The sequence below is a fragment of the Thioclava sp. GXIMD4215 genome, from assembly GCF_045291555.1.
Classification (GTDB): domain Bacteria; phylum Pseudomonadota; class Alphaproteobacteria; order Rhodobacterales; family Rhodobacteraceae; genus Thioclava; species Thioclava litoralis.
The window spans coordinates 57,672-114,335 of the sequence record NZ_CP149516.1; the positions used below are offsets into that span (position 1 = coordinate 57,672).

Annotated in this window: 55 protein-coding genes (2 of these 55 running past the window's edge); 34 read left to right on the forward strand and 21 right to left on the reverse strand. The window is 61.6% G+C overall.

Annotated features, from left to right (window positions below; genetic code table 11):
• From WDB86_RS14780 to WDB86_RS14810, 7 genes are all read right to left on the reverse strand, one after another.
• Positions 1-351, reverse strand: the 5' portion of a protein-coding gene (locus WDB86_RS14780) for an SDR family NAD(P)-dependent oxidoreductase (protein WP_341485844.1). Its footprint begins 348 nt before the window's first position; 351 of the gene's 699 nt are visible here — the first part of the coding sequence; the start codon lies at positions 349-351; its stop codon lies off the left edge, out of view.
• The gene (locus WDB86_RS14785) at positions 344-850 is read right to left on the reverse strand and encodes a MarR family transcriptional regulator (protein WP_330646931.1); all 507 of its coding nucleotides are present in this window, start codon (positions 848-850) and stop codon (positions 344-346) included. The genes WDB86_RS14780 and WDB86_RS14785 overlap by 8 nt, the downstream gene beginning before the upstream one ends.
• Positions 851-1,069: 219 nt before the next feature.
• Entirely contained in the window at positions 1,070-2,692 is a 1,623-nt protein-coding gene (locus WDB86_RS14790; protein WP_341485845.1) for an ABC transporter ATP-binding protein, read from the reverse strand.
• Positions 2,693-2,905: 213 nt separating this feature from the next.
• Positions 2,906-3,631, reverse strand: coding sequence for an SDR family oxidoreductase (locus tag WDB86_RS14795; RefSeq protein ID WP_339109717.1), 726 nt, complete (start codon positions 3,629-3,631; stop codon positions 2,906-2,908).
• Between the two features lie 106 nt (positions 3,632-3,737).
• Entirely contained in the window at positions 3,738-4,157 is a 420-nt protein-coding gene (locus tag WDB86_RS14800; protein WP_341485846.1) for a heme-binding protein, read from the reverse strand.
• Positions 4,158-4,267: 110 nt separating this feature from the next.
• Positions 4,268-4,777 carry a MarR family transcriptional regulator gene (locus WDB86_RS14805; RefSeq protein ID WP_341485847.1) on the reverse strand — a complete coding sequence of 170 codons (510 nt, stop codon included), beginning with the start codon at positions 4,775-4,777 and terminating at the stop codon, positions 4,268-4,270.
• Positions 4,778-4,955: 178 nt separating this feature from the next.
• Positions 4,956-5,600: a TetR/AcrR family transcriptional regulator gene (locus WDB86_RS14810; protein WP_339109719.1), complete on the reverse strand. Its 645-nt coding sequence runs from the start codon at positions 5,598-5,600 to the stop codon at positions 4,956-4,958.
• A 157-nt stretch (positions 5,601-5,757) separates the two neighbouring features.
• Here WDB86_RS14810 and WDB86_RS14815 point away from each other — a divergent pair, with 157 nt between their 5' ends.
• The 4 genes from WDB86_RS14815 to WDB86_RS14830 all read left to right on the forward strand — a co-directional run bounded on the left by WDB86_RS14815 (position 5,758) and on the right by WDB86_RS14830 (position 11,762).
• Positions 5,758-7,290, forward strand: a complete 1,533-nt coding sequence (locus WDB86_RS14815) for an efflux transporter outer membrane subunit (protein WP_406737079.1) — start codon at positions 5,758-5,760, stop codon at positions 7,288-7,290.
• The gene (locus WDB86_RS14820; protein WP_341485849.1) at positions 7,287-8,915 is read left to right on the forward strand and encodes an MFS transporter; all 1,629 of its coding nucleotides are present in this window, start codon (positions 7,287-7,289) and stop codon (positions 8,913-8,915) included. Before WDB86_RS14815 ends, WDB86_RS14820 begins: the two co-directional genes overlap by 4 nt.
• A 40-nt stretch (positions 8,916-8,955) precedes the next feature.
• Entirely contained in the window at positions 8,956-9,990 is a 1,035-nt protein-coding gene (locus WDB86_RS14825; protein ID WP_330646919.1) for an HlyD family secretion protein, read from the forward strand.
• 242 nt (positions 9,991-10,232) lie between these two features.
• Complete coding sequence (locus WDB86_RS14830; RefSeq protein ID WP_341485850.1) at positions 10,233-11,762, forward strand: MDR family MFS transporter; 1,530 nt, start codon at positions 10,233-10,235, stop codon at positions 11,760-11,762.
• Between the two features lie 202 nt (positions 11,763-11,964).
• On the opposite strand, the gene WDB86_RS14835 is transcribed toward WDB86_RS14830, so the two are convergent.
• The 4 genes from WDB86_RS14835 to WDB86_RS14850 form a co-directional block, all read right to left on the reverse strand.
• On the reverse strand, positions 11,965-12,297 hold the full coding sequence (locus tag WDB86_RS14835; RefSeq protein WP_330646917.1) for a hypothetical protein: 333 nt from the start codon (positions 12,295-12,297) through the stop codon (positions 11,965-11,967).
• A 13-nt stretch (positions 12,298-12,310) separates the two neighbouring features.
• On the reverse strand, positions 12,311-13,153 hold the full coding sequence (locus WDB86_RS14840; RefSeq protein ID WP_341485852.1) for a dioxygenase: 843 nt from the start codon (positions 13,151-13,153) through the stop codon (positions 12,311-12,313).
• Between the two features lie 217 nt (positions 13,154-13,370).
• A complete protein-coding gene (locus WDB86_RS14845; RefSeq protein WP_330646915.1) occupies positions 13,371-14,426 on the reverse strand; it encodes a maleylacetate reductase in 1,056 nt (351 codons plus the stop codon).
• Positions 14,427-14,579: 153 nt separating this feature from the next.
• Complete coding sequence (locus WDB86_RS14850) at positions 14,580-16,226, reverse strand: bifunctional 3-(3-hydroxy-phenyl)propionate/3-hydroxycinnamic acid hydroxylase (RefSeq protein WP_330646914.1); 1,647 nt, start codon at positions 16,224-16,226, stop codon at positions 14,580-14,582.
• A 308-nt stretch (positions 16,227-16,534) separates the two neighbouring features.
• Between WDB86_RS14850 and WDB86_RS14855 the strand changes: the two genes are divergently transcribed.
• Positions 16,535-17,188 carry a helix-turn-helix domain-containing protein gene (locus WDB86_RS14855; RefSeq protein WP_330646913.1) on the forward strand — a complete coding sequence of 218 codons (654 nt, stop codon included), beginning with the start codon at positions 16,535-16,537 and terminating at the stop codon, positions 17,186-17,188.
• Positions 17,189-17,203: 15 nt separating this feature from the next.
• Here WDB86_RS14855 and WDB86_RS14860 read toward each other — a convergent pair whose 3' ends face one another.
• The 6 genes from WDB86_RS14860 to WDB86_RS14885 all read right to left on the reverse strand — a co-directional run bounded on the left by WDB86_RS14860 (position 17,204) and on the right by WDB86_RS14885 (position 22,929).
• Positions 17,204-18,145 carry a LysR family transcriptional regulator gene (locus tag WDB86_RS14860; RefSeq protein ID WP_330646912.1) on the reverse strand — a complete coding sequence of 314 codons (942 nt, stop codon included), beginning with the start codon at positions 18,143-18,145 and terminating at the stop codon, positions 17,204-17,206.
• A gap of 135 nt (positions 18,146-18,280) precedes the next feature.
• On the reverse strand, positions 18,281-19,291 hold the full coding sequence (locus tag WDB86_RS14865; RefSeq protein ID WP_330647275.1) for a branched-chain amino acid ABC transporter permease: 1,011 nt from the start codon (positions 19,289-19,291) through the stop codon (positions 18,281-18,283).
• Between the two features lie 7 nt (positions 19,292-19,298).
• Positions 19,299-20,165 (reverse strand): branched-chain amino acid ABC transporter permease, encoded by an 867-nt coding sequence (locus WDB86_RS14870; protein WP_330646910.1) that lies wholly within the window; start codon positions 20,163-20,165, stop codon positions 19,299-19,301.
• Positions 20,165-20,875 (reverse strand): ABC transporter ATP-binding protein, encoded by a 711-nt coding sequence (locus tag WDB86_RS14875; RefSeq protein WP_330646909.1) that lies wholly within the window; start codon positions 20,873-20,875, stop codon positions 20,165-20,167. Before WDB86_RS14875 ends, WDB86_RS14870 begins: the two co-directional genes overlap by 1 nt.
• Positions 20,859-21,617, reverse strand: a complete 759-nt coding sequence (locus WDB86_RS14880; protein ID WP_406721688.1) for an ABC transporter ATP-binding protein — start codon at positions 21,615-21,617, stop codon at positions 20,859-20,861. The genes WDB86_RS14875 and WDB86_RS14880 overlap by 17 nt, the downstream gene beginning before the upstream one ends.
• Positions 21,618-21,657: 40 nt before the next feature.
• A complete protein-coding gene (locus tag WDB86_RS14885) occupies positions 21,658-22,929 on the reverse strand; it encodes an ABC transporter substrate-binding protein (protein WP_330646907.1) in 1,272 nt (423 codons plus the stop codon).
• A gap of 530 nt (positions 22,930-23,459) precedes the next feature.
• Here WDB86_RS14885 and WDB86_RS14890 point away from each other — a divergent pair.
• The 3 genes from WDB86_RS14890 (at position 23,460) to WDB86_RS14900 (ending at position 25,528) form a co-directional block, all read left to right on the forward strand.
• Positions 23,460-23,906, forward strand: coding sequence for a hypothetical protein (locus WDB86_RS14890; RefSeq protein WP_330646906.1), 447 nt, complete (start codon positions 23,460-23,462; stop codon positions 23,904-23,906).
• 8 nt (positions 23,907-23,914) lie between these two features.
• The gene (locus tag WDB86_RS14895; RefSeq protein ID WP_330646905.1) at positions 23,915-24,697 is read left to right on the forward strand and encodes a fumarylacetoacetate hydrolase family protein; all 783 of its coding nucleotides are present in this window, start codon (positions 23,915-23,917) and stop codon (positions 24,695-24,697) included.
• Positions 24,698-24,778: 81 nt separating this feature from the next.
• Complete coding sequence (locus WDB86_RS14900; protein WP_341485854.1) at positions 24,779-25,528, forward strand: aldolase/citrate lyase family protein; 750 nt, start codon at positions 24,779-24,781, stop codon at positions 25,526-25,528.
• 1 nt (position 25,529) lies between these two features.
• On the opposite strand, the gene WDB86_RS14905 is transcribed toward WDB86_RS14900, so the two are convergent.
• Positions 25,530-26,840, reverse strand: a complete 1,311-nt coding sequence (locus tag WDB86_RS14905) for an ABC transporter substrate-binding protein (RefSeq protein ID WP_341485855.1) — start codon at positions 26,838-26,840, stop codon at positions 25,530-25,532.
• Between the two features lie 170 nt (positions 26,841-27,010).
• Here WDB86_RS14905 and WDB86_RS14910 point away from each other — a divergent pair, with 170 nt between their 5' ends.
• The 17 genes from WDB86_RS14910 to WDB86_RS14990 all read left to right on the forward strand — a co-directional run bounded on the left by WDB86_RS14910 (position 27,011) and on the right by WDB86_RS14990 (position 44,971).
• A complete protein-coding gene (locus WDB86_RS14910; protein WP_341485856.1) occupies positions 27,011-28,354 on the forward strand; it encodes an NAD(P)/FAD-dependent oxidoreductase in 1,344 nt (447 codons plus the stop codon).
• Between the two features lie 33 nt (positions 28,355-28,387).
• Positions 28,388-30,757 carry a DUF1989 domain-containing protein gene (locus WDB86_RS14915; RefSeq protein ID WP_341485857.1) on the forward strand — a complete coding sequence of 790 codons (2,370 nt, stop codon included), beginning with the start codon at positions 28,388-28,390 and terminating at the stop codon, positions 30,755-30,757.
• A gap of 91 nt (positions 30,758-30,848) precedes the next feature.
• Entirely contained in the window at positions 30,849-31,565 is a 717-nt protein-coding gene (locus WDB86_RS14920) for an FCD domain-containing protein (protein WP_330646900.1), read from the forward strand.
• 323 nt (positions 31,566-31,888) lie between these two features.
• A complete protein-coding gene (locus WDB86_RS14925) occupies positions 31,889-33,268 on the forward strand; it encodes an ammonium transporter (RefSeq protein ID WP_330646899.1) in 1,380 nt (459 codons plus the stop codon).
• 24 nt (positions 33,269-33,292) lie between these two features.
• Positions 33,293-33,469: a hypothetical protein gene (locus WDB86_RS14930; RefSeq protein WP_330646897.1), complete on the forward strand. Its 177-nt coding sequence runs from the start codon at positions 33,293-33,295 to the stop codon at positions 33,467-33,469.
• A 66-nt stretch (positions 33,470-33,535) separates the two neighbouring features.
• Positions 33,536-34,669, forward strand: coding sequence for an aminomethyltransferase family protein (locus tag WDB86_RS14935; protein WP_341485858.1), 1,134 nt, complete (start codon positions 33,536-33,538; stop codon positions 34,667-34,669).
• A 75-nt stretch (positions 34,670-34,744) separates the two neighbouring features.
• Positions 34,745-35,344: a dimethylamine monooxygenase subunit DmmA family protein gene (locus tag WDB86_RS14940; protein WP_330646894.1), complete on the forward strand. Its 600-nt coding sequence runs from the start codon at positions 34,745-34,747 to the stop codon at positions 35,342-35,344.
• Positions 35,341-36,282 carry a PDR/VanB family oxidoreductase gene (locus WDB86_RS14945; protein WP_330646892.1) on the forward strand — a complete coding sequence of 314 codons (942 nt, stop codon included), beginning with the start codon at positions 35,341-35,343 and terminating at the stop codon, positions 36,280-36,282. The genes WDB86_RS14940 and WDB86_RS14945 overlap by 4 nt, the downstream gene beginning before the upstream one ends.
• A gap of 9 nt (positions 36,283-36,291) precedes the next feature.
• Positions 36,292-37,359, forward strand: a complete 1,068-nt coding sequence (locus WDB86_RS14950; protein ID WP_330646891.1) for a DUF3445 domain-containing protein — start codon at positions 36,292-36,294, stop codon at positions 37,357-37,359.
• Positions 37,360-37,368: 9 nt separating this feature from the next.
• Positions 37,369-37,689 carry a multidrug efflux SMR transporter gene (locus tag WDB86_RS14955; RefSeq protein WP_341485859.1) on the forward strand — a complete coding sequence of 107 codons (321 nt, stop codon included), beginning with the start codon at positions 37,369-37,371 and terminating at the stop codon, positions 37,687-37,689.
• Between the two features lie 136 nt (positions 37,690-37,825).
• Complete coding sequence (locus WDB86_RS14960) at positions 37,826-38,728, forward strand: LysR family transcriptional regulator (protein WP_330646889.1); 903 nt, start codon at positions 37,826-37,828, stop codon at positions 38,726-38,728.
• Positions 38,729-38,849: 121 nt separating this feature from the next.
• Complete coding sequence (locus tag WDB86_RS14965) at positions 38,850-40,013, forward strand: ABC transporter substrate-binding protein (RefSeq protein WP_341485925.1); 1,164 nt, start codon at positions 38,850-38,852, stop codon at positions 40,011-40,013.
• A gap of 66 nt (positions 40,014-40,079) precedes the next feature.
• Positions 40,080-41,063, forward strand: coding sequence for an ABC transporter ATP-binding protein (locus WDB86_RS14970; RefSeq protein ID WP_341485860.1), 984 nt, complete (start codon positions 40,080-40,082; stop codon positions 41,061-41,063).
• Complete coding sequence (locus WDB86_RS14975; protein WP_341485861.1) at positions 41,060-42,013, forward strand: ABC transporter permease; 954 nt, start codon at positions 41,060-41,062, stop codon at positions 42,011-42,013. The genes WDB86_RS14970 and WDB86_RS14975 overlap by 4 nt, the downstream gene beginning before the upstream one ends.
• Complete coding sequence (locus WDB86_RS14980) at positions 42,003-42,812, forward strand: ABC transporter permease (protein ID WP_330646886.1); 810 nt, start codon at positions 42,003-42,005, stop codon at positions 42,810-42,812. The genes WDB86_RS14975 and WDB86_RS14980 overlap by 11 nt, the downstream gene beginning before the upstream one ends.
• A gap of 13 nt (positions 42,813-42,825) precedes the next feature.
• On the forward strand, positions 42,826-44,250 hold the full coding sequence (locus WDB86_RS14985; protein WP_330646885.1) for a gamma-aminobutyraldehyde dehydrogenase: 1,425 nt from the start codon (positions 42,826-42,828) through the stop codon (positions 44,248-44,250).
• A 214-nt stretch (positions 44,251-44,464) separates the two neighbouring features.
• The gene (locus WDB86_RS14990; RefSeq protein ID WP_330646884.1) at positions 44,465-44,971 is read left to right on the forward strand and encodes a PRC-barrel domain-containing protein; all 507 of its coding nucleotides are present in this window, start codon (positions 44,465-44,467) and stop codon (positions 44,969-44,971) included.
• Between the two features lie 49 nt (positions 44,972-45,020).
• Here WDB86_RS14990 and WDB86_RS14995 read toward each other — a convergent pair whose 3' ends face one another.
• Entirely contained in the window at positions 45,021-45,716 is a 696-nt protein-coding gene (locus WDB86_RS14995; RefSeq protein ID WP_341485862.1) for a YoaK family protein, read from the reverse strand.
• Between the two features lie 194 nt (positions 45,717-45,910).
• On the opposite strand from WDB86_RS14995, the gene WDB86_RS15000 reads away from it, so the two are divergent.
• The 9 genes from WDB86_RS15000 to WDB86_RS15040 all read left to right on the forward strand — a co-directional run bounded on the left by WDB86_RS15000 (position 45,911) and on the right by WDB86_RS15040 (position 55,212).
• Complete coding sequence (locus tag WDB86_RS15000; protein WP_341485863.1) at positions 45,911-46,702, forward strand: sulfotransferase; 792 nt, start codon at positions 45,911-45,913, stop codon at positions 46,700-46,702.
• 873 nt (positions 46,703-47,575) lie between these two features.
• Entirely contained in the window at positions 47,576-49,069 is a 1,494-nt protein-coding gene (locus WDB86_RS15005; protein WP_341485864.1) for a sugar ABC transporter ATP-binding protein, read from the forward strand.
• Between the two features lie 29 nt (positions 49,070-49,098).
• Positions 49,099-50,067, forward strand: coding sequence for an ABC transporter permease subunit (locus WDB86_RS15010; RefSeq protein WP_341485865.1), 969 nt, complete (start codon positions 49,099-49,101; stop codon positions 50,065-50,067).
• A 66-nt stretch (positions 50,068-50,133) separates the two neighbouring features.
• Positions 50,134-51,144 (forward strand): substrate-binding domain-containing protein, encoded by a 1,011-nt coding sequence (locus WDB86_RS15015; protein ID WP_330646879.1) that lies wholly within the window; start codon positions 50,134-50,136, stop codon positions 51,142-51,144.
• Between the two features lie 467 nt (positions 51,145-51,611).
• Positions 51,612-52,313 (forward strand): GntR family transcriptional regulator, encoded by a 702-nt coding sequence (locus WDB86_RS15020; protein WP_341485866.1) that lies wholly within the window; start codon positions 51,612-51,614, stop codon positions 52,311-52,313.
• Positions 52,314-52,326: 13 nt separating this feature from the next.
• Positions 52,327-53,112 (forward strand): transporter substrate-binding domain-containing protein, encoded by a 786-nt coding sequence (locus WDB86_RS15025; protein WP_330646877.1) that lies wholly within the window; start codon positions 52,327-52,329, stop codon positions 53,110-53,112.
• Positions 53,113-53,175: 63 nt separating this feature from the next.
• Entirely contained in the window at positions 53,176-53,853 is a 678-nt protein-coding gene (locus WDB86_RS15030; RefSeq protein ID WP_330646876.1) for an amino acid ABC transporter permease, read from the forward strand.
• On the forward strand, positions 53,850-54,506 hold the full coding sequence (locus WDB86_RS15035) for an amino acid ABC transporter permease (protein WP_330646875.1): 657 nt from the start codon (positions 53,850-53,852) through the stop codon (positions 54,504-54,506). The genes WDB86_RS15030 and WDB86_RS15035 overlap by 4 nt, the downstream gene beginning before the upstream one ends.
• Positions 54,487-55,212, forward strand: coding sequence for an amino acid ABC transporter ATP-binding protein (locus tag WDB86_RS15040; RefSeq protein ID WP_341485867.1), 726 nt, complete (start codon positions 54,487-54,489; stop codon positions 55,210-55,212). The genes WDB86_RS15035 and WDB86_RS15040 overlap by 20 nt, the downstream gene beginning before the upstream one ends.
• A 133-nt stretch (positions 55,213-55,345) precedes the next feature.
• Here WDB86_RS15040 and WDB86_RS15045 read toward each other — a convergent pair whose 3' ends face one another.
• Together WDB86_RS15045 and WDB86_RS15050 are read right to left on the reverse strand one after the other, a co-directional pair.
• On the reverse strand, positions 55,346-56,005 hold the full coding sequence (locus tag WDB86_RS15045) for a response regulator (RefSeq protein ID WP_330646872.1): 660 nt from the start codon (positions 56,003-56,005) through the stop codon (positions 55,346-55,348).
• Positions 55,978-56,664, reverse strand: partial view of a PhnD/SsuA/transferrin family substrate-binding protein gene (locus tag WDB86_RS15050; protein WP_341485868.1) — the end only. The gene runs 1,131 nt beyond the window's last position; only the last 687 of its 1,818 coding nucleotides appear in the window; the start codon falls outside the window, past its right edge; its stop codon occupies positions 55,978-55,980. Before WDB86_RS15050 ends, WDB86_RS15045 begins: the two co-directional genes overlap by 28 nt.

The window sequence follows — 56,664 nt, forward strand, 5'->3', positions numbered from 1 at the left end:
AGCGGCTTTGGCCAGACGCTGCGGGCCCATCACATTCACCTGCAACAGGGCGTTCATCTCGTCATCGGAAATGCTCACCACATCCTGCGGATTGGCGATGCCCGCATTGGCCACCAGCGCATCAATCCGCCCAAAGCGTGCCAAAGCCGCCTTGGCCCAAGCGATGGCAGAGGCCGGATCGGTGGCATCATAGGCGCAGACCTGCACCCGCGCGGCATCGGCCCAAGCGGGCAAAGCGGGGCGACGCATGCCAAGGCTCAGGGCCCAGCCCGCCTCATGAAGACGCTTGGCCACCGCCGCCCCGATGCCGCGATTGGCCCCTGAAATCATCACACAACGCGGCTCAGTCATGCCAGCTCTTCCTCATATTGATATAGGCGCTTTTCAGCATCCGTTTGAATGCCTGACGCTCGGGTGCGGGGATCATATGGAAGAACTCGGCCTCCTGCGTGCGGATGATCTCGCGGACTTCTAACGACAGCGCATGGCCCTTTTCGGTGATAAACAGCGACTGGGCGCGCTGGTCATCGGGCGAGGGCTCGCGCCGGATCAGTCCCTGCTCCACCATGCGGTCAAGAATGCGACCCGTGGCCGGACGGTCGCGCATCAGCACCTCGGCAATCTCGGACGGGCGGATCGCGGGGTAGTCGTCAACCAGCAAAAGCGCGGTGATCTTGCCTTTGCCCTTGGCGATCTCCAGATGCGCCATCCGCTTGTCGAGATCGCGCGAGACGATGGAATCGAGCGAACGGATATACCAGCTGAGCGCCCCTTCCAGAATGTCGATCCGGTGCCCGCCGATGATCATGGGCGGGTCGTCATTCTCGGGGGGAAGGTCAAAATCCGCCATGTCGCTCCTTTCCGGTTCCTGCCCTCAGGGTTCCGCCATTTGCGGCCTCGGGCAAGAGGAAAGTTGTGAAACACAACGATATTGGTTGCGCTTCACAACTACTGCACGGAATTGATGCGTTTGCACCGGTTTCCACAGGGAAAGATGCGCGTCACGGATGCATTTTGTGAAACAGGCCGGATCGGGCGACGGCAGGCGCCGCCCGTAAGACGCCGCCCCTCAGGCCGCCATCCCCGGAATCGCCGAGACCAGATTGCGGGTATAGTCATGGCTCGGGTTGCGGAAGATCTGCGAGGGCGGGCCGTATTCCACCATTTTCCCGCGGTGCATCACCAGAATATCGTCGCAGATCTGGCTGGCCACGCGCAGGTCATGGGTGATGAAGACCATCGCCAGCTTGCTCTCCTGTTGCAGCCGGTTCAACAGGTCCAGCACCTGCGCCTGAATAGACACATCCAGCGCCGAGACCGCCTCATCCGCCACAATCACATCGGGATCGAACATCAGCGCGCGCGCAATCCCCACCCGTTGGCGCTGACCGCCCGAGAACTCATGCGGGTAGCGGTCAAAGGCCTGCGCCTCCAGCCCGACGGTCTGCAAGAGACGCTCGGCCTTCTTGCGCGCATCCGCATGGGTCAGCAACCGGTGCGCCACCGGCCCCACACACATCGCCTGCCCCACGGTGAAGCGCGGATTGAGCGAGGCATAGGGGTCTTGGAAGATCATCTGGATACGGGCGCGCAGGGGGCGGAATTCGGCCTCGCTCAGCGCAAGCGTGTTCTCGCCACGGAAATTGATCTGCCCGCCATCGGCGCCGATCAGCTTCATCAGAACCTTGCCCATCGAGGATTTCCCCGAGCCGCTTTCGCCCACAATCCCCAGCGTCTCGCCTTTGCGCAGGGTGAAGCTGATGTCATTCACGGCATGGACCTCGCGCATCTTGCCCAGAAACCCCGAGCGCGTGCGATAGGTCTTGTGCAGGTTCTTCACCTCCATCACCACAGGCGGCGCCTGATCGCGCAGGCGGTCTTCTTCGCGCAGCGTCGGCACGGCGGCGATCAGCTTTTTGGTATAGGGGTGAGTCGGGCGTTCCAGCACCGAACCCGCATCGCCCTGCTCGACCAGATGGCCCTTTTCCATCACGATCACACGGTCGGCAATATCGGCCACCACACCGAAATCATGGGTGATAAACATCACCGACATATTCTTGCGCCGCTGCACCTTGCGGATCAGATCAAGGATCTGCGCCTGAGTGGTCACATCCAGCGCGGTGGTCGGCTCGTCGGCGATCAGGATATCGGGGTCCAGCGCCAGGGCCATCGCGATCATCACCCGCTGACGCTGCCCGCCCGACAGGCGGAACGGGTATTGATGCTGGATCAGCGCAGGGTCGGGCAGGCCTACCTCGGTCAGCATCTCGACCACCTTTTGGGCGCGGCTGGCCTTATCGCCCATCTGATGGGTGTCCAACACCTCGCGGATCTGGTCGCCGATGGTCATCAAAGGGTTCAGCGCCGAGAGCGGGTCCTGAAAGATCATCGAGACCGCCCGCCCGCGCATCTTGCGGAATTCGGATTCGGGCTGTTTCAGCAGGTCCTTGCCGCGAAAGGTGATCTCGCCCGCGCTGACCGTCATCACATCGGGCAGAAGCCCCATCACCGTGCTGGCAGTCACCGATTTCCCCGAGCCGGATTCCCCGATGATGCACAGGATCTCGCCCTGCAGGAGGTCAAAGCTGATATTTTCCACCGCAAAGCGCCGGTCCAGCGCTTTGGGCAAAGCCACCGAGAGGCCGCGCACCGAAAGCACAGCACCCGAGGGCGTTGGTTGAGACGTCATAGTTTGTCCAGTCGTTTGTAATTATTATAGGGGCCTAGCTTCGGGCCAGAACGACCGGAGCGGCAAGCCCTATACGGGATCTGCGCCAGAACCGGACCGGAAACGCTAATAATGAAGGCAGATCACAAGGCTCGCGCCCAAAAAACGACCACCCCAACCGGATCACATCAGGTCGCCGTCGGGCCGGACCAGCGGCTCGACGGCAGGGAGAGTTTAGCCGACCAGATCGACCCCGCCATCGACCGCAAGGGTCTGGCCGGTAATGAAACCATTCTGCATCAGGAACAGATAGGCCGAAGACACCTCTGCGATCTCGGCAGTGCGCCCCAACGGGATGAGATCCGAGAAATGTTGCTTGGTCTGCGCCACCTCCGCCTCCGACATACCACGCCACAGCGGCGTGACGGTCCATGTCGGCGACACCGCATTGACACGGGCCTTCGGAGCCAGTTCCACGGCCAGACCACGCACCATCGTCGAAATCGATTCATTGCCGACAATCGCGCCCGACGCCCCTTGCGGACGTCCGCCGGACCCCGCCGTGAACGTCATGCTGCCACCTTGCGCGATTTTTGGGGCTGCCGCGCGGGCAATGCGCAGATTGGCAAAGAGCTTCTCTTCAACCGCGCGATGGATCGTTTCATAATCGGCAGAGAGGAACCCGCCGCCCATAAAGCCGCCCGCCATCGAAACCAGATGGTCGAACTGCGCGATCTGGTCAAAGAAGCTGCTGATCGAAGCCGGATCGGCGGCATCCAGCACCGCCCCCGATACCGTATGCCCCGCCGCGCCCATCTCTGCGATGACCGCATCAAGCTTGGCACGATCCCGTCCGGTGATCGTCACCTTTGCCCCAAGCTCTGCCGCCGAAAGGGCGGTGGCTTTCCCAAATCCCGACGTACCGCCGATCACAACGACGGTTTTTTGCGCTAAAGTCACTGGATATTCCTTTTTTCAATGCCTCGTGCAGGTCGCCGTTGCGACCCGGACAAAGGCTGGACACGCCCCGCACGGGCCACTGTGTCCGTGCGGTAAAGAGGCCGAATTACGGCTGGAAGCTTCCGGCAAGGGCGGCAGCCGTGGCCTGATCATCGTCACCGGACGAGCCGCTCACACCAATCGCACCGACAATCTGCCCGTTATAAAGGATGGGCATCCCCCCTTGCAGCGGGAGAACATTCGGCACGGTGGCCATCGACGGGCTGCCGGAATTGATCATATCCTCGAAGCCTTTCGACGGCCCCTTGAGAAACGCCGCCGCATGGGCCTTGCCGATTGCGACATCGACGGTCACCAGCGCCGCCTTATCCATACGTGCGAACGCCACCAGATATCCGGCACGATCAACTACCGCAAAGCTGAGATTCTTCTGTGCCTTGAGTGCCTGATCCACGCCTTTCTGGACCAGTGCCTGTGCGGCGGATACCGAGATATCCGCGCTTGTTACGATTTGGGTTTGCGTCATTTGGTCACCATTCTGAACAGTCTGGCCTTGCGCGGCAGCATCTGTTGCCGCAGCCAGAGAAAAACACAAGGAAACGGCCCCGAGGGCCGGAGAAATCCGGAAAAGAGAGATCATGTCGTTCCGATATTATCCTTTTTTGCAGATGCGCCGGCACCGGTTTCGGGCCGCCCCACCAACGGGTCCGCATTCTCGATGAGACGCCGGAGCATCGCACCGAATTGCTGCACCTCCTCAGAACCGAAGCCCTGCAAATGCTGGTTGATCACATCGATGGCGACCGGCTTGAGCGCAGGATACAGCGCCGCCCCTTTTTCGGTGAGCGACAGGATGATCATCCGCCCGTCGTTCGGATCCGGGGCCTTTTGCACCAGACCGAGCTTGATCAGACGATCAAGCATCCGCGTCATGGCGCCGCTGTCATAATCCAGCCCGCGACACAGTTCGGCGGCGGTGCGATTGGCGCCCCCGCCAATGCGGATCAAGACAACAAGTTGCGGCCCGCTGATCCCGAGGCTTCTGGCCCGCTTGTCGACCGCCCGTGACAAAAGCGAGGCCGCATCAATCAGCAAGCGCCCGAAATTATCCAGCGGGTCGTAATCGTGATCGGTCAGATGCGGCACGGTGGCTCCTTTCAAACGGCTGGCAGACAGTTTCCCTGCCTAGGCAGTTATTTGGTCGGGAACGGGCGAGTGTCAAGAAACCGCGCCGCCCCGAATATAAGGAAATCTTGCACCGCCTCTGTGCAAATTTGCACCCACCCCCACCAAGGCGCCCCGCAGCGTGGGGCGCATCACAGCTCTAGGACACCTGCGGCGCAATTCCACGAAACAGCGTATCAAGAACGAAATCCACCCATGCCACCAGCGCCTCATGGCTGGGCGTTTCGGGGGGAGATTGCGTCAACAGCCGCACCTGCCAATCACCCCGCAACATACCGGCATAAAGCGGTGCCAGACGGGCCACCTTGTCAGCGCTCAGGGCAAGCTCTCCGCGTTCGGTCGCGCGGGTCAGGAGGGCTTCGATCAGGGTCTGGAAGGTCAGCGGGCCAGACTGGAAGAAGATCCGGCTAATCTCTGGAAATCGAACGGTTTCTGCCACTGCTGCACGATGCAGCGCCAAGGAGGACGGCGCAAGGATAAGGTCGAGATAGGCCACCGAGACCCGATGCAGGGACATGCGCAGATCGTCGCGTTCGCTCGGCAGCCCCTCGAGCCGAGACATATGCGCCGAACATTCGGTCTGCAACACCGCCTCGAACAGCGCCTCTTTCCCCGGAAAATAGGAATAGACCGTCGATTTCGAGACCCCTGCCCGTTGCTGGATCATATCGGTCGTCGCCGCCGCGAAACCATGCGTCAGAAAGACCTCGCGCGCGGCGGCCAGAACCACACGGGCCTTTTCCGGCATTTCGGGCTTTTGCTCTGCATGCGTCATTTCTGCCATTTGGCGGACCTCGTCGAAAAAATCCCGAACAAGCATACTCGACAATTTGGGAAACGAAAGATAGTACCGCTCGGTACGGTTCAAAATCGAACCGAGCGGTATGGTCAGGATTCGCCTTGCCATATCGGGATGTCCTTTGCCATTGAGAACGAGCGCCATGCCTGCTGATTTTGCCACTTCCGGGAGACCCTCCCTGTTTGCGGGGTTGAAAACTTACGGCCCCTACCGCCCTTCCTTGCTGCTTGCGCTCAGCCTCGGTCTGGCCGGATGTGCCGCACTGCCCTCGAAGACCGACCCGACACCCGATCTGGCCATCCGTGCCGCCTTTCTGGCCGAAGCGACCACAGGCAGCCCGTGGTGGCAGGGCTTCAAGGACCCGACACTGGACCAGCTTGAACAGCGCGCGCTCCAAAACAACCTGACCCTGCAGCAGGCGGTTGAACGCATCGTGCAGAGCCGCCAGTCGATCAAGATCGCCAATGCCAGCCTGCTGCCCAGCCTGTCGGCAGAGGGCTCCGTGCAGCGTGGTGCATTCAGTGCCTATGGGGCCGATGTCGCCGCAGGGGCCAGCCCGCAGACAGCCGATGTCTGGGATCTGGGCGTGCAGACCAGTTGGGAGGCGGACCTCTTCGGGCGGGCACGTAACACCAAGCAATCGGCACGGATGCAGGCCCTGTCCGCAGAAGACGAGATGCGTGGCGCGATGCTTGCGCTCACGGCAGAGGTGGCCTCGACCTATATCCAGCTGCGCGCCGCCCAGCAGGATGTCGTGACGATCCGTGAAACGCTGGATGTGGCCAACCACGCCGTCCGCATCGCCCGTGCGCGGGTCGATAACGGGATTTCCAGCGATAAGGATATCGCCTCGTCACGCGCCCAGCTTGCCGATGTGCAGGCCCTGCTTCCGCGCGCCGAAGCCAAATCCACCCAGCTTATGAACAGTCTCGCGGCGCTGTTGGGCCAGCCCCCCCACGCGCTGGATACGCTGCTTGGCAAGGGGGGCAGGATCCCGACGCTGACCCATACCCCGCCCAGCGGGCTGCCCTCCGATCTGGCGTTGAAACGCCCCGATGTGCATGCGGCAGACGCCAATCTGCATGCGGCCATCTCGCAACGGCAGGCTGCAAAAGCCGATTTCTATCCGAGCTTCTCGATCAGCGCGCGGGCCGGCAAACAGGCCTTCGACCTGTCCGATTTCGATGCGTGGAACGCGCGCTATTTCGGCATCGGCCCGACCGTCAGCCTGCCGATCTTCTCGGGCGGCAAGATCGTGGCCAATTACGAACTCTCGCGCTCGCGCGAAAGAGCGGCGGCCAGCGCCTATCAGGAAACGCTGATCCGCGCATGGGAAGAAATCGCCAATGCGATGACCAGCGAGCGGAAAGAACGCCAGCGCCTGTCCTATCTGCGCCAGTCCGTCACCTATTATCAGGCCGAATTGCATAGCGCCGAACGCAATTACGAGGAAGGTCTGACCGAATATCTGCCGCAGCTCGTGGCGCAACGCGATGTTCTGACCAGCCGCCGCGCCCTGACCGAAGGACAGGCATCGGCCAGTATCGCCGCCGTCAACCTGTTCCGTGCCATTGGCGGAGATTACCGCCAACACCCGCCGCTTGCCAGCGCGCAGGCCCAGACAAAGGGCCAGCAGCCCGCCCGAAGCGGGGCCAAAACGGGAGCGGATAAATGACCGGCGCACCGGCAATGGCCGGACCGGGGGGGCAGGCACCGGCAGGCGGCCCGCCGAAAGGTCCGGGCGGCCCGCCGCCCTTCACCCGCCGCACCGCCGCGGCGCTGGCGGGGATCTTGCTGGGAGCCCTGATGTCGGGCGTCAATAACCGTGTGGGGGCCTTGGCCCTGACCGATATCTCGGCGCAGGTCGGCGCGGCATCGGATGCGGCCTCATGGATCGAAACCAGCTACACCGCCGGAGAGCTGCTGGTCATGCCCTTTGCCGGATGGTTCGCCATCACATTGGGATTGCGGCGCTTTCACCAGATCGCGCTGGCGATCTGCTGTTTCATCGCCATCCTGCTGCCCTTCACCCTGAACCTGCAACTGTTCATCGGCCTGCGTTTCGTGCAAGGCATGGCCGCGGGCTGTCTGGTGCCGGTGCTGATGATGGCGGCTCTCAAATTCATGCCCGCCAATATCCGGTTGCACGGTCTGGCCCTGTATTCGATGACCGCAACCGTCGCCCCCAATATTGCGGTCAGCTTTACCGCCTTCTGGCAGGGCGAGGCGCCGCTCTGGCAATGGCTTTACTGGCAGATCATCCCTGCGGGGATCTGCGCTGCGGCACTGGTTCACTGGGGCCTGCCCAATGACCCGATCATCTGGCCCCGCTTCCGGCAGGGCAACTGGCTGGGCATGAGCCTGGGCATTCCGGGCCTCGGCCTGCTGGTTGTCGCCCTGACCCAAGGCAACCGTCTGGAATGGTTCGAAACCCCCTTCATCACCTGGAGCCTATGCGCCAGCGTGCTGTTGATCCTCGCCTATATTGTGACCGAGTGGCGCCATAGCGCGCCTTTTATCAAACCGCAGCTTCTGGCGCGGCGAAACCTGTGGCTGGGCTTCTCGCTTCTGCTCTGCGTGCTGGTACTGATGCTCTCGGCCAGCCTCATTCCGGCAACCGCTCTGGGCGCGCTGCACGGGTTCAAGGCCCTGCAGGTCGCACCGCTCTCGCTGATCGTGGCCGTGCCGCAGGTGCTGGTGGCCCCCGCCGTGGCGCTGCTGCTCTATCGGAAATGGATCGATGCGCGTCTGGTGCTCAGTACGGGGCTGATCTTTATCGGCATCGCCTGCTGGATCAACAGCCGCATCACCGCGACATGGATGGCCGACCAGTTTGTTCTGGCGCAGATCCTGCAATGTCTGGGGCAGCCGATGTTCATCGTCTCGCTGCTGTTTCTGGCAACCTCGGTGGTGCATCCGATGGAGGGGCCCTATATTGCGGGCACCGTGAACACCATCCGGGCTTTCGGCACCACGCTGGGCTCGGCGCTGATCGAGAAATTCCTCGAATATCGCGAGGCCTTCCACGCCGAACACATGCAGGATTCCATCGGTCGTCTGACCTTGCCGATGCAGGAAACGACGCGCGATCTTTTCGCCGTGGTGCCACAACAGGCGCTGATCCTGTCCAGCGCGGATGTGCTGATCGTTTTGGGCAGTTTCGCCTTCCTGCTGGCCCCTGTCGGATTGCTGCTCAAGCATATTCCGGCCCCAGATCTCAGCAAAGGCCCGCCCCCCGCTCCTGTCGCCCCGCGCCGCGATGCGCCCCCTCCGGCGGCCTCCGCCCCCGTCACGTCCTGAACCGGCATAGAAGCCGCCTCTTCCAACTAGGTCCGTTGCAATGTTCCGCTCTAAAAACATCCTGATTGTCGCCTGCATTCTATGCGCTCTCGGCGCAGGCTGGATTATTCTCAACCGTCCCGCCAGCCAGTCGCGTTGGCAGGTCACCGATGATGCCTATATCAATGCCGATATCGTCGCCCTCTCTCCCGAGGTGAGCGGCCGCGTCACCGAAATCGCCGTGCAAGAGCATGAAACCGTGCATAAAGATCAGGTGATCGCAAAGCTTGATGACCGCGATTACAAATTTGCCGTGGCCGCTGCACAGGCCCAGCTTGATACCTCCGATGCGGCTCTGGCCGCATTGACCGCGCAGATCGCCCAGCAAAAAGCCGCCATCGAGGAAGCCAGCGCCCAGACCACCGCCGCGCAGGCCAATCTGGAGCTGGCCCGTTCGGATGCCAGCCGCTATGCCAATCTGGCACAGGACGGCTCCGCCAGCCAGCAGGCGCGCGAGACGGCACGCACCCATGTGACGACAGCACAGGCCGAACTGGCACGCTCGCAGGCCGCGTTGACACAGGCGAAGATGCAAAGTCAGGTGCTGCAAGCCAAACAGAACGAGGCCAGCGCCGCGAAAGCCAGCGCGCAGGCCGCGCTTGACAAGGCCAAGCTGGATCTGGACCGCACCGTGATCCGCTCGCCGATCGAGGGGATGATCGGCGTGCAAAGCCTGCGGATGGGCGCGCTTGTGGGGCCGCAAACTGTGGCATGCCTCGTCGTGCCGCCGCCGCAGGATCTGTATATCGACGCCAATTACCGCGAGACCCAGCTTGACCATATGACGCTTGGACAGCCGGTCAATATCGAGATCGACGCCCTGCCCGATACGACCTTCACCGGCCATGTCGCCTCTATCGCCCCCGCCAGCGGCGCAAGCTATGCCAGCCTGCCCGCCCATAATGCCACCGGCAATTTCACCAAAATCGTGCAACGCCTGATCGTTCGGGTCAGCATCGATCCGGACAATAGCGCGATCAACCAGTTGCGCGCGGGGATGTCGGTCGTGACCAGGGTCGATACCGCCAAGCACTGAGACGACAGCAGGCAGGCATCACGGTGCCTGCCTTTTGCATGGGCTGTGCAGGCATGCACCCATCGGGCGAGGAGAAATCCCGCGCATGCACTTTACAGGCTGTTCGAACCGGCGTTAAAAGCCGGAGCCTACCCAGCCCAGCCACCCGACCGTTGCGGCCTCCGGCCCTGTTCCGGACCCCCGCCCTAACGGAATCCGGCCAGCCAGCTTCCTGTCACGCATTACAAGGCCTGCAAGAGTTCATGACGTCCCAAACCTCCAATGATATCTCCACCGGCTGGCTGCCCCCGCATCTGCGCCGCGTTTTCTCGGGGCTGATCGTGGCAATGGCGCTGGCCGCGCTAGACCAGAGCATTGTCAACACCGCCCTGCCGCGCATGGCCAGTGATCTGGGCGGTCTGGCCCATCTCAGCTGGGTCGTCACCGCCTTCATGCTGACCAACACGGTCTCGACGCCGATCTATGGCAAGCTTTCGGACATGTTCGGGCGGCGCGTCTTCCTGCTGGGGGCGGTGATTGTGTTTCTGGTCATGTCGATGCTCTGCGGTGTAGCGCAATCCATGGGCCAGTTGATCGCCTTCCGCTTCCTGCAGGGGATCGGCGCGGGTGGGGTGATGACGCTCAGCCAGACCGTGATCAGCGATCTGGTCAGCCCCCGCGAGCGGGTGCGCTATCAGGGGCTGTTCTCGGGGGCCTTCGCCTTTGCCAGCCTGACGGGGCCACTGCTGGGCGGGGTGCTGACCACGCTGCTTTCATGGCGTTGGGTCTTCTATATCAACCTGCCATTGGGCATTCTGGCGCTGGCGCTCCTATGGACGGCCCTGCCGCCCTCGCCGCCGCGCCGTAGCCACAAGATCGACTATCTCGGTGCGGGCCTGCTGATTATCGGCGCCTCGGCGCTGCTGCTGCTGTTCAGTCTCGGCGGCTCGCTCTTCGCATGGGGGTCGCTGACAAGCCTGATCCTCGGGGGGATCGCCCTGCTGGCTCTGACGCTGTTCTTCTGGACCGAATTGCGCGCGGCCGAACCCATCATCAACCTGCGCCTGTTCCGTATCAGCGCCTTTGCAACGGGCATTCTCACCATGTCCTGCATGGGGTTTGCGATGATGAGCGCAATGGTCTTCCTGCCGCTCTATTTCCAACTCGTGCTCGGGCTGAACCCCGCACAGGCAGGGGCCATGATGCTGCCGCAGGTGATCGCGATGCTGCTGACCTCGACCTTCGGCGGCAAACTGTCCTCCGATCTCGGACGTCCCAAAATCTTCATGGTTGCAGGCATCGCCTTCGAAGCCGCAGGGCTTGGCATGCTTGCCGTTCTGGCGATGACAGGGGCCGCCTATCCCGCATTCTGGCTGGCTCTGGCGCTTTTGGGAACGGGGATGGGCATCGCCATGCCCAATGCCACGGCCATCGTGCAGAACTCGGTTCCGAAAGACAGCATGGGCGTCGCGACATCGACAATGGCCTTCCTGCGCTCGATGGGCGGCACGTTGGGGGTCGCCGTGTCGGGGGGGGTGATGGCAATGGGGCTGTCCTCGAACCTGCGCGCCTTGGGGGGCGATATCGACGTGCAGGCCATCATCAATGGCGGCATGGAGGCGGTCAATACCCTGCCCGCCACATTGCGCCCCGAGATTGACGAGGCTTTCCGGCAGGCAATCACCGCAGCGTTCGAGATGGGCGGCATTGTCATGAGCGTGGCACTGGTCGTGGCCCTGACCCTGCGCGGCACGGCCTTCAAGCCCCGTCCCGCAGAGCCGCCGCGCGACTGACCCGGCACGCCGGGCATCTTCCGACCCAGAGCCCAAGGGGCGGCGCAGGCTGTTTTGGCGACTCCGTCGGGCGGGGCCGCAAGCGGCGCGATATCCCCCCAACCGACGCAATCCCCGCAGGCCTGCTGGCTCCGCGCACATGGAAACGCCGCGCAACCCGAAGGCTACGCGGCGCTGTCTTTGTCTTTGGGACAGGTCCGCTTTAGCGCAAAGCGAAATACCGCGCGGGGTCCATCATCGTCACCCGCACGGCCACCCGTACCTGCGCGGCGGCGCTGAGCATATCCTGCAGCTTCAGGGCGGCGGCCCGCACCTGCTCCAGACTGCGCTCGGGCTTTTCCAGCACCCGCAGATCCGCCGAGGCCTGCGCCTGATCGGGCAGCCCATAGACCGGAACAAGGGTCAGATGGCAAAACTCCATCGGCACCGAAAGCTCGCGGCAGAGCATCTGCCGGATTTCGGGCAGCGCCGCTTCGAGGGTCGAACCGCATTCGGTCCAGAGATCATGTGCGATCTGCATCGACATCAGGGGCATCGTTTTTCTCCGCTTACTCGGCCTGCGCGACCATGACAAAGTCGAAGGGGGAACGCCACATCGTCTCGCCATTGATATGTTCAAACGGGGCGACCAGCGTCTGTTTCACACCGAAAACGGCATCATCGCCCAGATAGACGTCATCGCCCACGAATGTATGCGTCACAATGGTCTTATGCCCCGGTGCGGTGACCATGAAATGCATATGCGCCGGACGGTTGGGGTGACGCCCCAGATGCCCGAGCATCTGTCCCACCGGACCATCATCGGGGATCGGATAGCTGACCGGCTTGATCCCGACGAAACGGTATACCCCGTCCGAGCCGGTGATGAACCGCCCGCGATTGTTCCATTTCGGCTGGAGATCGGGCTGCTGCACATCATAGAAGCCTTCGGCATTGTCCGACCACACATCGACACAGGCCCCCTCGATCGGCATGCCATGCAGGTCGATCACCCGACCTTCGTAAAGGCAGGTATCGCCCTTGCCATCGAGGCTGATACAGGTTCCCATCTCGCGGATCGGCGCATTGGCCACATGGAACGGGCCGAACACGGTGTTCTCCGTCGCCCCTGTGGGCCTGCGGTTATTGATGGCATCCACCAGCATCGACACCCCCAGCACATCCGACAGCAGGATGAATTCCTGACGTTCGCCGCTGCAGATCTGTCCGGTCTTGGTCAGGAAATCGATCCCGATATCCCATTCTTCCTGCGTCAGTTCGACCTCTTTGACGAACTCGTGCATATGCCGGACCAAAGCTTCCATGACCGTCTTCAGACGCGCGGGCACAGTGTCGCCCATCCGTGCATTGACCGTCTGATCGGACGCCTCCTCGGTGAAAAATTTTGTCATAGTCACGTTCCTTATGTCAGAATCCTGCCAAGCCGGAGCCGGTTTCCGCCCCGCGGCAGCGCGGGTACGGGCCGGGCGCGGGCTTGACAAATCCGTATGAAAACAATGCGCCAGCCCCGCCTGTGGACCCTGTCCCTCAGGCCTGTCCCGCCACAGGCGACACGACCCGAAAGGGGCCGGATCGCGCGCGGGCAACTGGCGGGCGCAGGCGGGCCGCTTAGGGCCTGTGGCCTTCCCATGCGGCTTGCAAAAGCGCACGGATCGCCTGCCGCTCGACGGGACGCGGGTTCCAATAGGGGTTTTTCACGGCCAGATCCGCCGCACGGTCCAGATCGGCCTCGGCCAGCCCCAGATCACGCAGCGCCATCGGCGCCCCCAACTCTTTGGCAAAATCCCAAAGACCCTTGCCCAGATCCCCCCCGAACATATCGGCAAGCGGCTTGAGATCCTCCGCCGCCGCCTGCGCATTATAGGCTGCGGTATGCGGGATCATCACCGAATGCGTCTCGGCATGGGGCAGGCCGAAAGAGCCGCCCAGAGTGTGACAAAGCTTGTGATGCAGCGCCATACCGACAGATCCCAGCACCGTGCCGCACAGCCACGCGCCATAAAGCGCCTCGCCGCGCGCAGTCGCATCCTCCGGACGACGGACAATGGCAGGCAGAGCCTGTTTGAGCGCCCGCACCCCGTCCACTGCCATCATCGACGCCACGGGGTTCTTGTTTTGCGCATAGAGCCCTTCGATGGCATGGGCCATAGCGTTCAGTCCCGAAGTCACGCTCATCGCGACGGGCAGTCCCAGTGTCAGATTGGGATCATAGATCACCGTCTCGGGCAGGACACGGGCATCGCGCAGGGTGGTTTTGACACCCTCCTCGGTCTGGCCCAGGACGGGGGTCACTTCCGACCCCGCATAGGTCGTCGCGATCACCAGTTGCGGGCAATCATTGCGCCACGCGATGGCCTTGCCCAGACCGATGGTCGACCCGCCCCCGAGTGCGATCACGCAATCCGCGCCGGTTTCGGCATAGACCTGCATGGCCTGATCGGTCACCTCTACGGGCGTATGCATGGCCGCCCCCGCAAAGACACCAACGGCCTGTGCGCCCAGCGATTGCGCCAAGGCCTGTGCATCCTGCTCTTGGAACGGCGTCGAAAGCACCAGGGCCCGCGCACATCCCAAAGCACGCAGCTCCTCGGCCACCCGATCCAGCGCGCCACAGGCAAACACCACCCGCGCGGGATTGAGACTACAGATAAAATTCAGTGACATTTTCCCCCCTGTCCCGATCCGGCGGACCGGGCTTCCCAGAGTAGGAGACTACAAACAGACCAGCCGCGTAGCATCCTAATATTGAATGATTTCATATCTGAAAGATATGACCCCGTGCGATGCCCCCCGATATCGCCATCGGGGGGCGCCGGTTCAGGCCGAAAGCGCGGCTTCGACCGCAGGCACATTGAGCGACTGCATCACCTTGTCGAACCGCTCGCGCAGGGCTTCGGGGCTATTGGCCGTCAGAGCCACATAGAAATCCGGACGGATCAGCACATAGCGCGCATCGATCTCTTCCATCCACGCCTTATAGGTGCCTTCGCGGTCCAGCACATTGGCCTGACCGGCCTGTGCCGACATCTGCACCCCGAAGCCTTCCAGCGAGGCCAGCTGCGCTTTCTGTGCCGCGCTCAGCACCGCCATCGGATCGGTATCATAGCCGATCAGCACCCAGCCCTGCCCCACGGCCTGATCGAACAGATCGACCTTGCCATTGGCCTCGACCACGCCCTGCACCGACAGCTCGCCCGAATGCGCGCTGTCCTGACACCATGCCCCGTGACCCAGATGGCAGATATCGGTGGGCACGGGCGTATGGTTGCGCGCGGCCAGATCCGCGATCATCTCCTTGTCGCGCTTGGCGGCTTCGGCCTCGTCCGCGATACAGATGATCTGCCCCAGTTCCTGACTGAAATTGATGTAATGCTTGGCATGTTCGACGCGCTCGGTGGTATAGCTGTCCAGTGCCTCAAGGCCATATTTGCCTTCAAGGATACCGTTCAGACGCCAAGCCATCGCCAAGGCATCACGGACCCCCGCACACATGCCCTCGCCCGCGAAGGGCGGCATCAGGTGGGCGGCATCGCCCCCGATCAGGCAGCGCCCCTTGTTCCACAGCTTCGCCCACCGCGCCTGAAAACGGTAAACCGCCGCACGCTCAAGCTGGGAATTCTCGGGGGTGATGCCCCACGGCTCCAGCAGCTTCCACGCATTCTCGGGCTTTTGCAGCTCGGTCGCATCCTCGCCCGGCAGGACCATATACTCCCAGCGGCGGCGGTCAGGGCCGCCCGCCACGGGGCCCGGCCCCCCCGGCACGATCGTGGTGGGACGCACCGGATCGCAGAGCTGCCACTGGGCGGGCTCGTGCGGGCGGCTGGCCACGTAATCGAAATCGGGGATCATATCGAGGATCAGCCAGTCGAAGAAATAGCCCCGATCCTCGTTTTCGATCCCCAGCGTCTCGCGGACAAAGCTGTTGGCCCCGTCGGTGCCTGCCACGAATTTCGCGCGCAGCTGGCGGGTCTCGTCGGGACGGCCGCCTTCTTCGGGGTTGCGGCGCAGCGTCAGCGTGACGCTTTCGGCATCTTGCACCATCTCGGCGGCTTCCCAGCCGCGAATGATCTCGACCGTTTCGAGCTGGTTGGCGATCTCCATCAGCCGCTCTTCGAGATAGGGCTGGTTGAACCAGTAGCGCACGCGCCAGCCCGACGCCGATTTGCTCTGCCAGTCAACGATCTGCAGATCCTCGCCATCGCGATTGCGCCAGTAATACAGCTCGTCATGGAAATTGATTGCCGGATCGGTTTCGGCATTGATGCCGAGTGTCGCCAGAATGCGGGCGATCTCGTGATCGAAGGTCACCGCCCGCGGCAGCGGGTAATAGGTGGTCCAGCGTTCGATCAGCGTCACGCGCTTGCCGCGCTGACCCAGTAAAATCGCCAGAAGATGGCCGACAGGCCCGCCGCCAACAATGGCCACATCGGTATCAAAGCCCTGAGGCTTGGCTGAGTTGTTCATGATGTCCTCCCTCGGACCTTCCCTGCTCTCCTCGTGCCGGCAAAGTCCGCAATATAACCCTGCGCTTGATTAGGATCGAAAAATGAATGATCGTCAAGTTTGAATTTTCGTCATTTTATCTGGATGAAAAGCCGCCCCTAGCCTGCTGTTCAAAAAGGATATTCTGGGACATAGGTTCGGGCGCACTGTAAGGAGCGCCGAAACCACCTGCCGCAGGCGGGCGTGGCTTGGCGGCAGATTGCTTCCGGTTTCGGGGGCGGGACGCTAAGAAAGCGAATGTGATTCGTAGATGACTGGAATGGTGCCACATGCCCTCGACCCCGACAGAACCGCCCGCCGAAGGACGTGTCGCCCGCCGTCAGCGCCGCACCCGCAAAGCGCTGATTGACGCGGCCTGTCGGGTGATGTCCGAAAAGGGTGTGGACGCCGCCACCATGCTGGAAATCGCCGAGGCCGCCGATATGGGGGCGGGCACTGTCTATAACTATTTCAAATCGAAAGACGATCTGGCCGTCGCGGTGCTGGAATTCCTGATGCAGGATCTTGCGATGCGCATCGAATCCGTCACCAATACCTTCAGCGATTCCGCGCTGGTCTATGCCTGTGGGGTGCGCTCGGTGCTGGAGGTCGCCACACAGGACGCGCGCTGGCATCCCTTGCTCAACCGCTCCGAGGTGATTGCCGATGCGATGTATCGGGCGATGGGGCCCTTTGCGATCCGCGATATGGAACGGGCGACGGAGGCAGGCCGCTTTACGATCAGCGATGCCAGCCTGATCTGGCGGCTGACCAGCCACGCCCTGCTGGGCGCGGCGCTTCTGATCCTGAAGGGCGACCTTCCGGCCACAGCCAAACCGGAAATCGTCATGCGGCTGCTTTGTATGACAGGACTGCCACCGGCAGAGGCGCAAGATCTTGCCCTACGCGACCTGCCCCCCGTCCCCGACAGGCTTCCCGCATAGGCGCGCCGCCGCGCCTCAGAGGGCCTCGATCTCGGCATCCAGCCGCGATTGCAGCGCAGCGCAATGGCTACGGATATGGTCCGACACCACCTGTAACGCCGCAGGGGCCTCGGCATTTTTCAGGCGTAACAGGCCCAGTTGCCGGTCCGGATGGGCGACCTTGACCGGCAGCACGGTGATCCCCAGCATCTCGCGCACCATATGCACCACCGAGGATGGCAGCATCGTCAGACAATCCGTGCGCGCCAGAAAACTGGTGATCGATGCCAAGGTCCCGCCGGAAAAGGTGAATTTGGCATGTTCGGAGGCTCCGGTCGCCTCGATCGCCTGTTTCAGATCCCGAAAGAGCGGGCTGTCCTGCGGCGGGGCCACCCAGGAATAGGTGGCAATATCGCCCAGTTCCACCGAGCGCCGCCGCGTCAGCGGATGACCTGCGCGACAGGCAATCACATTGCGCCCTGACAGGATCGGGGTGAACACCATGTCAATCGGCACCTGCCCCTGTGGCAGCGGCAGCACCGCCAGATCGATGGTCTTGTTGCGCAGCTTGCTGGCAAGGCTGTCGTAATAGCCATAGACCTGTTCGAATTGCAGCCCGCTGACCTGCTCTTGCAGATCCGCCAGTAGCGGAGTGATCACCCCGTCCATGAACAGCGGTGTGCCCCCCATGCGCAGATATCCCGCGCGGCCGCTTTGCACCCGCTCGACCAGCGCGCTGGCCTCCAGTGACAGGTTATGGATCCGGCGTCCGATCTTGGCCAGCTCCTGTCCGAAATCGGTCGGACGCAGCGGGCGGCGGCCATGTTCAAACAGGGAAAGCCCCAGCCGTTTTTCCAGAATGGCCATAGACCGCGAGACCGAAGGCTGGGATTTGCCAAGCGCCTCCGCCCCTTCGGTCAAGCCCCCCTGTTCGACGATCATCGCAAGGATTTCCAGATGTTCGCTGTCAATCCGCATGGCCCAACCGATCAGTTATCCGCTCTTTCATGCGAGTTTAGGCGGATAATATACCTTTGTGCAATGCGCCTTCGCTGCAACATGCCCCTGCCGCGCCGTTTGGGACACGCGACAGAGGCATGGGAGGGGCAGCCCCTAGTCGAGACGGCGGCTGACCGGCAGGATCGTCAGCCCCAGACGGGCCTTGAGCGCCCCATAGATGCCCCGCTTGTCGATCATCATCACCGCAATCGCGATCACGCCCATGACGATCAGATACCATGTGCCCCAGTCCGCCGCGAGGCTGCGCAGCGCGAAGAAGACGATCACCCCGAGGATCGGGCCCTCGATCGTGCCGATCCCGCCGATCACCACGATAAAGATCACGAAAGCCGTCCAGTCATTGACCGAAAAGGCGCTATCGGGGGTAATGCGCAGCTTCTGCAGGAAGATGAAGGCCCCCGTCAGACCGGTGAACCCTGCCGTCAGAAGATAGATCAGGAATTTCACGCGCCGCGTGGCCACACCAACGGTTTCGGCGGCGATCTCGCTATCGCGGATGGCCGTCAGGGCCAGACCCCAGCGCGAACGCAGCAGCATCCAGACCAGCGCCACGGAGGCGATACCGATGGCGAAGGCAAAGTAATACATCACCATCTCGCGCCCGTCGCGGCTGGCAGAAAGCGATTTCACCACCTGCACGGGCAGCGAGATCCCAGACCCGCCGCCAAGCGCCGAGACCTGCGCGGCCCCCAGCCGGAACACCTCGGCAATCACCCAGGTGCCGATGGCGAAATAGGCCCCTTGCAGCCGGAAGGCGATCCAGCCCGTCGGCAGCGCCACCAGCGCCGTCACGCATCCGGCCAGCACCAGCGCCAGAGGCAGCGGCATGCCGGTAAAGATCGCCAGCGCGAAGAACACATAGCCCCCCAGGCCGACAAAGGCCTGCTGCCCCACCGACACAAGGCCGGTATAGCCTGCCAGCAGGTTCCACATCTGCGCCAGCGCCAGATAGCTCAGCACCTCCATCAGGAACCGAAGATCGGCGCGGCTGGCCCAGAAAGGAGCCGCAGCCAAAGTGCCCAGCACCGCCAGCACAAGGCCTGCCGTGGCCAGCGCGCCCCAGTTCATTCCGCTTTTTTGCGGGCTCATATCCATTTCTTTCATGCTCATCTCAATGCGCCACCTTCGGCATCAACCCCGTCGGGCGGAAAATCAGGACCAGCAGGAAAACCAGATGCCCTGCCAAAATCTGGAACCCCGCATCGACCTGCGCGCCCAGCGTCTGTGCCACGCCAAGGATGATCCCGCCCAGAAGCGTGCCCCACAGATTGCCCAGCCCGCCAATAATCACCGCCTCGAAGGCGAAAAGAAGCCGCGCCGGTCCGGCGGCAGGATCGAAATTGGTTTTCATCGCCAACCAGATCCCCGCGATGCCCACCACAACGCTGGCCAGCGCGGTCGCCAAAGCGAAAGTATGCCCGCGGTTACCGCCCATCAGCGGCACGATTTCGGCATCATCGGAGGTGGCGCGCAGCATCCGCCCGAGGCTCGTTTTGTAAAACACAAGCTGCAAGGCCCAGATCACCGCGATAGCGGTCACGAACATCAGAAGCGGCAGCACACCCACGGCAATCTGGTCGCTCAGTTGCAGCGAGGCGGTCTCGAACATGCCGGTCGGCAATTTGCGGCTATCGGCGGAATAGAGTTCCAGCAGCCCGTTCTGCAAAATGATCGACATCCCGAAGGTGATCAGGATCGGCGGCAGGATATCCTTGCCCAAGGCGCGGTTCAGCAGGATGCGCTGGTTGATATAGCCCGCAAGCCCCAGAATAAGCACCACCATCGCCACACCCACAACCGGACTGAGCCCCCAGCTGATGACGAAGGTAAAAATCAGATAGGCGCCGACCACGATGAAATCACCATGCGCGATATTGACAAAGCGCATCACCCCGAACATCAGCGACAGCCCCGCCGCGAAAAGGGCATAGAGGCCGCCCAACATCACACCCTGAATAAGTGCGTTGATCCAAACCATCACGCGATCTCCGTTCCAAAATAGGCCTGCGCGATCTGTGCGCGCGTCAACTCGGAGGATTTGCCCGAAAGCGAAACCCGCCCTTCCATGAAGCAATAGATCCGGTCCGCGACCGCCATTGCCTGCCCGACATCCTGCTCGACCACCAGAATGGCCGTGCCGCGCGCGCGGATCAGCGGGACGGCCTGATAGATATCCTTGATGATCTTGGGCGCGAGCCCGAGGCTGATCTCGTCACATAGCAGCAGCTTGGGGTTGGAAATCAGCGCCCGTCCGATCGCCACCATCTGCTGTTGTCCGCCCGAAAGCGCCGTTCCGGGGTTGTTTTTCTTGGCGACCAGATCGGGGAAAAGCTCATAGACAGCTTTCAAGTCCCAAGGCCCCTTCCGCTTGCCCGCCGCACCGATCAGCAGGTTTTCCTCGACCGAGAGCGAGGGAAACAGCCGCCGCCCCTCGGGCACCATCGCCAGACCCGCCTTATGGATCTTGTCCGGCGCAAGCCCCGCAATCGGCTGCCCGTCCAGCCGGATGGTCTGGCCCTTGGTCGATTGCAACCCCGTCAGACTGCGCAGAAAGGTGGATTTTCCGGCCCCGTTGGCGCCGATAATGGCCACGGTCTCGCCATGCTCGACCGTCATATCCACCCCGAACAGCGCTTGAAAATCGCCGTAATGCGCGGTCAGCCCCTCTGTCTCAAGCAGCTTCGTCATCGACCGAAATCCCCATGTAAATTTCCTGCACCAACGGATCGGCCATCACCGCACGCGGCTCGCCCTCGGCCACGATCTTGCCGAAATCGATCACCACCAGCCGGTCCACCACCGCCAGAAGCGCATGGACGATATGCTCGATCCAGATAATCGAGACACCTCCGGCATGGATCTGCTTGATGGTGGCCACCAGATCGTGGCACTCGCCTTCGGTCAGCCCGCCCGCGATCTCGTCCAAAAGCAGCAGCTTCGGATTGGTGGCCAGCGCCCGCGCCATCTCGAGACGCTTGCGTTCCAGCAGCGTCAGACTGCCTGCGGGTTTGTTGGCGCGGTGGATCAACCCCGTTTTCTCAAGGATCTCCTTGCAGGCGCTGCGCGGGTCATCGAAGCCCGCGCCACCGAACTGGCTGGCCACCAGCAGGTTTTCGTAAACGCTCATGCCGACGAAAGGATGCGGGATCTGGAAACTGCGCCCGACCCCGCGACGGCAGCGTTCCGACGCCCGCATGCCGGTCACATCGGCCCCGTCAAACCGGATCGTGCCCGCGCTCGGCTTCAGCGCCCCGCCGATCAGATTGAACAATGTCGATTTTCCGGCACCATTGGGGCCGATAATCCCGAGCGCTTCGCCCTGTGCCAGATCGAATGTGATCGCGTCAGCGACCTTCAGAGCGCCGAAACTCTTTTCGACGCCCGACAAGCTGAGAAGTGGTTGCACCGCTTCCTCCTCTTGAAATGTCATGAATAGGTAGGAGGGCGGGTCCGGTGAACCCGCCAGACCATCAGGCCTTGATCGGCAGCATCTGCGCGGTCAGCGGGATCTGCGGTGCATTGGAATTGGTCACGATTTCCAGTTGCGGCGTGCCCGAACCAAGTTTCCATTGCCCGCCAACCAGCGGGGTTTTGGAAATATTGGGCACCGGACCGTCCTGAAAATTGACCCGTCCCAGAACGGTCTCAAGATCGGTGGCGCGGATCGCCTCGACGATGCTATCCGCATCATCGATATCCTGCGTGCGGCTCAGCACATTGGTCGCGACATCGAAAAGCGAATGTTTCGTGCCAAGCGGCATCGTCCACGGGTTGCCGGTCGCGGCCTCATAGGCGGCGGCAAGCGCCTCGCAGCTCTGGCCGCTGAACGCCGAACGGAAGGGAAAGTTCTTGTGCCATGTGACCTCGACCGAAAGCCCCTCGGCGCGCGGCCCCATCGCCGACATCGCCTGCGGAAACTCGCTGGCCTTCGCCACATCGACCACTTTCGGGGTAAAGCCCTGCTGGGCGGCCTGCGTCCAGAAGGTGTTGAAATCGGGCGGGATCATCACCCCCGTCACCACCTCCACACCAGCCTTCTTGAAGGCCTGGATCTGGGCGCTGAAATCGTCCGAGCCGTTCTGGTAACGTCCGGTATCCACCAGCTTGTAGCCCGCCTTCGACATCTCGGCGGGGAAGCCGTTCTGGCTGTTGGACCAGCTATTGCCATCGGGATCATTGGGCCACATCGCCCCCACGACCTTGTTGCTGTCCACAGCCGCCCAATGCGACATGAAGACCGCGATAATATCCTCAAGCCCCCAGAAATAGTGGAATGTATAGTCAAACCCCACTTTCGGATCGCCCCCACGCCCGAAGAAATGCGCCTGCCAGGGCGTGTCATTGGTGATGCAGGGAACGCCGTTCAGCTCGGCCTGATCGGCAACGGGGTTTGTGGTATCGGGGGTGGCCGACGCACAGATCAGATCGACCTCGTCTTCGAAGATCAGCTCTTGCGCCACCGAAGAGGCACGGTTCGAACTGGACTGGCTGTCCTTGACGATAAATTCGACCGGATGGCGCGTGCCATTGACCTCCAGCCCGTCTTTGAGCGCGGCGCGATACTGGTCCAGCACGAACTGGTCCGGTTCGGCAAAAATTGCCAGCGGGCCGGTGGTCGGGGTCACAAATCCGATCTTAAGCGTGCGGGTCTTGGCCAATGCAGGCATCGGCAAACCGGTCACCGCCGCACCGGCAAGACCGGTCGCGACAGCAGATTTCAACAGACGACGTCTGGTGAGCATAGAATTCCTCCCTGAACAGATCCGGTTTGCAACGGGAATGCACCTGTTCATCCGGCGACAACCTCCCAGCGCCGAATGCGGATCATTCCTATCGCCTGCACTCCTCATTTGCAGAAGACCGGATCCTGTAATTATGTGTGTATTGTTCTGCGATACACCATACCATGATTAAGATACATTGGATTCGTGTCAATGAATTTTCGCAGCCGACCCGCGCCAAAACCAACAGTTTTCATCATTTTTAGAATGCAATGTATTGTAATAAATAGATAATAATTATTCATTCCTTCGGATTAAAACGGCACCACCCGCCCCCTTCGACCGCATGGACAGTCTCGGGGCGCAGCCCTTCCGGCCTGCACTACCTCAGCCTGCGCCTCGCCGGGCAGTGATCATTTATCCTGCATCTGGGGCCAATGAATCGCTTGACAGCTCGTTTCAACTGTCTCACTTATTCATACACTGTATCATTTATTGATACACAAACCGGTAGGAGGAAGACCGGTTTGCGCAGTTTTAGGGAGGACACCATGCTGCTTACGGCAAAGATTCTGCTGACGCTTGCAACGCTCGGCTATTCGGCGATTCCGCTCGCCTTCGATTCCAACAAAACCCATTGGTTCAACGATTCATGGACGCCGCATGGCCGGTTCCACTGCGTCTGGCAGGTGATGAGCTACGTCTATATGGCCCTGATCGCGCTGGGTCTGATCTGGACGGCGTCCAGCGTGAACTGGCAGATCTGGCTCTCCGCGGGCCTGGCCGCCTGCGCCTATGGCGGCTTCTGGACCGCTGTAGCGCTGCGCAAGAAGCTGGGGCTGGCGCTTGTGGATGACGTCAATGGCGTGCCGCCCTTCATGCTGCCCGTTCTGGGCGAATGTGATGCCAATGTGACCCTGTTCACCACCGCGGTGATCTTGCTGGGCACGGGCGCAGGTGCGCTCTCGCTTGCCGCAGCGACCGTCGCCGCCAACTGAGGACTACCATGCTAAATAACGAACAAAGGCAGGCTGCTGCCGACGCCATCCTGAAGGCCGAGCAAACCCGCGAAGTCTGTGTCCAGCCGTCGAAAACATGGCCGGAGATGGAGCTGGAAGACGCCTATGACATCCAGCGCCGCTGGGCCAATGCCCGCATCGCGGCTGGCGCGAAAATCATCGGACGCAAGATCGGCCTGACCAGCCGTGCCATGCAGATGGCCTCGAAAATGACCGAGCCCGATTATGGCGTGATGCTGGATGATGCGGTTTTCAAGGACGGGGCGCGCATTCCGGCAGGCACGTTCATCAAGCCGCGTCTGGAAACCGAACTGGCCTTTGTTATGGGCGAAGACCTGCAAGGCGCAGGGTGCCAGATGCATGACGTGATGCGCGCCACCGAATACGTGACGCCCGCGCTGGAAATCATCGATTACCGCACGCAGGTGCCGCGCGCGATTGCCGATACCATCGCCGATAACGCCGCTTTTGGCGCGATCGTGCTTGGCGGGCGCATCTTCCGCCCGTTCGATGTGGATGTGCGCTGGATTGGGGCGACGCTTTCGAAAAACGGCGTGATCGAGGAAAGCGGCGTGTCGGCGGCCATCATGGGCCATCCGGCAGCCGGGATTGCATGGCTGGTCAACAAGCTCGCCCCGCTGGGCGATGGCCTAAAGAAAGGCGATATCGTTCTGGGTGGCTCGTTCACCCGCCCCGTCGATATTGCCTCGGGCGATGTGATCTTTGCCGATTACGGCCCGCTTGGCGCGATCGGCGTCAGCTTCGAATAACACACGCCCCGCCTGCAATCGCAGTCTCTCTGGCCCCGCCCTACCAAGCGGGGCGGGGAAAGCTATCACAGAAAGCCCATCATGACCGATATGCCCAAAAACCACTTCAAAGCCGCGATGCAAGCCTTTGAAGTCCAGCGCGGCTGCTGGTGCAGCCTGCGCGATCCGATCGTGGCCGAAATGCTGGCCGTGCTAGGGTTCGACTGGCTGATGTTCGACACCGAGCACTCGCCCATCGACCCCGCAACCGTGCTGTCGCAGTTGCAGGCCGTCGCGCCGTATAAAGCCAGCTCGATCGTCCGCCCGAGCTGCCTGAACGCCGCCGAAATCAAGAAGTTGCTGGATCTTGGAGCCCAGACGATCCTTGTGCCGATGGTCCAGAGCGCGGCAATGGCGCAGGAAGCGGTGGACGCGGTCGCCTATCCGCCCAGCGGCATTCGCGGCGTGTCGGGCATGACCCGCGCCACCCGATTTGCCACCGTGCCGGGCTATCACAAGAAGGCCCGCGAAGAGATCTGCCTGATCGTACAGGTGGAAAGCAAGGCGGCGTTGGACGAAATCGAGGCAATGGCCGCCGTTGACGGCGTCGATGCGATTTTCGTCGGTCCCGCCGATCTGGCCGCTTCGCTGGGCTATCCGGGCGAGCCGTCGCATCCCGAAGTCACCCGCGTGGTGCTGGAAGCCATCCGCCGCATCCGCGCCGCGGGCAAACCGCCGGGCATCCTGACCAGCGATCCCGCTGTCTATGATCAGGCGCTGGAAGCGGGCGCGATTTTCGTGGCGAAAGACATCGATCTGGTAGCCATGAAAAAGGGCCTGTCGATCAGCTAACCTATCCGGCGGGAGGGGGCGACCCTCCCGCTCGGCCCTCCCGATCCTGCAATGGGGGCCGCACCGCTATCCTCTGGTGCCAAAGCTGGCCAAAGCGCGACAGCTCGTCCGCCAGAACGGTCTCATGCGCATCCAGCCAGTCGATCACCGACGCGAACGCCACGATCCGTGCATGCCCGTCCTGCAGGCGCACCACCGGCCAGTTGCCGACAAGCGCGTTATCGATCCCGAAGACCGCATCCCCCCACCAGCGCGCCGGACCGAACGCATGCGGCATCTGCCGCCCGCGTTTCATTGCCGCCAGCACCGAGACCGGAGATGTCGTCTCGACCCGCTCGACAGCCTGATGCCACAGATCCAGCACCGAGGCATATTCCCAGCTGACCGCGCTCCAGCTTTCGGGGAAGCGGCTATTGTAATTCTCGAAAAACTGCTGCGGGCGCCGGAAGAAAAAGGCCAGATCCGCCAGTGCCGGATCATCGAAATCGGGAAACTGGAAGGTAAAGCGGGCCATGAAATCCGCCGAAGTTTCCGCAACAAGCTGCCGGTAACCGTCCCCCGTGCAGGACAGGATCTGACCGCCGAACCCCTGTGCAAAAGCCGCAAGCGTCAACGCCCTGACCATCGGCGGGGTCGAGGAGCACCAGCACAGGATATCCGCCTCCGAGGCGACCATCCGCGCCACAATGCCTTCTGCCGCAGCGCCTTCCTCATAAAGCACCTCTTCCACGACCGGCAGTCCCGCCACAGCACAGGCGGCGCGGTAGCAGGCCAGAGACGGCAGTCCCATCAGGTCATTCTGGCTGCATAAGGCAATTTTCGCGCCCGGATATTCGGTTGCCAGATGTGCAACCCCCGTGACATTGAACAGCGGATGCACCTCGGCGGGGGCGATCAGATAGGGACGGTCGGGCGACAGATCGGTCGGCAGCAGGGTCGTGGTCAGGATGCGGCGCGACATGAGATAGTCGATGGCGGGGCCGACCTCGTTGCCACCGAGGGTCAGCACCAGACAGGCCCCATGCGTCTCGACCATCTCTTGCGCGGCGCGCAACGTGGCCTCCGGCCCCGAAGCGGTATCATGCGACAGGATCTCCACCGGATGCCGCCGCCCGCCGATCATCAGCCCGCCGCGCTCGTTGATCCAGTCGCTCCAGAGCGAGGCCCCGTCCAAACCCGGTTGTCCCCAGATCTTTTCCGGCCCGCTTCTGGGCAGCAGGAACCCGATACGGACCGCAGACCCGTTTCTTGACCGCAATCGTGGCAAGGTGCCGGTGACTGTCAGCCTTTGTGCAAATGATGCCCCGCTCATTTATTCAGCCTCTGCATAATTAAATGCCAGTTCATCGCGCGAATGTCTCCGCCCGATATTCCTGTAAAGAAAAAAGGTTGACCAGTAAAATAATTGGATTGCTCATTGGTATTGCAAAATGAACCAAATTTATAATTGGTCCAAACCAGCCAGAGGAGCACAGGAGAGATATGTCAAAGCGCGTTGCTGTCATCGGCGCGGGGCCCTCCGGCCTTGCCCAGCTCAGAGCCTTCCAGTCCGCCGCCGAAAAAGGGGCGCCCATCCCCGAGGTGGTCTGCTTTGAAAAGCAATCCAACTGGGGCGGGCTGTGGAACTATAGCTGGCGCACCGGCGTCGATGAATATGGCGAACCCGTGCATGGCTCGATGTATCGCTATCTCTGGTCCAACGGACCAAAGGAAGGGCTTGAATTCGCGGACTATTCTTTCGAAGAACATTTCGGAAAGCAAATTGCCTCCTATCCGCCTCGCGGCGTGCTGTTCGACTATATCGAAGGGCGCGTGCTCAAGGCCGATGTCCGCAAATGGATCCGGTTTTCCTCGGTTATCCGCTGGGTCTCTTTCGACCCCCAGAGCGGCCTTTTCACGCTGACCATTCATGACATGGTCAAGGATCATGTCTATCAGGAGGAATTCGACCATGTGATCGTGGCCTCCGGTCACTTCTGGTCACCGAATGTGCCGGAATATCCGGGGTTCGACAAATTCCACGGGCGCATCCTGCACGCCCATGATTTCCGTGACGCACGTGAATTCGCGGGCCAGAACGTGCTGGTGGTCGGGGCGTCCTATTCTGCCGAGGATATCGGATCGCAATGCTGGAAATATGGGGCCGCCAGCATCACAAGCTGCTATCGCTCGGCCCCGATGGGCTTTGACTGGCCGGAAAACTGGGAAGAGAAACAGGGGCTTGCGCATGTCGAAGGCAAGACCGCCCATTTCAGGGACGGCAGCAGCAAAGACATCGACGCAATCATCCTATGCACCGGATACCGGCATGTCTTCCCCTTCCTGCCCGATGATCTGCGCCTGAAAACCGCCAACCGTCTGGCCACCGCCGACCTGTATAAAGGCGTGGCCTATGTGCATAATCCGAAGCTGTTCTATCTGGGCATGCAGGACCAGTGGTTCACCTTCAACATGTTCGATGCGCAGGCATGGTTTGTACGTGATGTCATTCTGGGGCGCATCGACCTGCCCGATGACACGCAAAGCATGATGGCCGATGTGGCCGCGCGCGAGGCTGCGGAAGAGGCGTCGGATGACGTGAAATACGCCATCACCTATCAGGGCGACTATATCAAGGAACTCATCGCCGAAACCGACTATCCCAGCTTCGATGTGGACGGGGCCTGCGAGGCATTCTTCGAATGGAAGGCGCATAAGAAGAAAGACATCATGGGCTTTCGCAATAACAGCTACCGCTCCGTCATCACCGGCACGATGGCCCCTGTGCATCACACGCCGTGGAAAGACGCGCTGGATGACAGCATGCAGGCCTATCTGCAGAACTGAACCGGCTCCCCCCTTTTTGTCAGGACCTGCGCCATGACCCTGTTTTCCGACCTGCCCCTGTTCCGGCCCGGTGCGCCACTCCCGACACATGCGCGGCGCGTGGCGGCCCTTGGTCGCCCTCGGGGAACCGAGCATTACACGATCCCGGGGCGCGGGGCCTATCTGGTCCGGCTGGCCGAGGGGGACCAGATCACGCTCACCAATCTGGAAGGGGGACAGGCCGCGCTGCTTCTGGTCACCCATCCGGAGGGGCGCCCCGATGCAGGGCTGATCGGCGCAAGGGCCGATAGCCCGCTTGCCCCCCTACAGGCGCTTCTGCGCGCCGCAGGGAGCGGCATGGAGCGCCTCAGGCGCGGACTGGAACGGCGGAATATTCCCCTTGAAGGACAGGGGATTGGCCTTTTCGGTCAGAGCAGCCCCGCCGGCGACCAGGCCCGTTTTACCGCCCGTTCTGCGGGATGGCTGCTGCTGGCGGCCCCCGCCCCTGTCATGGATTTCGAGACCCAGAACACCGCCACACCCATCGGGCTTCTGCTGCACCGCGCGCATCCCGGGGCACAGCTGCGCCATGCCCTGCCCGACCCTCTGGCCGAACCGCTACAGGATCTGCGCATCGCCTCGGCCACGGCGCGCGCCTACCGGATCGCCAAGGGCGATTACATCCAGATCATTGATGTCGATGGCCGCCAATGCACCGATTTCCAGTGCTTCGACGCGCGCAAGCTTGACCGCGGACAGGCCCTGCCGCTGGATGTCACCACCACCCGCAGCCTGCAGGCTCTCGCCTATCCGATGCCGGGCCTGCATGGGAAATACTTCGATCAGGACATGACCCCGCTGGTGGAGGTCATTCAGGACACCTGTGGCCGTCATGACGCGTTCGCACTGGCCTGCTCGGCGAAATATTATGACGATCTGGGATATCCGGGGCATGTGAACTGCTCCGAGAATTTCAATGCCGCGCTGGCCCCTTACGACATTGCGGGGCGCGCAGGCTGGATGGCGGCCAATTTCTTCTTCAACACCGCCATTGACCAGCATGGTGTTCTGGTGGCGGACGAGCCGTGGTCACGTCCGGGAGATTATGTGCTGCTCCGGGCATTGACCGATCTGGTCTGTGTCTCTTCGGCCTGCCCCGATGACACCTCTGCCGCCAATGGCTGGGATTTGACCGATATCCATATGCGCAGCTATAGCGGAGCGGAGACCTTCTCCCGCGCGGCAGCCTGGCGCCCCACCCCGGAGGATGACCCTATCATGACGCGCGAAAGCGGGTTCCACGCCAGTTTTGCCCCCCTGACCCGCAATTTCACCGATTATCGTGGCTTCTGGCTGCCCGACAGCTTTACCCAGACCGATCCGGTTGAAAGCTATTGGGCCTGCCGCGAGAAAGCCGTGATCATGGACCTTTCCGCCCTGCGCAAATTCGAGGTCACGGGGCCGGATGCCAAGGCCCTGCTGAACTGGGTGCTGACCCGCGATGTGTCGAAACTCGGCAGCGGTCAGGTGGTCTATTCGGCAATGTGCTACCCGCATGGCGGCATGATCGACGATGGCACCCTGTTCCGGCTGGGGCCGCAGAATTTCCGCTGGATCGGCGGCAGCGATCTGGGCGGGACATGGATGCGGGAAGAGGCGGCGCGGCTGGGGCTGAACGTGATGATCCGCAGCTCCACCGACCAGCAGCATAACATCGCGGTGCAGGGGCCTGCCGCACGCGAGATCCTGAAAACCGTTCTCTGGACCGCGCCCCATCAGCCGGCCCTCACCGCGCTGGAATGGTTCCGCTTCACGGTGGGCCGCCTTGGCGGTCCGGACGGCGTTCCTCTTGTGGTCTCGCGCACGGGCTATACGGGCGAGCTGGGCTACGAGATCTTCTGCCACCCGCGTGACGCCAAACAGGTCTTCGAGGCGGTATGGGCGGCGGGCCAGCCTTGCGGACTGCGCCCGATGGGGCTGGCCGGGCTGGATCTGGTGCGCATCGAGGCGGGGCTGATCTTTGCAGGTTATGATTTCGACGACCAGACCGACCCGTTCGAGGCAGGGATCGGCTTCACCGTCCCGCTGAAGTCGAAAACCGCCGATTTTGTCGGGCGCGAGGCGCTGATCCGGCGCAAGCAGCATCCCGCCCGTGTCTTTGTCGGGCTGGAGATCGAGGGCGAGGAAGCGGTCTCGCATGGCGATTGCCTGCGTCTGGGACGGGCGCAGATTGGCGTTGTGTGCTCGGCCATGCATTCCCCGCGCAGCCATATGTCGATTGCGCTGGCACGGGTCGATGTGGCCCATTCGGCCAGCGGAACGCTCTTGGAGGTGGGCCAGCTTGACGGGCATCTGCGGCGCAGGCAGGCCAGAATAAGCCCCGTGGCGCATTATGACCCGAAGAAGGAGCGCCCGCGCAGCTAGGCTACCGCACATCCGCTTAATGCTGGACCTTGAGGCGCCCGCCGCCTATGAAAAAGGCAGGACGTCCCTTCGGGCCTCAAGGAACCAATTCGTGCCAGCCTCTGCACCACCTCCATCCGCTTTGCATCCGCTTCCGGGATCGACCGTGCAATATGTGATCGATACCCTGAGCAGCCGCATCGTCTCCGGCGAATATGCCAAGGACGAACGGCTGCCATCGGAACGGCAGATGGCGCAGGATCTGGGCGTTGCGCGCAATACCGTGCGCGAGGCGCTGGATTATCTGGAGACCCGCCTGATGATCCGGCGCAGGCAGGGATCGGGGTCCTTTGTGATCTATGATCCGGCTGGCACGCTACAGGCCCATTCGCCGGTTGCCGAGGAAACCGGCCCGCTCCATCTGCTGACCGTGCGGGGCGTGCTGGAGCCGGAAATCGTGCGTCTTGCGATTTTGTCCATGTCCCCCAAACAGATAACGGCGCTTTCAGAGATCGTCTCACAGATGGAAGCCATGAGCACCGATGCCACCGCCTTCATCCGGCTGGAAGAAGAGTTCCACCGGCAACTGGCTTTGGGCACCGGAAACCCGCTGCTGGTCGCCTGTTTCAATCTGGTGCTGGATGCGCGGCGTCAATCCTTCCGCGCGGCGATGTATAAACGCCATCTCACCCCCGCAAAGCTGGCCAGCTACCAGCGCGCCTATAACGGGCTTTTCAACGCGATCGCCGCCCGCGATATCGAAGAGGCAACCGAGTTCATGAAGCTTTCACTGGTCGAGGACCAGAAACTCCTGCTTCAGGAAAGCTGAACTGGTCCCTTCGTCAGAGCACCAATTTTACGCCTTTTCTCCCCGTCAGCGCCGCTGAACGGGGATTTTCTTTGCAATCCCCCTGCGACCGGCCCGACCCGTCCTTCCGGCGCTAAGGCACAAACCGCCAAGAAACTAGGCAGGAGGCAGGGGGCGAGCGATTAGATATGTGCCAAATACCGGATCTGTTTATTCCTGATGGGAATTAATGTTGCAATAAGGGCAATTTCTCACCGAGGCTAGACGAACAAAAAGAACCAATAAAGTCAGTTGGTCTGAACCACAAGAATCGCGCCTTCAGGACATCCAACAAGGAGACTCACTTGGAACAAGAGCTCGCTTCCCTGTCTGAACAGCTTGCCCAGCTCAAGGAAAGTGTCGCCGCCACCAATGGCACCTTCTCTGAGACCTTCTACTTTCTGACCATCCCGCTCATGGTGCTGATCCATGCCGGTTTTCTCGCCTATGAAATGGGGGCCTCGCGGTCCAAAAACGCGCTTTCTGCGGGGATCAAGAACATTCTCGCCTTCGCGATGATCGTCCCGTTCTTCTACTTTGTCGGCTGGTGGATCTATTGGGCCTTCCCCACCGGTCTGAGCGGATCGGAAGGGCCGATGGGCACTTCGGGCTTTGCCTATGCCAATGGCATCGCGCTGCCGTGGAGCGAATATATGGGCCCCAATCTCAGCGACCGGTCGTCGGGCGTGTTCTGGGGCGCCTTCGTGCTGTTTGCCGCCACCACCGCCTCGATCCTGTCGGGCGGCGTGATCGAGCGGATCAAACTGACGGGGTTCATCATCCTGTCGATCGTTCTGGGCGCCTTTGTCTGGATCTTGGCCGCCGCATGGGGCTGGCATGCCGATGGCTGGCTGGTGACCAAGTTCGGTTATCATGATTTCGGGGCCTCGGGCGTCGTCCATGCCATTGCCGGCTTCTTCACGCTGGGCGTGCTGATCAATCTCGGGCCGCGGATCGGCAAGTTCAATGCCGATGGCAGTGCCAACCATATCGCGGGGCATTCCATGCCGATGACGCTGGTCGGGCTAATGCTGATCATTGCAGGTTTCTGGGGCTTCCTGATGGGCTGCGTCATTGTTCCGGGCGAAAGCTGGAGCTGGTCGGGCACGATCGAGGCCAGCATCTACGGCACGCCGATGACGCTTTCGGGCATGACGTTCAACGTCCTGATGGGCTTTGCGGGCGGTATTATCGGGGCATGGATGATTACCCGTGATCCGTTCTGGATGATGTCGGGGGCGCTTGGCGGGATCATCTCCTGCGCGGCGGGGATCGACCTGTGGTATCCGCCTATGGCCTTTGCAATCGGCTTCATCGGCGCCTGCGCCATGCCCTTTGTGGCCTCGTTCATCGAACGGCGCGGCATTGACGATGCGGTGGGCGCGGTTGCGGTGCACGGCTTCCTCGGGCTTTGGGGCGTGATTGTCGTCGGCATCGCGGCCTCGGGCTATCCGGCCCTTTTCGGCGAGGATGTCATCCAGATCTCCTTCACCGGACAGTTGATCGGGGCAGCCGTCATGGCGGTGATGGGCTTCGTGCCGGGTTATGTCGTCTCGCTGGTCCTGAAACTGATGGGCGAGCTGCGTGTGCCGCGCGAGGCCGAGGAGCTTGGGCTCGATTTGGTCAAAGTGCCAGCCTCCGCCTATCCCGAAGCCATCCATCCCTCTGTCAGCCCCGCAGAATAATCTGCCCACTCAGGAGTTACATCTATGGAAGCACCTTTCAACGCCACCAGCTGGGACGGAGTGACCGGCGCGATCTATGCCGGATATGGCAGTGTCGAGGGCCTGTGGCTGATCGTCTGCCTGATCCTTGTGGTCATCGCGGTCATCGGCGGTTGGCGACATGAGGGCCATGCCTACAGGGCCGTGACCCACAAAAAATGATGATGGTGTCCGGACTACGTGTCCGGACCCTTTCCCTCACATCTTCCCTAACATCAGGACGAACACATGACCGCATCGTGGAGATTTTCCGCGCTGGCCGACCGTCATCGCGCGCTTGGCTCTCAGCTAGAAGACTGGAGCGGGATGGGCACCGCCTGGACCTATGACAAGGACCAGACCGAGGAGTACATGGCCCTCCGCACCAAAGCCGGTGTGATGGATGTTTCGGGGCTCAAGAAGGTCCATGTCATCGGGCCGCATGCCTCCCATATCATCAACCGTGCCGTCACCCGCGAGATCGAGGCGCTCAAACCCGGACGGTCCACCTATGCGACCATGCTCAACGAGCAGGGCAAGTTCATTGATGACTGCGTGGTCTATCGCACCGGCCCGCATGCGTTCATGGTGGTGCATGGCTCGGGCCTCGGCTTCGAGGCGCTCACGATGGCGGCCTATGGGCGCAATGCCGCCGTGCTGTTTGACGATGATCTGCACGACATCTCGCTGCAGGGGCCCTTGGCGGTGGACTATCTGGAGGCACATGTGCCGGGCCTTCGCGATGTGGCCTATTTCAGCCATATCCAGACCACACTGTTCGGCAAACCGGTCATGCTGTCACGCACCGGCTATACCGGCGAACGCGGCTACGAGATTTTCTGTCGCAGGCAGGATGCCTGTCTGATCTGGGACACCATCGTGGCCGAAGGGGCCGCAATAGGGATCATCCCGACGCGTTTTACCACACTCGATCTGCTGCGCGCCGAAAGCCAGCTGCTGTTCTTTCCCTATGACAATTCGGAAATGTATCCGTTTGAAGAGGACCCCTGCGGTGACACGCTATGGGAGCTGGGGCTGGACTTCACCGTCTCCAAGGGCAAGACCGGCTTTCGCGGTGCCGAAGAGCATTACCGCCTGAAGGGCAAGGAACGGTTCAGGATCTATGGCGTGAAGCTCGAAGGCACGCAGCCCGCGGTCGAAGGGGCCCCCTTGCTGAAAGACGGCAAGAAGGTGGGGGTTGTGACCATTTCGATGCATTCGCCGCTGAACAACCATACGGTGGGCATGGCGCGGATGCCGGTGGACTGCGCCGTGCCGGGCACGCCGCTCGTCGTGCAGAACCCGACCGGCGAGATCCGCGCGGTGGCCGCCGAGATGCCTTTCCACGATCCGCAGAAACTGCGCCGCACAGCCAAAGGCTAGGGCCCGCCCCACCACGACCCGCCCCGCGCGCGTGAGCGCCGCATGACGTGACATGCTTCCAGAAGAAGGTCTTTCATGGCAACCGTATTCACCCCCTCCATCGCCACCCGCCCGACCTACGGGACATTGCAGCCGCCCTGCGGTGCTCCGCTTCTTTGTGTGGCGGATGGCGCGGGTGGGGCTGCCCTTCTGGCCCTGTCCGAGCATATGCCCGGCTGTCTCGAACAGGCGCATATCCTCTTCATACCGCAAGACAGCCCCGATGGCCCGAAACTTGCCGCCCTGCCCTGCCGCAGCTATGGCGAGGCACCCGATCTGGCCGCCGCCCTGCCACGGCTGGACCGGCTTCTGGCACAGGCAAGCATCGCCACCCGCCTGTGCCTTGCGGGCAGCGAAGGGCTGATCGGCAGGGTCAGCGCCCGCGCGCTTGGCGCGGGCATCGCCGCCGAGATGATCCAGACCGAGCATCGCGGCCATATCGCACGGGCGGTGCAATGCGTGCATTGCAAAGGGGTCACCGAAGATGTGCTGACTGACCCGTTCATATGCGCCCATTGCGGTCTGGCGCTGTTCGTACGCGACCATTTCTCGCGCCGACTGGGCGTGTTTCAGGGCGTCTGTGTCGATGCCGAAACCCCCGGCCAGAGGCCGGACCCGCAGGAGATCCGTCCATGACCGCCCTACCGCTGACCGTCACACGGGTGCAGGCCCTGACGCCGCAGGTCAAACTCTTCCGTTTCGAGGCCGCAACCCCGCTGCCGCTTTTCTCGGGCGGCGCCCATATCGTGGTCGAGATGCCCGATGGCGACGTGCTGCGGCGCAACTCCTATTCGCTGATTTCCGACCCGCATGACCCTTCGGGCTACGAGATCGCGGTCCGGCTGGACCCGCAAGGGCGGGGCGGCTCGCGGTTCCTGCACGAGAAAGTGCGCGAGGGAGACCGCCTTCGGGTGTCGATGCCCGCAAACCTCTTTGCCATCGATCCGCGCGCCAAACGCCATCTGCTGATCGCGGGAGGCATCGGCATCACGCCGTTTCTGGCGCAGATCCGGCAGCTTGACCGGCTCAATCTGGATTGGGCGCTGCATTATGCCGCCCCCTCGCGCAAGGAGGCCGCAGCACTGGGCCTGCTGCCCCGATCCTCCCGCATCTCGCTGCATTTCTCGGACGAGGGCAACCGCATGGATCTGGCCACGTTACTGGACGGGCAACCCGCCGGAACCCATGTGTTCTGCTGTGGGCCGGAGGGGTTGATCACGGCAGTGGAGGCCACGGCGGCACGTCTGGGATGGCCGCAGTCGCATCTGCATTCCGAAGCCTTTGCTGCCCCGCCACCGGGGGCTGCTTTCTCGGTCACGCTGGGGCGTTCGGGCAGGACATTGACCGTCGGGCCGCATCAGAGCCTGCTTGAGGCGATCGAGGCGGCGGATGTGCCCATTGACTGGTCCTGCCGTGGCGGGGCCTGCGGTCGCTGCGAAACGGCGGTGCGCGCGTGCCACGGGCGCATCCTGCACCATGATCACTGGCTCAGCGAAGACGAACGCGCCGCACAGACCAAGATCATGCCCTGCATGTCGCGCTTTCTCGGCGAAGACCTCACCCTCGATCTGTAAGGACATCCCATGACTTTGCGCTTCAATGACGAGACTTTCCGTGGCGATTACACCTTCTACAACTCGCCACAGGCCATCCGCCGTTTTCCCTTCCCCTTCGACCAAGACAGCTACATGTATTCGGTCAATATCGAACAGCATCCGGGCGGCCCGACCGGCACGCCCTTCGAGTTTGCCTTCGATGTCGATGAACATTACGTCTCCGAGATGCGGGACCGCGAGATCACTCTGGCGCAGGACCCGCTGCGCTGCCAGTCGCTGCCACATATGGAGCTGGCCGGTTGGGATCTGCTGGAATGCATCATGCAGGCCAAGGCGCGCGACTATCCCGAGCTGTTCACGCTCAATCGTGACGGAGACCGCTGGCACTGGATCAACCGCCCTCTCGGCATCGAGCAGCGCTTTACCTTTCTGGAGGCCGCGACCCTGCCCTATGGCCCGATGGAATATATTACCCGTCAGGCCCAAGGCGATTTCGCGCTGCTGCATGAACGCGAGGGCAATCTGTGGATGGATGCCGGTATGATCACCAGTCAGGCCGATTGGTCGCTGGATTTCGATATCGGCATGAACTTCTTCGAATGGCACGCCCCCGTACCGAAAGCTGGAGAGATGGGGGTGTTTACCAAGGCGCTGAAATTCCTGCTGGCGGTGCAGCAGGGCCAGAGCTATCGCCGCCTCAACTGGACCATGACGGTCAATCCACGCCTTGACACCAGCCCCGAAAACTATCCGCATTGGGGACCGGAGAAACGCACACTCACCGCCGAGAATGTCGGGCGCAAACAGTTTCTGCGGGTCGAATTGCAATCCTTCCTCCGCCTGCCGCGCTCGAATGCGCTGGTATTCCCGATCCGTTGCTATCTGCTGAGCCTCGAAGATATCTGCACCCAGCCCAAATGGGCCCGCCGCCTGCACCGCGTGCTGCGCGATCTCGATCCGGCGCTGGCCGAGTATAAAGGCTTTGCCGTGAATCGCGATCTGATCGTAGACTATCTGGCGCGCTTCGATGACGGGGCCGAGACCTCGGCGGGGATCTTCCCCGACACGCTCCCTGTCCCTCCAACCCCTTCGTAAAGGAGCCCAATGGCCTGGTTCATTCTGTTTTGCGCAGGCATCCTTGAAACCGTCTGGGCGTTCTATATGAAAAAATCCGACGGTTTCACCCTGCTTGTTCCCAGCATCATCACCGTCCTCACCATGATCGCAAGTTTCGCCTTGCTGGCGGTGGCGATGAAATCCCTGCCTCTGGGCACGGCCTATGCCGTCTGGACGGGTATCGGCACCGCAGGGGCCGTGGTGGCGGGGATAGCGTTTCTGGGCGAACAGGCCACAGCCGCACGGCTGGTCGCCGTGGCCAGCATCCTCTTTGGCATCGTGCTGCTGAAGCTTTGCGACGGAAAATAGGCGCCGGGTGTCCGGTCCTTGCCCTTGGTCCCTCCCTTAGGCCCCGAAGCGCCGACCGGCAGACAGGCCCTTGCGCGGGCGCGTCAAATCGGGACAGATAGCGCAGCGCAGAGGCGTTGCGCGCAGGCGGCAGGCGATGGCATTCACACTCAAACAACTGCGGTATTTTATTGCTGTGGCCGAAACCGGCACCGTATCGGGGGCGGCGCAGGCGCTGGCGATCTCGCAATCGGCGGTGACCGAAGCCATCCGCGAACTGGAAACCGATCTGGGCGTGGCGCTGTTCACCCGCCATCCGCGCGGGCTGGACATCACCCATAAAGGGCACCAGTTCCTGCGCCATGCCACCGGCATCCTGGCCGGTGTCTCCGATGCCCGTCACGCCCTGACACAGGAAAGCGAGGCCCTGACCGGCACGTTGCATATCGGTGTGACCTCGCTGGTGGCAGGCTATGTGCTGTCAGATATTCTGGCCCGCTTCCGCCGCGCCAATCCGCAGGTCGAGGTGACCGCCCTTGAAGATAGCGGCGACTATCTCGAACATCTTCTGGTCGGCGGCGAGCTGGATGTGGCGGTTATGGTGGCTTCCAATATGCGCGACCGGATGGCGCTGCATACCGAAATCATCGACACATCTCCCTATCAGCTATGGCTGCCCAACGGCCACGAGCTGACCACGCGCCCCTCGGTCTCTATCGAGGATCTCACCGATGCCCCGATGATCATGCTGAAAATCGACGAGATCGAAGAGGCCACGCGCAAGCTGCTTTCGGCCTTCGGGGCCCGCCCGCGGGTTGCCTTCCGCACCCGCTCGGTCGAGGCGGTCCGCTCGCTTGTGGCCACGGGGGCGGGAATCGCGCTGCTGCCCGAAATGGTCTACCGGCGCTGGTCGCTTGAGGGGGACCGCATCGTGTCGCGCGATGTGTCCGGAAGCCTACCAGTTGTGCAGGTTGGAACTGTCTGGCGCAAAGGTGCCCCGCTGAGCCGCGTCACAAGAGAATTTATTCTGACGGCACAAGCCCATAAAAACATGAAGTAATTCTTCGGTATCGGCATTTCCGATACCTGAAACCTGATAATTGAATTTGTGAAAGCAAAAGGAGTTTCACAGGGTTGTGTGCAAGGGAGCCGTGACTCCCGCTGCAACAGGGAAAGCCATGATGAAACCGATTTTAAGCGCCTGTGTCTCGGGCCTTGCATTGCTTGCCGCAAGCTCCGTTCCGCTACAGGCGGCGGATATGCTGACCACGCTCGGACCGGGCGAAGGGACCGTCTCGATTGTCGCATGGCCGGGCTATATCGAGCGCGGCGAGACCGATCCGGACTATGACTGGGTGACCAAATTCGAACAGAGCACGAATTGCAAGGTCGAGATCAAGACGGCCAATACCTCGGACGAGATGGTGGCCCTGATGAACGAGGGCGGCTTCGATCTGGTGACCGCGTCGGGCGATGCCTCGCTGCGGCTGATTGCGGGCGGACGTGTGCAGCCGATCAATACCGACCTCATTCCCAGCTGGGCGCGCGTGGATGACCGCCTGAAAGACGCGCCGTGGCATACGGTCAAGGGCGTACATTACGGCACCCCCTTCATGTGGGGGCCGAATGTCCTGATGTATAATACCGAGACCTTCCCCGACGCGCCCAAAAGCTGGGAGGTGGTCTTCAAGGCCATGACCTTGCCCGATGGCAAGGCCAATACAGGGCGGGTGCAGGCCTATGACGGGCCGATCTATATTGCCGATGCCGCGCTATATCTGATGGCCCACCAGCCCGAACTGGGCATCACCAGCCCCTACGAGCTGAACGAGGACCAATATGCCGCAGCCCTTGATCTGCTGCGTGGCCAGCGCAAACTCGTGTCGCGCTACTGGCATGATGCCTTCATCCAGATCGACGATTTCAAGAACGAGGGGGTCGTCGCATCGTCGTCCTGGCCGTTCATGGTCAACCTGCTGAAAGCCGACGGGGTGCCGGTCGCGTCGGTGATCCCCGAGGAAGGGGCGACCGGCTGGGCCGATACGCTGATGCTGCATTCCGAGGCCAAGCATCCAAATTGCGCCTATGCCTTCATGGAGCATTCGCTCAATTCCAACCTCCAGTCCGATCTGTCGGTATGGTTCGGGGCCGTCCCTTCGGTGCCCTCGGCCTGCACCGACGGCTCCGGCAAACAGACCGCAGAGGGCTGCTCGGCCAATGGTCTGGACGATTTCGACCGGATCCGGTTCTGGCAAACGCCGGTATCCAGCTGTGAAAGTCAGGGCAATTGCGTGCCCTATTACCGCTGGGTCTCTGACTATATCGGTGTGATCGGCGGCCGCTGATCACATCAGATTTGCCCGAACCCCTCTCCCCTGTGGGTTCGGGCATCCCTGCCTGAAAGACCAAACATGACAGATGCTGTAACCTTCCGGGGCGTGTCACGCCATTTCGGACCCGTCAAGGCCGTGGACGAGGTCGACCTGTCGATCCGCGACGGAGAATTTTTCGCCATGCTGGGGCCGTCCGGCTCTGGCAAGACCACCTGCCTGCGGCTGATTGCCGGTTTCGAGCAACCCACCGCAGGCCATATCGCAATTTTCGGCGAACGCGCCGAGGGCGTGCCGCCCTATCTGCGCAACGTCAATACCGTTTTCCAGAATTACGCGCTCTTCCCGCATATGAATGTGCGCGACAATGTAGCCTTCGGGCTGCGCGTCAAAGGGATCGGCAAGGCCGAGCGTCACCGTGCTGCCGAGGAGGCGCTGGAGCTGGTCGAGCTGGGCGGCTATGGCCAGCGCCGCGCGGGCGCGCTGTCTGGTGGACAGCGCCAGCGCGTGGCATTGGCCCGTGCCTTGGTCAACAAACCCCGTGTGGTCCTGCTGGACGAGCCGCTGGGCGCGCTGGACCTGAAGCTGCGCGAGCAGATGCAGGAAGAGCTTCGCAAATTGCAACGCGCGCTCGGACTGACCTTCGTATTCGTCACCCATGATCAGGACGAGGCGCTTTCGATGGCGGATCGGGTGGCGGTGTTTGCTCATGGCAAAATCCAGCAGGTCGGCAGCGCGGAAGAGATCTACCGCCGCCCCAATACCCGTTTCGTGGCGGATTTCGTCGGCTCTTCCAACGTGCTTCCGGCCGATCTGGCAGGAGGCGGATCGGCGGGACAATGGGCGTCGTTGCGGCCCGAGGATATCGTGCTTGATCCGGCAGGGCGTGCGGCCACGGTGCGCGGGCGGTTCTTCCACGGGCGCGTCACCAAACTGGTGCTGGATCTGAACGGCCAGAGCCTGACCGCGCTGGTTCCCGCCCGCGAGGATGCGCCGCAGATCGGCGAAACCACCGCGATCTCGTGGGACCCTGCGCGGGTGCATATCATGGAGCGCGACGGATGAGCGCGCCCCTGTCGCAAGCCGCGATCTTCCGCCCGCGCTCCGGCCTTCCGGCACGGCTGATCGACTGGATCATCCGCCATCCGAGAATGTTCGTCTTTCTGATGGTGCTGCCCATCACGCTCTGGCTGGGCATCGTCTATATCGGCGCGCTTCTTGCCTTACTGCTGCAGAGCTTTTTTGCGATCGACGAGTTTTCCGGCGTCATCGTGCATGAGTTCACTCTGAAGACCTATGGCGAGCTTCTGCGCCCCTATAATCTTGACATCATCCTGCGCACGGTCTGCATGGCCGCCGCCGTCACGCTGGCGGCAGCCGTTCTGGCCTTTCCCATCGCCTATTTTGCCGCCCGCTACGCCAAGGGCAAATGGAAGGCGCTGTTTTACATCGGGGTCATGCTGCCGCTCTGGTCCAGCTATCTGGTCAAAGTCTATGCGTGGAAACTGGTGCTGGCCAAGGAAGGCATCCTGAACTGGGTCTTTGCCAAACTGCATCTGACATGGCTTCTCGAGGCTGTGCTGGCGATCCCCGTCATCGGGGGCAACTCGCTCTCGGTCAGCTATCTGGGCACCTTCCTTGTCTTTCTCTATATCTGGCTACCCTATATGATCATTCCGGTACAGGCCGCCTTGGAACGTGTCTCGCAAGACCTGACCGAAGCGGCAGCAGATCTGGGGGCCACCCCAAGACAGAGCTTCCGGCTGGTCCTGTTTCCGCTGGCTTTGCCGGGGGTGGTCGCAGGATCCATCTTCACCTTTTCGCTGACACTCGGCGATTACATCGTTCCGCAGATCGTCGGTAACTCGCGCCTGTTCATCGGTCAGGCCGTCTATACCCAGCAGGGCACCGCCGGAAATATCCCGCTCGCGGCGGCGTTCACTGTGGTGCCGATCGTGATCATGGGAATCTACCTGTGGGGCGCGCGCAAAATGGGAGCTTTCGATGCACTCTGAGATCCGTTCGCCAACCAGCCTGAAACTGGCCGCATTCGGGGGCCTCTTCTTCCTGCTGGCCCCGATTGCCCTAATCTTCCTCTACGCCTTCTCGACGGAGGAAAAGAGCTTCCAGTGGCCCCCGCCCGGCTTTACCACCAAATGGATCGGCGTGACCTTGGGACGTGCGGATGTGTGGGAGGCAATGGGGCTTTCGGTCAAGGTGGCCGCAATCTCGACGGTTCTGGCACTGATCCTTGGCACATTGACCGCCGCAGCCGTTGCCAGATCGCGGTTCTTCGGGCGCGAGACGATCTCGCTTCTGGTCATCCTGCCCATCGCCCTGCCGGGGATCATCACGGGGATCTCGTTGCGTTCGGCCTTCTCGTTGCTGGATATCCCGTTCAGCACATGGACCATCGTGCTGGGGCATGCGACCTTCTGTATCGTGATCGTTTATAACAATGCCGTCGCCCGTTTCCGGCGGCTGTCGGGATCGCTGATCGATGCGGCGATGGATCTGGGCGCAGACGGGGCGCAAACCTTCCGGTTGGTGATCCTGCCCAATATCGCAACCGCCCTTCTGGCGGGCGGCATGCTGGCCTTCGCGCTGAGTTTCGACGAGGTCATCGTGACCACCTTCACCGCGGGCAACCAGACAACCTTGCCGATCTGGATGCTGGAAGAGCTTGTAAGACCGCGTCAGCGCCCCGTGACCAATGTGGTGGCGATGGTGGTGGTGCTGGTCACCGTGCTTCCCATCCTTGCCGCCTATTACCTGACAAAAGACGGCGAACATACCGCCGGTTCCGAGAAATAACTGGGAGATTTTCATGGATAAGCAGATGCTGATCGGCGCCCGCCTTGTGGCTGGCACCGAAACCGAAGAGCAGATCCTCAATCCGCGCACGGGCGAGGTGATCACCACCCTGCCGGAAGCCTCGCTGCAACAGGTCGAAGAGGCCGTCAGCGCCGCCGAAACCGCCTTTGCGGGCTGGTCGCGCACCACACCGGCAGAACGTTCGGGCTACCTGCTGAAAATTGCCGAACGCATCGAGGCCGAGGCCGAAACGCTGGCCGGTCTGGAAGCCCTGAATTGCGGCAAGCCCGGCCCGCTGGCACTGAATGACGAGCTGCCCGCCATCATCGACTGTTTCCGCTTTTTTGCAGGGGCGGTGCGCTGCATGACGGGGCCTGTGGCGGGCGAGTATCTTGCAGGGCACACCTCCATGATCCGCCGCGATCCCATCGGCATCGTGGCCTCGATCGCGCCGTGGAACTATCCGCTGATGATGATGGCGTGGAAAATCGCCCCTGCGATCGGCGCGGGCAATACGGTGGTGTTCAAACCCTCGGAACAAACGCCGCTGACGGCTTTGGCGATGGCCAGGATCTTCGCGGACATCCTGCCCGAAGGGGTGGTGAATATCATTCTCGGGCGTGGCGAAACGGTTGGCTCGGCGCTGATCAACCATCCGAAAGTGGCGATGATCTCGATTACAGGCGATATCGCCACAGGCCGCAAAATTCTGGAAGCCGCCAACAAGACCATCAAACGCACCCATCTGGAGCTGGGCGGCAAGGCTCCGGTGATTGTCTTCGACGACGCCGATATCGAGGCGACGGTCGCGGGGCTGCGGGCGTTCAGCTTCTATAATGCCGGTCAGGATTGCACCGCCGCCTGCCGCATCTATGTCCAGCGCGGGATCTATGACCGTTTCGTGGCCGACCTGACCCAGACCGTCGCGGAGATCCCCTTCGGCCATGAAGATGACAGCCGCAACGAGATCGGCCCGCTGATTTCCCTGCGCCAGCGCGACCGTGTCGCCAGCTTCGTGGCCCGCGCCCGCGAGGCCAACCATATCGAGATCACCGCTGGCGGCGACATTCCCGAGGGTCCGGGGTTTTACTACAAACCCACCGTCGTCGCAGGTGCCTTGCAGACCGACGAGATCGTGCGCCGCGAGGTGTTCGGCCCTGTCGTGTCGGTCACGCCCTTCGATGCGCCCGAAGAGGCGGTCGGCTGGGCCAATGACAGCGATTACGGGCTGGCCTCTTCCGTCTGGACGAAAGATATCTCCAAGGGCATGCAGGTGGCCTCCCGCCTGCAATATGGCTGCACTTGGGTGAACACCCATTTCATGCTGACCAACGAGATGCCGCATGGCGGGATGAAACAGTCGGGCTATGGCAAGGATATGTCGTCCTATGCTCTGGAAGACTATTCCACCGTGCGCCATGTGATGATCGCCCATTAAACCCGTTTCGCCGGCGATCCGGCCCAGCCCCCCGCCCGTCGCAAGACAGGCGGGGGGCTTCTGCTTTCCTCCACCCCGCGGCGCCGCGCTTGCTCTCGCAAAATCCGCCCCGATGATCGCCTTTTCGAAAATTCATAAGATTTTTTACAAAAACCATGGAACAGATTTATTGCTTAACCGTTGGGCATGCAGTGAACAAACGGAGGAAAACATTATGAAATTTCTGACCACCACCGCCGTCGCACTGGCTCTGGCTACTGGCGCAGCTTATGCAGAAGACACCAATGCGAATGCCACCGCAGACACCGCGGCACCCGCCAAAATGGCCACCCAAGCCACGGCGAATGGTCTCGATATGTCGGATTCGACCAATCTGATCCGTGCGCGCGACATCACCGGTGGCGACATTTACACCATCGCGAAAGACAGTGGCAAAACCTGGGACACGATGGACTGGAACGCCGTGTCTTCGGATTGGAATGGCGACGGTTTTGACGATATCGGCGAGATCGAGGACATCGTCCTGTCGCCCGAGGGCAAGATGGTCGGTGTGGTGGCAGAAGTCGGTGGCTTCCTCGATATCGGTGACAAACATGTGGTCATTCCGGTTGATGCAACCCATCTGGTCCCAATCGATGACGGTAAATATGTGGTTGTGACCTCGCAGACCGAGGATCAGCTGAAAGACGCGAAAGATGTTGACGAAGGCTTCTGGAACTAATCAGAGCCGCGATCAAACTCTGAAGGGGCCGGTCTTCCGGCCCCTTTGTCTATGGCACATATTTCCGTGCCCAGCAGATCTCGGCCAACGAGATCCCCACCAGGGACACCCCCGCCAGCACAAAGAGCCACGCCCCGCAAAGATCGAACAGCAGCGCCCCGAGAATACCGCCCGACGCGAAGGCCGCAAGCGTCACACTATGCAGGCGCAGCTTGGGCAGGGCATCGCCGCGTAACGGCTTTGGCCCGATCAGCGCGGCCAATTCGATGCCGATATCGGTTGCCATGCCCGAGACATGGGTGGTGCGCACTTTCGAACGCGAGATCATCGTGGTGACCGCGTTCTGCCCCCCCATGACGACGCTTAAACCGACAAGCGCTGCCGCCGACCCCGCGCCACCACACAGTAGGCCCGCCCCCAATACCAGCACCACAAGCCCTTCCACACCGATGGCCAGCGCATAGACCATGCGCATCCGGCGGCGCTCGCCCAGATTGACCATCACCGCCGCCGCGAAGGCACCCGCGATAAAGGCGATCACAAGCCCCGCAAGTGAAAGCCCGACCCCCACCCGTCCATCGGCCAGATCATCCGCCATCATCGAGACATTGCCCGTCATATTCGCGGTGAAGGTGCCCAGGATCAGGAAACCCACGGCATTCAATCCGCCCGCGATCGAGGACAGGAACCCGGCCAGTACAATATTGAGAGTATCGGTCCTCTCGTCACCCACACGAATGAGCATAGCGCCCCCGTTCAAAACATGGACCATCCGCAAAGCCTTGGGGCAGCTCCTGTGGCGCAGGCTGCCCCCCTGCCCGAGACTTTCCGCCACGGTTTGCAACTTTATACGACGGATCGACCGGATACGACTTGTTATATATCGCAGGCTGCGAATATTCAGATTCCGCGCCTGATGACACCGACAAGAGCCGAGCGATGCCAGACAGACAAGTGGATTTTTTCATAGCCGGCACCCAGAAGGGCGGCACGACAGCATTGCGGGCGAAGCTGCTCAAGCACCCCGATCTGGCCTTTTCCAAACAGAAAGAGATCCATTTTTTCGACCGTGAGGATATCGACTGGCAGGCCCCGCCCTATGACGATCTGCATGCCCATTTCGATCTCCGCCAGCCCAAACTGTTCGGGGAAGCCACGCCGATCTATCTCTACTGGCCCGAGGCGATCAAGCGCATCCATCGCTATAATCCCGAGGCCCGTCTCATTTTCATTTTGCGCCACCCCACCTATCGCGCGCTCTCGGCATGGAAAATGGAGCGCGCCCGCGCTCAGGAAACCTATTCCTTCAGCCGCGCCGTATCGCTGATCGGACGATGCCGCGTCAGGTTCGCCAAAGGCGGTGTGCATCGCGTTTTCTCTTATGTGGAGCGGTCCTGTTATGCCCCGCAGATCCGGCGGCTGCTGATGGTTTTTCCGCGCGAGCAACTGCTATTTCTGACCACCGACCAACTCTGGACAGATGAGCAAGACACGCTGCGGCGCGTCTGTGCTTTCCTCGGGATCGACACCTCTTACGGTGATACCCTGCCCGCGCAAAAGAAATACATCGTGCCGGTGGATGCGCGTCATGTGCCCATGCAGGATGCCGCGACAATCACCAAGCTCAACAAACGGTTCCGACGCGACATCATCCGCACGGCGGACCTCACAGGGCTGGACCTCTCGGGATGGCTGGAAAGCGGTTACACCGATCCGATGCATGACCGCTAAGGCCTCATAGAACGCTTTCACCCGTTCAGTGAGGTCGCGCCCCAAGGGTCTGACCGCCGGAGCATTCCCCCCCAAAGCATGCCCAACACTGTCACCAAAGCTGACAGCACCGCCTTGGCGGCAGGTGCAGAATATCGGCTGGCCAATCGCAAACCGCTTGCCAACCTCATATTTGTTTCCTAAAAATACAAATATGAGGTTGGAATCGCTATTAGGGAGAGAGCGATTATGCGACGTCTTGAAGATCACGAAACGCCCCGGACCAGCAGTCATATGCCGACGCCGCGCATCGTGGCAGCCGACAAGGCCATGACGGACCGCAGGCATGCGGGCCGGTTGACAGAGGATCTGCCGCCAGAAAATCGCAGCCTCGGCAGACAACCGGCGGGGCCCGTATATTTCAAACGAAAACGCGCGATTTATAGGCCCGCAGGCGCGCACTATACCACGGCACAGCAAACCAGAAACGTCACGCAGGCCTTGCGCGCTGGCATCCGACCATAACCCTGTGACAGCCAGCCGCTCACACAACAAGCCTTTCGCATGACCGGACAGACTGCGGGAAACCAAGCCGGAGATATGCGGATGTCTCAACGGGCAATCACCCCCGACGCATCCGGTAGGCAGCGGCCCGAAAACCGCTTTTCGACACGCGATCCTGCAATAAAACCGAATATTAGCATCTAAATGCAACAAATATACAGATGGAGGAGCACGCACAAGCTCCTGATCCCGCATCAAGGCCCGTCACGCCTCTCGATGCGCGTCTGTATCGGACACGGAGATCGACCAGACCTGTCACGCCTTGGAGGAGGCGACCTGTCGGAGGAGAGCGCCGCATAGCAGATGGCGCAAATGGAGGAGGAGATTGCAATGGTGGGTTCACAAGCCGCCCTACTTTCGGCGCAAGACGTCGCGAAGAGTTTTGGTCATGTCACCGCGCTGCGCAACGGAGCGATCCAGCTTCGCGCGGGCACGGTAAACGCGCTCTGCGGCGGCAATGGTGCGGGGAAATCAACCTTTCTCAACATCCTGACGGGGCAGTTGCGCCGCGACACGGGACAGATCCATGTGGGCGGGAAACCGGTGGATTTCCATGCGCCCTCCGAGGCGCTGGAGGCCGGAATTGCCATCATCACACAGGAACTCAGCCCCTTTCAGGACATGACCGTCGCCGAGAACCTCTATCTCGGTCGCGAGCCGCGCCGCGCGGGTCTCTTGGTGGATGATCGGCGCATGATCGAGGATGCAGAGGCGCTGATGACACGTCTCCGGTTCGACATTCCGCCAACCGCCCGACTGCGTGATCTGTCGGTCGCACAGGCCCAACTTGTCGAAATCGCCAAAGCGATCAGCCGCCGCAGCAAGATCCTGATCATGGACGAGCCGACCTCGGCCATTGGCGAGCGCGAAACCCAGATGCTGTTCGACGCGATCAGAGGGCTGACGACAGATGGCGTCGGCATTATCTACGTATCCCACAGGCTGACAGAAATCTTCGAGATTTCCGATGATTACACCGTCTTCCGTGATGGGACTTTTGTCGAAAGCGGTGCCATAGCCGATATCGACCGGCAGGCGCTGATACGCCATATCGTCGGGCGCGACCTGCTGGAGCATCGTCGTAGCCCGCGCGATTCCGACACTTCTCCCGCTCTGCTGGATGCCAAAAACATGAGTTCTGCGGGAAAATTCGAAGACATCAGCCTTCAGGTCCATCCGGGCGAGATCGTGGGCATCTATGGCCTGCTTGGCTCGGGACGGTCGGAATTTGTCAATGCGCTTTATGGAACCGAACCGCGTGACACGGGCGAGGTCTGTGTCGGTGGCATACCCATTGCCGCAAACGCGCCCGCGCGGTCTATCGCGGCAGGGATCTCGCTTGTCACCGAAGACCGCAAACAGACAGGTCTTTCCCTGACAGCGTCGGTTGCCCATAACATCACCGTCGCCAACCTTGACGCATATGCGAAAGCCGGAGTCATGGATGAGGCGCGCGAGACGCAGAGCGTCAAGGCGCATATGGCGCGTTTTTCCATCAAAGCCGCCTCGCCTGAAATCCCCGTACAGTTCCTGAGCGGCGGCAACCAGCAAAAGGTGGTTCTTGCGCGCTGTCTTGAAACAGACCCACGTATCCTGATCTGCGACGAACCCACCCGAGGCGTGGATGAAGGGGCCAAGCGCGAGATCTATGCGTTTCTCGACGCGTTCGTGAAGGCGGGAAAATGCGTCCTGATGATCTCGTCCGAAATTCCCGAGATTCTGGCCAATGCCGACCGGATCGTTGTTTTTCGCAAGGGCCGGATCGCCGGAGAGGTGCGGGCACAGGACGCCACGCAGGAAACCCTCGTCCATCTGGCCTCGTGAGCTGACCTAATCTCTAGGAGGAGAAGATCATGAGGATGTCACAAAGTCCAACGCAGACCGTCAGTCTGGGCAGCATTCTGACCCGTTACGGGATTGTACTCTCGTTCATCATACTGCTCGTCACCTTGGCGATCATTTCGCCAAACTTCCTTTCGCCAAACAATCTTTTCAATGTCTTGCGTCAGGTCTCGATCAACGGGGTGCTCGCGGTCGGTATGACATTCGTCATCCTGACCGCGGGTATCGACCTCTCGATCGGGGCGATCTTGGCTCTCAGCGGCGCGGTGGCCGCCAGCCTGGTGACAGGAAGCGCCCCCATAAACCCCGTCCTCGCAGTTCTTGCGGGCACCGCGACCGGCATGGCCTGCGGTGCACTCAATGGCGTGCTCATCGCCCGTTTCGCGGTTCCGGCTTTTGTGGTGACACTCGGGATGCTGAGCGTCGCGCGTGGTGCGACACTGCTTTATAGTGGCGGACGCCCCGTCGCCAATCTCAGCGGAGAGTTCCGCTGGCTAGGGCAAGGCGTGGTTGCCGGCATTCCGGTGCCGGTCATCCTTTTCGCGATCGTCTTTGCCATCGCGGCTTTCGTACTGCGATATACGGTCTACGGACGCCGGATCTATGCGGTCGGGGGCAACCCCAAAAGCGCGCGAACCAGCGGCATCAATCCGGCGCGTATCGTATTTTCCGTCTATGTGATCATGGGCGCGCTTGCCGGTCTTGCGGGGGTCATGCTGACCGCGCGCACGACGGCGGCCCTGCCCCAAGCCGGTCTGGGATACGAGCTGGACGCCATCGCAGCCGTCGTCATCGGCGGCACCAGCCTGACCGGAGGGGTTGGCCGGATTGGCTATACATTGATCGGTGTCCTGATGATCGGGGTGATCAGCAACGGCCTCGATCTGCTGGGGGTGTCGTCCTACTACCAGCAAATCATCAAGGGCTCGATCATTATTCTCTCCGTCATGATCGACCGGTCACGGTCCCGCCATAGCTGAGAGCGGCCCCGATCTTGCATCTTACCAAGGAGCGCGGCCACGGCCGCAAGGGAGGAGGAAAATCCCATGAAAATGAACAAACGCCAGCTTCTGGCATCAGGCGTCGGGCTACTGGCGATGGGCGCGATGGGGGGTCGGGTCATGGCCCAGACCAAACCGCTGCGGATTGCCGCCATCGTCCAGAGCCTGAACACGGAATATAACGTGCTCTGGGCGGATGCGGCCAAGGCGCATCCCGCCTTCAAGGCAGGTCAGGCCGAACTGACGATCCTCGACGGGCGGCAGGACATGCTGACACAATCGAACCTCTTCGATACCGTGATCACCGAAAAATACGATGCCATCATCTTCATTCCGGTGGATATCGATGCGGGCAATGATCCGATCGAGCGCGCCAAGGCGGCAGGTATTCCTGTTTTCGGCTCGAACACCGTCGTGTCGAATACGTCCCTTTATGATGCCTACATCAATTCGAACGATGTCGAGGCGGGAGAGCTGCTCGCGAAGGCGATCATCGCGCGGGCAGGCCCCGAGGCGAAAGTGGTCATACTGGAAGGCATGATCGGACAATCGGCACAGGTCCAGCGCCTTCAGGGGATCCAGAATGTTCTGGCCGCAAACCCCGGTGTGACGGTCATCGGGCAGAATTCCGCGAATTGGTCGCGCGCCGAGGCGATCACCCTTATGGAAAACCTGCTGACATCGCATGGCAGTGATATCCAAGGGGTGCTGGCCGAAAATGACGAGATGGCTGTCGGGGCGATCGAAGCCATCCGCAGCTATGGCCTTGATCCCCAAAGCCTGCCGGTCGCCGGGGTCGACGGGATTCATGATGCGCTTCAGGCGGTGAAGAACGGCGATCAGGCAATGTCGATCCTGCAAGACGCGCATGGTCAGGCGCAGGGCGCGGTGGATCTTGCGCTGCGCAAGCTGTCAGGCGCCTCCTACACCCCCGCGGCGAAGGTGTGGGATGTCAATGGCGGCAGCCTTGCGTGGGAAGACGGCACCAGCCAGCACTACTATGTCCCCTGGCTGCCCGTCACCCGCGAGAATGTCGACACAGTGCTGGCAGAGTAACCCCCTTCGCACCTCAAGGATGCACCGGCCCCTACGGGCGGAGCATCTTCACATCCCTCAAGATGCGGCGCCCCTGTGCGCCGCATCTCACCCCCTTCCCGCGACGGGGCGCCTTCTGTCGTTTTCGAATGCCCCAGAATGCGCGGCCAAGGCTGCCTCTGACATGGCCGCATAAGGCCGGATTCTTCGCGCTTCCCGCCCATCCCTGTTTCGGAACGAAGAACGCCCCCATCGCATTCGCCCTCCGCACCTGCCGCTTTTCCAATCAGCCCGGCGGCCCTCCGCCGCGTCTCAGCGCCTTTCCTTTTCGCTCCTAGGGGCGGCAGATGGGGCGCAATAATGATGATAATTTAGGCGTCTCCCGCCCCGCCTTGCAAAACCACAGGCTACGGGCCTCTTTCGGTTGCCTCCCGGCTCCAGTCGTCCTCTGTGGTATACAAGATTGGACAACAAGGTGATCGACCAGCGTGCCGACGGGAATAGAAACCACAATCCTGACCGCTATCATCGAGGGGCGCCTGCCCCCCGGAAGCCGCCTTTCCGAAAACGAGCTGGCCGAAGCTTTTGCCGTTTCGCGCACCAAAATCCGTGAAGCTCTGCAACGTCTGGAAGCGCGCCACATCATCGCCTCCCGCCCGCGCAAGGGGTGGTTTGTCAATATTCCCGACGCGGAGGAGGCCGCGCAGGTCTTTGCGGCGCGGCGCTGTCTGGAATATGGCTATCTCGACACGGCCCCCAGCTTCACCCCCGAACAACTGGCTCCCATCCGCGCCCATATCGCCGAGGAACGCCAAGCCATCGCCGCAGACGACAAGGCACAACTGACCTATCTGATGGGCGATTTCCATGTCCGCATCATCGCGCAATCCGGCAACGAGGCGCTGACCGAAATCATGCGTGACCTGACGGCCCGTACCATCCTGATCTCGCTGCGTTACCAGTCCTCGCAAAATGCGCTGGCCAGCCATGATGACCATGTCGCCATCCATGACGCCCTTTGTGCGGGCCGGATGAAAGACGCCGCCCGTCTGTCCTTCGAGCATCTCGAAGATGTCGAGAAGGGGCTGGCCATCGACATCGCGCCCACGCCGCTGGCGGCGCTCCGCTCTACCCTACGTCTCGATGCCGGAGACGATGGGAACAATCAACCAATCGGCATCCTCCAATAGGGAACCCAAAGTTATGATTACCAGACGCCTCCTACTGGCCGTTACCGCCTGCCTGACACTGGCCACCGCCCCGCAACTTGCCAGCGCCGACGGGCTTGCCGATATTGAAAAAGCCGGAACGCTGCGCGTGGCCGTGCCGCAGGATTTCCCGCCCTTCGGGTCGGTCGGGCTGGATATGAAACCGGCGGGCTATGATATCGATATGGCCGCGCTGATCGCCCAGAAGCTGGGCGTCAAACTGGAGTTGGTGCCGGTCACCTCGGCCAACCGTATCCCCTATCTCCAGACCGGCAAGGTCGATCTGGTGATCTCCTCCATGGGCAAAAACGCCGAGCGCGAGGCCGTGATCGATTTCTCGACCGCCTATGCCCCGTTCTATAACGGTGTCTTTGCCCCTGCCGATCTGGCGATTGCCTCTGCCGATGATCTTTCGGGCAAGGTCGTCGGCGTCACCCGTGGTGCCATCGAGGATCTCGAGCTGTCGAAGATCGCGCCCCCGGAGGCCACGATCAAGCGCTACGAGGACAATAACGGCACAATCTCGGCCTTCCTGTCGGGACAGGTCGACGCCATTGCCACCGGCAATGTCGTGGCTGCTGCTATTCTGGAGCGCAATCCGCCGAAAAAGCCCGAGATGAAGTTCCTCATCAAGAATTCGCCCTGCTATATCGGCCTGAACAAGAACGAGCCTGCGCTTCTGGCCAAGGTCGATGATATCATCGCCGCCGCCAAGACAGACGGCTCGCTGAACGCGATCAGCGAGAAATGGCTGGGCATGGATCTGCCTGCCGATCTGTAACGCACAGACCGCCCCTCCGCGCGCCTCTTGCGCGGAGGCCCCCTTCCGCTGACGGACCTCCTCATGACCTATCACTTCAACTTCGACTGGCTGGCCACCTATTGGCCGGTCTTCGTGTCGGGCGTCTGGATGACCGTCCAGCTGATTGCCGTGGGCGGCACGGTCGGCATCGCGCTCGGCATCTTTTGCGCATGGGCCCGCAGTTCGGGGCCGCGCGGCCTTGGGGCCTGTGTTGCCATCTATGTCGAACTGATCCGCAACACACCCTTCCTGATCCAGCTGTTTTTCATCTTCTTCGGCCTGCCTGCGATCGGCATACAGATGAACGAGGTTGTGGCCGCAATGCTGGCGATGGTGATCAATCTGGGTGCCTATAGCGCCGAAATCATCCGTGCCGGGATCAATGGCGTGGCCAAGGGGCAGTTTGAGGCAGGGGCCTCGCTGGCCATGAGCCCTGTCCAGACCTTCCGCCATATCGTTCTGGTGCCCGCATTGCAGAAGATCTGGCCCGCACTGGCAAGTCAGGTGGTGATCGTGATGCTGGGCTCTTCCGTGGTCAGCCAGATTGCTGTCGAAGACCTGACCTATGCCGCGAATTTCGCCCAATCACGCAGCTTCCGTGCCTTCGAGGCCTATTTCGTGTCCACCGCCATCTATCTGGCGCTGGCCATAACCTTACGCCTGATCCTGATGCAGATCGGCCATCGCATCTTCGCCACCCGCCGGAGGGCCGCCCGATGATCCAGTTCACCCTCACGGATATTTTCTGGCAGCTTCTTCTTGCCACCCGCTGGACGATCCTGCTGTCGCTTGTGTCCTTTATCGGTGGCGGCCTGTTGGGGGTTATCCTGCTGTTCGGCCGCATCGGCAAATTCGCCATGCTGCGCCGGATGATCCACCTGTATACGGAACTGTTTCAGGGCACACCGCTGCTGATGCAGCTCTTTCTGGCCTTTTTCGGTCTGGGTCTCGTCGGCATTGAGGTCTCGCCCTGGGTTGCGGCGGCCACAGCCCTGATCTTATGGACCGCAGCCTTTCTGGTGGAAATCTGGCGCGGTTGCGTCGAGGCCATCCCGAAAGGACAGTGGGAGGCCTCCGCGTCTCTGGGCATGACCTATGTCGAACAGATGCGCCATATCATCCTGCCGCAGGCATTGCGCATCTCCATCCCGCCGACCGTCGGCTTTTCGGTACAGGTGATCAAGGGCACGGCGCTGACCTCGATCATCGGCTTTGTCGAGGTCACCAAGGCCGGCACCGTGCTGACCAATGCAACCTATATGCCCTTTACCGTCTATGGTCTGGTGGCGCTGATCTACTTCGCGCTGTGTTTCCCGCTCTCGTTCAGCGCCCGCATCCTTGAAAGGAAGATGAATGTCTCTCATCGACATTGACGCCCTGCGCAAAAGCTACGGCACCAACGAAGTGCTCAAGGGGATCGACCTGCATATCGAGAAAGGCGAGGTCATTGCCCTGATCGGCAAATCGGGGTCGGGGAAATCCACGCTCTTGCGCTGCATCAACGGGCTTGAAACCATCAATGAGGGCGCGATTTCCGTCGCAGGCGAGCAGCTTTTGCAGGACGACCTGCACCTGAGAGCGCTACGCCAGAAGGTTGGAATGATCTTCCAGCAGTTCAACCTCTTTCCCCACAAGACCGCAGGCGAAAACGTGATGCTGGCCCAGCAGGTCGTGAAAAAACGGTCCCGCAGCGAGGCCGAGGCTATGGCCCGCCGGATGCTGGAGCGCGTCGGGCTCGGGGCGAAATTCGACGCCTATCCCGACCAGCTTTCCGGCGGACAGCAACAGCGTGTGGCGATTGCACGGGCGCTGGCGATGGAGCCGATCGCCCTGCTATGTGACGAGGTCACCTCGGCGCTGGATCCCGAACTGGTGGCCGAGGTGCTGCAGGTGGTGCGCGATCTGGCCGCCGAAGGGATGACCCTTGTCATGGTCACCCACGAGATGGCCTTCGCCCGTGATGTCTGTTCGCGGCTGGTCTTCATGCATGAGGGTCGCATCCACGAGATCGGTGCCCCCGAGGAGGTGTTCGCAAACCCCAAGACACCGGAATTGCGTAGCTTTATCGGGATGCATTAAAGCCTCTCCGGCCAGACAAAACCGCGCATTGCAGGCACGCGCCCCTGCTTGCGGCCGATGGCCTCCATCGTGCCGCGCGGTGCCGGATGGGCATCATGACCCGCGCAAAATGCCGGATCCCGCCGGAAGGGGGCTACTCTGCGGCGGAGAAACATCCGTAGGGATGCGGGCGGTGGCGGCTTGCCATTGCATGGGCCAGCCCCGCCACAGAGCTTGCGGCCATCTTGCTCATGACGGCCGCGCGATGAACCTCTATCGTCTTGATCGACAGCTCCATGTCGCTGGCCATGACCTTGTTGGGCTTGCCCTCCAATATGCCCTCCAGCACCTCGCGTTCCCGCCCGCTCAGGCGGGCCAGCCGCGCCTCCAGCCGCTGTTGTCCGGCCAGAACATCCAGTCGCGCGGGCGCCAGCCGTAACGCGCGCTCGGTCACATCCAGCAGATGCTGTTCCTTGAAAGGCTTTTCGATAAAGTCATCCGCGCCCGCCTTCAACGCCTCGACCGCCATCTGCACATCGCCATGCCCCGTCACGATCAGGATCGGCAGCACGAAGGATCTGGCGCGGAGATGACGCAGCAGTTCCAGCCCGCTCATTCCCGGCATGCGTATATCCATCACCAGCACCGCAGGCGGCAGCGGTAACAGGTCCGGCAGCGCCTCCAGAAAGGCCTGCCCACTGTCCCAAAGCCGCACCTCATGGCCCACCGACGCAAAGAGAAAGCGCAGCGATTGCCGGAACCCCTCGTCATCATCGATACTCCAGATCAGCGGATCCCTGTCGCACTGGCACATGGCCGACCCTCCTGTAATGCCAGACTGGCGGGCAGGACAAAGCACATTCTCACGCCCCCTCCCGTTGCGGTCTCGGCCCAAAGCCGCCCGCCATGACTTTCGATAATCGTGCGGCAGATCGGCAGACCAAGCCCGAGCCCTGTCGCCTTGGTGGTGAAAAACGGGGCGAAAAGCTGTGCGGCGGCGGCCTCTGTCAGCCCCGTGCCGTGATCGCGGAGCGTGACCACGACCTTGCCCCCCCTGACACAGGTGGCCAAAACAATATCGCGCGGCCCCGTCGCCTGCGGCGCGGCCTCTGTGGCCTCCAGCGCGTTCTGTAACAGGTTGAGCAGCACCTGTTCGACCTCGACCCGATCCGCCAGAACGGCAGGCAGATCCGCGGCCAGTTCCAGACGGAGCGGAATATCGTGTCGTGCCGTGGCTGCGGTGAAAAACTCGACCACCTCACGCAGGACCACATTCAGGTCGAGCGGGCCGCGTTGCGCATCACGACGATGCAGGAAGCCACGGACCCGTCGCAGAATGGCCCCCGCGCGTTCGGCCTGACCGGCAATCCCGCGCGTGCCGTGGCGCAAGAAGGCCGGATCGGGCTGACCACGGTCGAGGACGCGGGTCAGCCCTTCGGCATAATTGGCAATCGCGGCCAGCGGCTGGTTCAA

Excerpts from the sequence above, each read along its gene's own strand:
- WDB86_RS15025 (WP_330646877.1), top strand. The coding sequence starts at position 52,327 with ATGATTACCAGACGCCTCCTACTGGCCGTTACCGCCTGCCTGACACTG.
- WDB86_RS14905 (WP_341485855.1), bottom strand. The coding sequence starts at position 26,840 with ATGAGCGGGGCATCATTTGCACAAAGGCTGACAGTCACCGGCACCTTG.
- WDB86_RS14955 (WP_341485859.1), top strand. The coding sequence starts at position 37,369 with ATGGCCTGGTTCATTCTGTTTTGCGCAGGCATCCTTGAAACCGTCTGG.
- WDB86_RS14890 (WP_330646906.1), top strand. The coding sequence starts at position 23,460 with ATGCTGCTTACGGCAAAGATTCTGCTGACGCTTGCAACGCTCGGCTAT.
- WDB86_RS14810 (WP_339109719.1), bottom strand. The coding sequence starts at position 5,600 with ATGGCAGAAATGACGCATGCAGAGCAAAAGCCCGAAATGCCGGAAAAG.
- WDB86_RS14855 (WP_330646913.1), top strand. The coding sequence starts at position 16,535 with ATGCCCTCGACCCCGACAGAACCGCCCGCCGAAGGACGTGTCGCCCGC.
- WDB86_RS14950 (WP_330646891.1), top strand. The coding sequence starts at position 36,292 with ATGACTTTGCGCTTCAATGACGAGACTTTCCGTGGCGATTACACCTTC.
- WDB86_RS14975 (WP_341485861.1), top strand. The coding sequence starts at position 41,060 with ATGAGCGCGCCCCTGTCGCAAGCCGCGATCTTCCGCCCGCGCTCCGGC.
- WDB86_RS15005 (WP_341485864.1), top strand. The coding sequence starts at position 47,576 with ATGGTGGGTTCACAAGCCGCCCTACTTTCGGCGCAAGACGTCGCGAAG.
- WDB86_RS14915 (WP_341485857.1), top strand. The coding sequence starts at position 28,388 with ATGACCCTGTTTTCCGACCTGCCCCTGTTCCGGCCCGGTGCGCCACTC.
- WDB86_RS14995 (WP_341485862.1), bottom strand. The coding sequence starts at position 45,716 with ATGCTCATTCGTGTGGGTGACGAGAGGACCGATACTCTCAATATTGTA.
- WDB86_RS14790 (WP_341485845.1), bottom strand. The coding sequence starts at position 2,692 with ATGACGTCTCAACCAACGCCCTCGGGTGCTGTGCTTTCGGTGCGCGGC.
- WDB86_RS15015 (WP_330646879.1), top strand. The coding sequence starts at position 50,134 with ATGAAAATGAACAAACGCCAGCTTCTGGCATCAGGCGTCGGGCTACTG.
- WDB86_RS14945 (WP_330646892.1), top strand. The coding sequence starts at position 35,341 with ATGACCGCCCTACCGCTGACCGTCACACGGGTGCAGGCCCTGACGCCG.
- WDB86_RS14800 (WP_341485846.1), bottom strand. The coding sequence starts at position 4,157 with ATGACGCAAACCCAAATCGTAACAAGCGCGGATATCTCGGTATCCGCC.
- WDB86_RS14830 (WP_341485850.1), top strand. The coding sequence starts at position 10,233 with ATGACGTCCCAAACCTCCAATGATATCTCCACCGGCTGGCTGCCCCCG.
- WDB86_RS14845 (WP_330646915.1), bottom strand. The coding sequence starts at position 14,426 with ATGTCACTGAATTTTATCTGTAGTCTCAATCCCGCGCGGGTGGTGTTT.
- WDB86_RS14930 (WP_330646897.1), top strand. The coding sequence starts at position 33,293 with ATGGAAGCACCTTTCAACGCCACCAGCTGGGACGGAGTGACCGGCGCG.
- WDB86_RS14885 (WP_330646907.1), bottom strand. The coding sequence starts at position 22,929 with ATGCTCACCAGACGTCGTCTGTTGAAATCTGCTGTCGCGACCGGTCTT.
- WDB86_RS14815 (WP_406737079.1), top strand. The coding sequence starts at position 5,758 with ATGCCTGCTGATTTTGCCACTTCCGGGAGACCCTCCCTGTTTGCGGGG.
- WDB86_RS14860 (WP_330646912.1), bottom strand. The coding sequence starts at position 18,145 with ATGCGGATTGACAGCGAACATCTGGAAATCCTTGCGATGATCGTCGAA.
- WDB86_RS14825 (WP_330646919.1), top strand. The coding sequence starts at position 8,956 with ATGTTCCGCTCTAAAAACATCCTGATTGTCGCCTGCATTCTATGCGCT.
- WDB86_RS14820 (WP_341485849.1), top strand. The coding sequence starts at position 7,287 with ATGACCGGCGCACCGGCAATGGCCGGACCGGGGGGGCAGGCACCGGCA.
- WDB86_RS14960 (WP_330646889.1), top strand. The coding sequence starts at position 37,826 with ATGGCATTCACACTCAAACAACTGCGGTATTTTATTGCTGTGGCCGAA.
- WDB86_RS14965 (WP_341485925.1), top strand. The coding sequence starts at position 38,850 with ATGAAACCGATTTTAAGCGCCTGTGTCTCGGGCCTTGCATTGCTTGCC.
- WDB86_RS14980 (WP_330646886.1), top strand. The coding sequence starts at position 42,003 with ATGCACTCTGAGATCCGTTCGCCAACCAGCCTGAAACTGGCCGCATTC.
- WDB86_RS14880 (WP_406721688.1), bottom strand. The coding sequence starts at position 21,617 with ATGACATTTCAAGAGGAGGAAGCGGTGCAACCACTTCTCAGCTTGTCG.
- WDB86_RS14940 (WP_330646894.1), top strand. The coding sequence starts at position 34,745 with ATGGCAACCGTATTCACCCCCTCCATCGCCACCCGCCCGACCTACGGG.
- WDB86_RS14875 (WP_330646909.1), bottom strand. The coding sequence starts at position 20,875 with ATGACGAAGCTGCTTGAGACAGAGGGGCTGACCGCGCATTACGGCGAT.
- WDB86_RS14895 (WP_330646905.1), top strand. The coding sequence starts at position 23,915 with ATGCTAAATAACGAACAAAGGCAGGCTGCTGCCGACGCCATCCTGAAG.
- WDB86_RS14900 (WP_341485854.1), top strand. The coding sequence starts at position 24,779 with ATGACCGATATGCCCAAAAACCACTTCAAAGCCGCGATGCAAGCCTTT.
- WDB86_RS15040 (WP_341485867.1), top strand. The coding sequence starts at position 54,487 with ATGTCTCTCATCGACATTGACGCCCTGCGCAAAAGCTACGGCACCAAC.
- WDB86_RS14785 (WP_330646931.1), bottom strand. The coding sequence starts at position 850 with ATGGCGGATTTTGACCTTCCCCCCGAGAATGACGACCCGCCCATGATC.
- WDB86_RS14910 (WP_341485856.1), top strand. The coding sequence starts at position 27,011 with ATGTCAAAGCGCGTTGCTGTCATCGGCGCGGGGCCCTCCGGCCTTGCC.
- WDB86_RS14840 (WP_341485852.1), bottom strand. The coding sequence starts at position 13,153 with ATGACAAAATTTTTCACCGAGGAGGCGTCCGATCAGACGGTCAATGCA.
- WDB86_RS14870 (WP_330646910.1), bottom strand. The coding sequence starts at position 20,165 with ATGGTTTGGATCAACGCACTTATTCAGGGTGTGATGTTGGGCGGCCTC.
- WDB86_RS15035 (WP_330646875.1), top strand. The coding sequence starts at position 53,850 with ATGATCCAGTTCACCCTCACGGATATTTTCTGGCAGCTTCTTCTTGCC.
- WDB86_RS14970 (WP_341485860.1), top strand. The coding sequence starts at position 40,080 with ATGACAGATGCTGTAACCTTCCGGGGCGTGTCACGCCATTTCGGACCC.
- WDB86_RS14990 (WP_330646884.1), top strand. The coding sequence starts at position 44,465 with ATGAAATTTCTGACCACCACCGCCGTCGCACTGGCTCTGGCTACTGGC.
- WDB86_RS14985 (WP_330646885.1), top strand. The coding sequence starts at position 42,826 with ATGGATAAGCAGATGCTGATCGGCGCCCGCCTTGTGGCTGGCACCGAA.
- WDB86_RS14865 (WP_330647275.1), bottom strand. The coding sequence starts at position 19,291 with ATGAAAGAAATGGATATGAGCCCGCAAAAAAGCGGAATGAACTGGGGC.
- WDB86_RS15010 (WP_341485865.1), top strand. The coding sequence starts at position 49,099 with ATGAGGATGTCACAAAGTCCAACGCAGACCGTCAGTCTGGGCAGCATT.
- WDB86_RS14835 (WP_330646917.1), bottom strand. The coding sequence starts at position 12,297 with ATGCCCCTGATGTCGATGCAGATCGCACATGATCTCTGGACCGAATGC.
- WDB86_RS14850 (WP_330646914.1), bottom strand. The coding sequence starts at position 16,226 with ATGAACAACTCAGCCAAGCCTCAGGGCTTTGATACCGATGTGGCCATT.
- WDB86_RS15000 (WP_341485863.1), top strand. The coding sequence starts at position 45,911 with ATGCCAGACAGACAAGTGGATTTTTTCATAGCCGGCACCCAGAAGGGC.
- WDB86_RS15045 (WP_330646872.1), bottom strand. The coding sequence starts at position 56,005 with ATGTGCCAGTGCGACAGGGATCCGCTGATCTGGAGTATCGATGATGAC.
- WDB86_RS14935 (WP_341485858.1), top strand. The coding sequence starts at position 33,536 with ATGACCGCATCGTGGAGATTTTCCGCGCTGGCCGACCGTCATCGCGCG.
- WDB86_RS15030 (WP_330646876.1), top strand. The coding sequence starts at position 53,176 with ATGACCTATCACTTCAACTTCGACTGGCTGGCCACCTATTGGCCGGTC.